The organism is Methylobacterium sp. (genome assembly GCF_019745455.1).
GTDB lineage: Bacteria > Pseudomonadota > Alphaproteobacteria > Rhizobiales > Beijerinckiaceae > Methylobacterium.
This window is the reverse complement of record NZ_JAIETD010000049.1, coordinates 1-55,082: the sequence shown is the minus strand read 5'-3', so window position 1 is coordinate 55,082 and position 55,082 is coordinate 1. Positions and strand designations below refer to the sequence as shown.

Below are 55,082 nucleotides of genomic sequence, written 5' to 3'. Positions count from 1 at the left end.
CGAAGGGAGGGCACCGCGGCCAGCAGGCCGTTGCGGAATTCCGGCTCGATCGCCTCGCCGCGGGCGCGAAGCGCCGCTTCGAGCTTCTCGATGAGTTCGGCGAAGCGGCTCGGCTGGTCGTCGTTGCCGAGCCGATCATAGACCGTGCGCAGGTGGTCGCCGAGATGGGTCCGGATGGTGGGGGACAGGTTCGGACGCGCATCCGCAGCGTCGGTGTCGGTCGTGTCGATCGCGTCGCGTGTCATGGCTCGTCGGGTTCTGGGCTGATCAAAGAGAGACCGGCTCCAGGAGCTCCGGCCGCTTCGGCTACGATGCGGGACCGTCCGCTAGCGGACCCAGCATCCGGTCATTGAACCGGGTTGTAGCGCATCGCGGACCCGTGCGCACCCCGTGCTGTCAAGCTGGCGCGCCGGCGCTGCAGGGACCCGCGGCGACGGCCTTGCGCGCGCCGGGCTTGAGGATGCGCACGGCGCCGTCGCGCAGGGACAGGACATGGCCGCGCTCCACATCCGTCCAGCACTCGTCCCGCGTCAGCGCTTTCGTGGCGACCACCGTGACGACGTCGTCCGCCGTCGTTTCGCGCGAAAAATCCACCCGCCAATCCTCGTCGACGAGGGTCGCGGTGCCGAAGGGCGCGCGGCGGGTCAGGTAGCACAGGCGCTTGCCGCAATGGGCGTAGAGGGTGCGGCTGTCCGAGAGCAGCATGTTGAAGACGCCGAGCCCGTGCAGCTTGGCGCAGAGCTCCGCCACCGCCACGTCGAGCTGACTCGCGCTCGGGAGCTTCGTCGGGTTCTTGGGCCAGCGCGCCTGCAACTGGTCCATCATCCAGCAGAAGGCGTATTCGCTGTCTGTGGAGCCAACCGGCCTGAACCAGGTGAGCGGCCATTTCTTCACGCCGCGCAGCTGGCCGTTATGGGCGAAGGTCCAGCGTCGGCCCCACAACTCGCGGCTGAAGGGATGGGTGTTCTCGAGGCTGACCCGGCCGCGATTGGCCTTGCGCACATGCGCGATGACGATGCGGCTCTTGATGGGGGCGCTGCGCAGGAGCTTGGCGAGCTCCGAGCGGGCGCTCGGCTCCGGCTCATGGAACGCGCGGCAGCCCCTGCCCTCGTAGAAGCTGATGCCCCAGCCGTCGGCATGCGGCCCGGTCTCGCCGCCGCGCCGCGCCAGGGCGGCGAAGGAGAAGCGGATGTCGGTGGGCACGTTCGCGCTCATGCCGAGCAATTCGCACATGGAAAGGAGACGGCTTCTGCGCTGGGAGGGTTTGAGGGAGTAGCGTCAGGCTTAAGGGCCTTCGGGCGATCCTACAACGCCCCTTCCCGGATCGCGCCCGGATCGGCCAGGGCATGCAGCAGCCGCGCCGCGCTGTGGGCGAAGCGCAGGGTCACCGCCTTGCGGCGCGGCCCGCTCAAGGAATGTTCGGGCGCCTCGCGCAGGATCGCCGCCCCGAACGCGTCGGCGACGATGAGGCCGGCATCGGCCGGAGTCAGCGTCTCCGGCAGGGTGTCGGGGATCGCGAAGAACAGGCGGTCGCAATAGTCGCGATAATCCGGCCATTTCCGGTCGGCCCGGAAATCCGCGACGCTCGACTTGATCTCCACGATGGTCAGCCGACCGGCCGGGCACAAGGCGATCAGGTCCGCCCGCCGGCCATTGGCCAGGGAGAATTCCGGGATCGTGACATGGCCGAGTTCGGCGAAAAGCCGGCGCACTCCGCGCTGCACGTGCAGCGCCGTTGGCGATTGCCGGCGGTCCGGAGGCAGGATCACGTGGGCGAGGGCAGCTGACATGGTTCCGCTGAAAGATGCCCCGAATCGGGACTCTGCTCAGGGAATCAGCCCCGGCGGCCTTTGTCACCTGCGACTTTCAGTGAAGCTCACCCTTTGAAGAAGCTGAGCACGCCCGCCGTCGGCGCCAGCCAGATGAAGGCCCAGAGGAAACCCGAGCTCCAGTTCGCGAGCTGGAAGGGCACCCGCGGCACCTCGAAGATGCCGGCGATGAGCGGCACCACGGCGCGGGCCGGGCCGATGAAGCGGCCGATGACGATGCCCCAGGCGCCGTAGCGCCGGCAGAAATCCTCGCCCTTGGCGACCATGTCCGGGTACCGGCTCATCGGCCAGATCGTCTTGGCGCCGTGCTGGAAATAGCGTCCGATCTCGTAGGAGACCCAGTCGCCGAGCGCGGCCCCGATGCCGCCGCCGATCACCACGGGCCAGAACGGGATCCCGCTCGCGCCGATCATCGCGCCGATCCCGAGCATCAGCACCGTGGCCGGCACGAGGATCGACAGGAAGGCCAGCGACTCGCAGAAGGCCAGCACACCGACGACGAGGGGCGCCCAGGCCTTGTGTGTTTCCACGAACCCGAGAATCGCGGTCCGCAGCGCATCGAAATCCATGGGAAGCCCTGTTGCTGGTCCAGGCGGATGTGGGAAGCGCGGCCGTGACGGCAAGGCGCATGTCGAGCCCGCGGATGCGCGAGCCTGCAAAAGCCGCTACCACGCGGGGCCTGACACGTCGCTTCCGAGACCAGTTCCGACGATGCGAGACCAGCTCCTAAGATGAAAGTGCTCTCGATCCAGTCGCACGTCGCCTTCGGCCATGTCGGCAACGCCTCGGCCGTGTTCCCGATGCAGCGCCTTGGCGTCGAGGTCTGGCCGATCCATACGGTCCAGTTCTCCAACCATACCGGCTACGGCGCCTGGCGCGGCCGGGTCTTCGACGGACCGATGATCGAGGACCTCGTGGCTGGCATCAGCGAGCGCGGCGTCCTCGCGGGCTGCGACGGCGTGTTGTCGGGCTATATGGGCTCGGCCGATATCGGCACCGCCATCGTGCGGGCGGTGAGCGCCGTACGCGCCCTCAATCCGGCGGCGCTCTATTGCTGCGATCCCGTCATCGGCGACACCGACCGCGGTGTCTATGTCCGGCCCGGCATCCCCGAATTCATGCGCGGCGAGGCGCTGCCGGCCGCCGATATCGCGACGCCGAACCAGTTCGAGCTCGACCATCTCTCCGGACTGACGTCGCGGACCCTCGACGAGGCCAAGGTCGCGATCGCCGCGCTCCAGGCACTGGGGCCGAAAGTGGTCCTTGTGACATCCCTGGTCACCGACGCCACGCCATCCGGCGCGATCGACCTGATGGCTGCCGAAGGCGGCTCCTACTGGCTCCTGCGCACGCCGCGGCTGGGCCTGAGCGTCAACGGCGCCGGGGACGCCATCGCGGCCCTGTTTCTCGTCCATTACTTGCGAACGCACTCGGCCGCGATCGCCCTCGGCATGGCCGGGGCCTCGGTCTACGGATTGCTGCGCCGAACCGCGGAAGCCGGCTCACGCGAGATCCTCACCGTGGCGGCACAGGACGAGTTCGTGAGCCCGACGACGACGTTTCCGGTGGAACCGGTCTGACTTCAGCAGAGAGAGAGAGAGAGAGAGACGCCATGCCGCGCCGCTTCGTCACCCTCGACGTCTTCACCGACACGCCCTTCGCCGGCAATCCGCTCGCGGTGGTGCTTGATGCCGAGGGCCTCGACACGGCGGCGATGCAAAGGATCGCCGCCGAGTTCAACCTGTCGGAAACGGTGTTCGTGCTGCCGCCGGAGGAGACGCGGCGCAAGGCGCGGCTGCGGATCTTCACGCCGACTCGCGAGCTGCCCTTTGCCGGCCATCCGACCCTCGGCACGGCCGTCCTCCTGGCGCTTCAGGACGGGCGGTCGGAACTCACCGACGCCGTCGCTTTCGGCTTGGAGGAGGAGATCGGGGTCATCTCCTGCGTCGTCGAGACGAGGGAGGAAGGCGGGAGGGTGCGCTTCACCCTGCCGGTCCTGCCGGATTATCTCGGCGAGGGTCCGGAGGCGGAGGCGCTTGCCATAGCCCTCGGCCTCAGCCCAGGCGAGATCGGTTTCGGCCGGCATGAGCCGAGCCGCCATGCCTGCGGCCCCGACTTCATCTTCGTGCCGCTCGCCTCCACGGACGCCTTGGACAAGGCCAGGGTCGATCCGGCCGGACTTGCGGCGTTAGGTGAAGCCAGCGCGCTCTACCTCTACTGTGTCGATCCCGAGGGGATCGGCCACCGCTATCTCACCCGGATGTTCGCGCCCCATCTCGGGGTTCCCGAAGACCCTGCCACGGGCTCCGCAGCGGCGGCCTTCGCTGGCGTGATGATGGAGTTCGAGGCTCTGGGCGAGGGCACCCACGACGTCGCCATTACGCAAGGCGTCGCCATGGGCCGGCCGAGCGATATCGGGCTTCAGATCGGCATCGAATCGGGGGCGCTCCGCGCAGTCGAGATCTCCGGTTCGGCCGTGATCGTCAGCGAGGGAACATTGCGTGTCTGACGGGTTCCGCATCGCATCCTTGACGCGGATCGAGGCGCGCCGCGTTCCCTTCGACTGGCAATGGGCGAGGGACGAAGCGGCATACATCTCCGGCAATTGGGCACGACGAGTGGAGGGGCGAACCGGGATCTTCGACGGCCGGGTCCTTCTCGCCTGCGGCTGGCGCCATCAGGATGGCACCTGCAAGGTCGACCTCTTCGAGACGAGCTACTCCCGGTTCATCGCCTATCGGGACGCCGGCTCGCCCGATCCCGCCGTGCGCAACACCTTCGCGGCGATCGTGCCGCGCTCGACCGACGGAGCCTATTTCCTCGGGATCATGGGGGCGCAAACCGCCAATGCCGGCCAGGCCTATTTCCCCTGCGGCACGCCCGATCTCGACGACATCGTCGGATCCGACCTCGTGGATCTCGCCGGCAGTGCCGAACGGGAGCTGACCGAAGAGACCGGTCTCGCCGTACCGGCGGGTTCCGCGCAGGAATGGGTAATGCTGGAGGGCGACCGGCAGCTCGCCTTCCTGCGCCCGATCGTGTTCGGCGAGGAATCCGGCTCCCTGCTGGCCCGGATGGAAAGGCACCGCGCGGCGGAAGCAAACCCGGAACTCGCCGGCTTTCTTATCGTGCGGGATCAGGTGGACATCGACCCGAAGCGGATGCCGCCTTTCGTGCGGGCCTATCTCGGACGATCCTTCGCGGGTGCGCCACCCGATCAGGGGTAGCCGTAGCGCGCCTTAGCCGCAGCAAGGAGACCGGCCGCCTCCCGGTCGCGGCCTGCGGCGCAGGCTACAGCCGCCGCGCGCAGGTCCGTCTGGAATTTCTCGCCGACCGGCTGGTTGAGATTGCCTGTCGCGACGTCGCTCTCCACCACCGCCTGCGTACGGGAGATGGCGGGGCCGCAGCCGGCGCCCCGGGGCAGCGCCACGGGAGCCGGGGCCACGGTGACGGCAGCCGGCGGAGCGCTCGCCTTCGGAGTGCAGGCGGCGGCGGACAGGAGGCAGGCGAGGGCCAGGCCCGAACGGCGGATCGTCACGGCATCGTCCCCTTCGTCAGGATCAGGCTTGCGTCAGGATCAAGCTTGGCCGCTTGTGCCGCCGGCCGGCGAAGGGGTCAATCTCAGAAAGGTGGCTGCCGCGATCTGGGGGAGCAGAAGGCGGGGCCGCAAGAAATCATGGGAGACGAAGGTTGGACTCCCTCTCGCATGGGAAGAGGGAGCCCACGATTCAGGCCGCGACGAGATTTTCGTACTGCTGGGCCTTCTTGCTACTTGACCTCTGGTCTACTTGGCCTTCTCGGCGATGCCGCCGAGCCCGGAGGTGTAGATGCCCTCGATCACGTCCTTGGCGACGGTGTCGGGCACGCCCTTGGCCTTGAAGCTGCCGGTCCAGTTGATCTTCGAGCCCGAGCCCGAGGGCACCACCGTGATCGTCGAGGAGTAATCCGAGACGGGCAGCGGGCTCTCCTCGATCGCATAGGTATAGGTCATCGCCTTGTCGTCGCGGGAGGTCTGCGACTCGACGATGGTGCCGCCGCCCTTCAGGGAGAGGCTGCGCAGCATGGCGCTGCCCTTGGTCGAGGGAGCACATTTCTCCACGGCCGGGTGCCAGGTGCCGATCCCGCAGAAGTCGCCGATCGTCGCCCAGACCTTGGCGGGAGGGGCCGCCACATCAAGGGATTTCGCGACGTCGATGGCAAAGCTCGGCACAGTGCCGGCAAGGAGGGCGAGGATCGGCAGGGCGCCAAGGCGCAGGGCGTTACGCAGCATCACGGGGTTTCCTCGCAAAGTTCTTGTTCTGGCGCCGGATTAAAAACGGCGTCGTCCTTCAGGACGCAGGTCAGAGCTAGACGGGAGACGGTAAACGGCAAGGCCTGGCACGAAAGCGTGAGGGTCGCGAATGCTTGTCAAGGCTCACCGGGAGGATTAGGGATGCGCCATTCGCGCACGCTCACGCAGCCTTCGTCCGGCCGGAGCGGATTTCGGGAGAGACGAGCCTTGGCCAGCGCCGGCTCCATGCACGGAAACGCAGGGGCCGCGATCGCGGCGTCGCGGAGCCGCGCCCTCGACCTGTCGCCGCTGCTCCTCCTTATCCGCCCCTGAGGGCCGTCCGGGCGCGCGGCGCCTGGGCTCTCAGGGGTGCGTTGCAGGTCTCCATTCGGCAGGTCTCCCCTCGAGGAGGCCCCGAGTCATTCGATCTCCCCGGTGCTGCCCTCATCGATAGCGGCGCGCCACGACAGGATCTCAAGCCCGCCATGACCTCCGTTTCCCAGACTGCGCCGCGCGACCGCGTCCTCATCTTCGACACCACCTTGCGCGACGGCGAGCAATGCCCCGGCGCCACCATGACACTCGACGAGAAGCTCGCCGTGGCCGAGCTCCTCGACGCCATGGGCGTCGACATCATCGAGGCGGGCTTCCCGATCGCCTCCAACGGCGATTTCGAGGCGGTGGCCGAGATCGCCCGGCGGGCCAAGCGCGCCACCATCGCGGGCCTCGCCCGTGCGATTCCCGCCGACATCGCCAGGGCCGGAGAGGCGGTGCGGCAGGCGAAGCGCGGGCGCATCCACACCTTCGTGTCGACCTCGCCGATCCACCTCGCCCACCAGATGCGCAAGAGCGAGGACGAGGTCGTCGAGATCATCCTCAAGACCGTGGCCCAGGCCCGCGACCTCGTCGAGGACGTCGAATGGTCGGCCATGGACGCGACCCGCACGCCCATCGACTATCTCTGCCGCTGCGTCGAAGCGGCGATCCGGATGGGTGCGACCACCATCAACCTGCCCGACACCGTCGGCTACGCCACGCCCGACGAGTATCGCGCCATGTTCCAGGCGGTGCGGAGCCGCGTGCCGAACGCCGACAAAGCGGTGTTCTCGGTCCATTGCCACGACGACCTCGGCCTCGCGGTCGCCAACTCCCTCGCGGGGATCGAGGGCGGCGCGCGCCAGGTCGAATGCACCATCAACGGCATCGGCGAGCGCGCCGGCAACGCGCCTTTGGAGGAGGTCGTGATGGCGATCCGCACCCGCGGCGACGTCATGCCCTACGAGACCGGCATCGAGACGACGATGCTGACCCGCGCCTCGAAGCTCGTCTCCCACGCGACGAACTTCCCGGTGCAGTACAACAAGGCCATCGTCGGCCGGAACGCCTTCGCGCACGAGAGCGGCATCCACCAGGACGGCATGCTCAAGCACACCGAGACCTACGAGATCATGACGCCGGCCTCGGTCGGCGTCGCCAAGACCTCGCTGGTGATGGGCAAGCATTCGGGCCGGGCCGCCTTCCGCGCCAAGCTCGAGGAGCTCGGCCTCGCCCTGAGCGACAACCAGATGCAGGACGCCTTCGAGCGGTTCAAGGCGCTCGCCGACCGCAAGAAGCACGTCTACGACGAGGACATCGAAGCGCTGGTCGACGAGAACCTCGCCACCGCGCACGATCGCATCCGCCTCGTTTCGCTCTCTGTCATCGCCGGCACCCGCGGGCCGCAGCGCGCCACCCTGAAGCTCGCCTTCGACGACCGCACCGTCACCGAGGAGGCCGACGGCAACGGCCCGGTGGACGCGGTCTTCAACGCGATCAAGGCCCTGGTGCCGCACGAGGCCGAACTCGAGCTCTACCAGGTCCACGCGGTCACCGAGGGCACCGATGCCCAGGCCGAGGTCTCGGTGCGCCTGAAGACGCCCGAGCGCAGCGTCACGGCTCGCGGCGCCGACCCCGACACCCTGGTCGCCTCGGCACGCGCCTATCTCTCGGCCCTGAACAAGCTCTCGGCCACGGCGGTACGCCTGCATGCACAGCACGCCCTGGGGATCTGACCATCAGGAAAAATGAAAGGCCGGGGGTGGACACCCCCCGGCCGCTTTGCTATCAGCCGCCTCCTCACGGGGCGGCTTGGTGGTCCCCCCGGTTGCCGCAAGGCAATGGGTGCATAGCTCAGTTGGTAGAGCAGCTGACTCTTAATCAGCGGGTCCAAGGTTCGAACCCTTGTGCACCCACCATTCCCACTCACGTGACTCGACCCCGGTCTTGGCGGCTGTGTGCGTCACGGTGCGGGATGCCTCGCGATTGTGGCTCGCTTCCGCACGTGGTCTAGGCGGATTGTCGGCCGTCGTCGCATGGATTCCGTGACGATCGCTCGGCCGAGGCCGCTCAGGCCACGAGCGCCAGCAGGAGCGCGCCACCGTATAGGATCATCAAGTAGGGGATGATCTCGGCGAAGGCAGGGACGATACGCGGCTTGCGCATTGGGGGATCCTTGGCGCTCATGATCGCAGCATCGCGAAAATGTAGTACCCGTTGATCTTCATCGCCGTCTGCGCCGCCCGACGATTGAAATCTCGCGGCAGCGCGGTCGTCCGGGCCAGCACGGTGCCGAATTCCCAATCGCCTCCGTCGATGAAGGTCGGAGCGGGCTCATCCTGCAGGACGGCACAGCAGATGCCGATATCGGATTTGCTGAGGAAGAGATTGTAAGGCCGAGGCAGGGGCCGATCGGCGATCATGCGATATCTCCCGACTATCGAATCGCATTGGACAGATATCGGCTCGCCGCACATTTGCCTAAGTCAGTTGTCGCCCGAATAGCCGCCGCCAAGCTTCCTACGTGCGATCGCGTACGATACCGGTGACGTCAGATCAGCGCCGCGACGGGGGCGGGGCAAGGACCACCACGCGCGATGATCTCGACCGGAACCGGGATTCGCCGGGCGATCGCGGCAGCCACCATCTCCGGCGGGGTCGGCGCGCCGAGGCTCTCGCAAAGGACGACGCCGACGAGCGGCACGCCGTGGTGGCGCATGGTCTCCACGGCCGTCAGCGTGTGGCTGATCGCGCCGAGATAGGAGCCGGTGACGAGGAGCGCCGGGATGTCGAGGGCCTTCAGCCAGTCCAGCCCGGTCTCGCCGTCGGTGACGGGGCTCATCAGCCCACCGACGCCCTCGATCAGGACGATCGTCCCGTCCGGGGCCTCGGCCATCCGGTGGCGGCACCAGGCGACGAGATCGTCGAGGCGGAGAACCCGGCCTTCGCGCGCGGCGGAGAGGTCGGGTGCAAGCGCCGCGGAGAACCGCCACGGCGAGCAGGCCTCGACCGTCTCCGACGTGACGGCGAGATCCTGGGCAGCGAGCAGGATCGCCGTATCGCTCTCGATGAAGGCGGGATCGTCGAGGGGCGGCACGCCGCTCGCCAGGGGCTTCAGCGCGATGACGTCGCGGCCCTGTTCGGACAGCCGCCGCGTCAGAGCCGCGGTGACGTAGGTCTTGCCGATCTCGGTGCCGGCTCCGGCGACGAAGACGGCGCGTCCGCTCACTTCTCGACGAAGGCCTTCTCGATGACGTAATGGCCACCCTCGCCGTGGTTGCCTTCCTCGTAGCCGAGGCCGGTGAGGAGTTCGCGGGTGTCGCGGATCATGTCGGGCGAGCCGCAGAGCATGAAGCGGTCGTTCTCGATCGACATCGCCGACAGGCCGATATCGTCGAACAGCTTGCCCGAGGTCATCAGGTCGGTGATGCGGCCGCTGTTGCGGAAGGGCTCTCGGGTCACGGTCGGGTAGTAGATGAGCTGCGCCGCGATGGTCTCGCCCAGGAACTCGTGGTTGGGCAGGTCCTGCGTGATCGTATCGCCGTAGGCGAGTTCCGAGACCTGCCGGCAGCCATGGACCAGAACCACCTTCTCGAAGCGGTCGTAGGTCTCCGGGTCCTTGATGATCGACATGAAAGGGGCGAGCCCGGTGCCGGTGCCGAGCAGATAGAGGTGCTTGCCCGGCAGCAGGTTGTCGAGCACGAGCGTGCCGGTGGGCTTCTTGCCGACGATGATGGGGTCGCCGACCTTGAGGTGCTGCAGCTTGCTCGTCAGCGGACCGTTCGGCACCTTGATCGAGAAGAACTCGAGTTCCTCCTCGTAATTGGCCGAGACCACCGAGTACGCGCGCAGGAGCGGACGACCCTCGATCTCGAGGCCGATCATGACGAACTCGCCGTTGCGGAAGCGGAACGAGGGGTCCCGCGTCGTGCGGAACGAGAACAGCGTGTCCGTCCAGTGGTGCACGGAGAGGACGCGCTCTTCGTTGAACTTGCTCATCGCCGACCGATCAGAACCTCTGCTTTTTCGTGGTGGTCTTTTGGCAGGTGGTGGCGCTGCGTCAAGCCGAGCCGGCGTCACATCACCCTTGCGCCTGATTCAGACGGCGCCGGCGAGGAGGCCGAGCCCGGCCACGGCAAAGCCGGCTCCGGTCAGGCGCAAGGCAGGGTCGGAGGTCATCCGCCTGAAGCCAAGCCCGAGTGCGAGGCCGGCGGCATGGAGGAGAGCCGTCGCCGCGACAAAACCGAGACCGTAGATCAGCCCCGAAGCGGTCTCAGGCATCTCGGTGCCGTGAGCCTGGCCGTGGAACACGGCGAAAAGACCGACCGCAGCCGTCGCGACGAGAAGGGGGGGAGAAAGCGCAGAGACCAGCGCGAGGCCGACACCCAGCACGGAGAGCGCGATGCCGATCTCGACGAAGGGCAACCCATACCCCGTGGCGCCGAGGATGCCGCCCACCACCATCATGCCCAGGAAGGCGAGCGGGACCAGCACGATTCCCCGTCCGCCGATCTTAGCGGCCACGAGGCCGACGCCGACCATGGCGAGCACGTGGTCGAGGCCCATCAGCGGATGCAGGAACCCGTGCGCGAGACCGTGCGCATCACCGTGGCCGGAATGGGCCAGGGCTGGCCCCGCCGCGAGGGCGGCAGCCAGGGCGATCAGCAGGCGCGAGGCGGTCTTCATGCGGGCTCGAGTTCCCTTGGCAAGGTCGGAGTCGAAGGATCGTCGGGGAGCAAGCAAGACCCCCGCCGTTCCGGCTTCGGCCGACCTCAGAAATCCGTCGGCCGGCCGGCGGCGACCACGAGCATCCGTCCATCCGCGACAGTGCGGGCGGCGGCGCGGCGGATATCGGCCTGGGTCACCTCGGCGACCAGCCTGTTGCGGCGGCCGATATAGTCCATGCCAAGACCCTCGAAGGCGATCTGCACGAGTTGGTGGGCGATCTTGGTCGAGGTGTCGAAGCCGAGGGCGTAGGAGCCGGTGAGATAGTCCTTGGCCTTCTGCAGCTCGTCGTCCGTGGGGCCTTCGGCGATGAGGCGCTGCAGTTCCTCGGAGATCACCGTCATCGCCTCGGCGACGCGCTCGTTCTTCGTCGCGGTGTAGCCCCAGGTCATCGCGCTGGCCCGGTGGCTGACAAGCGAGGTGCCGACCGAATAGGCGAGGCCCCGCTTCTCGCGGACTTCCTGGAACAGGCGGGACGTGAAGGAGCCGCCGCCGAAGATGTGGTTGAGGACATAGGCCGGGATGAAGTCGGGGTCGCGCCAGGCCACGCCACCCATGCCGAAGCGGATCACTGATTGCGGCACGTCGAGATCGACCACGACGCGGCGGCCGAGATCCTGCACCTGGACCTGCGGCACGACCTTGAGCGGCCCCGCCTCGTCGAGGGTGCCGAAGGCGCGGTTCAGGGCATCGGCGAGGCGGGCGGCATCGATGGCACCCACGGCCGCGACCTTGAGGCCGCCGCGGCCGATGATCTGCCGATGCATCGCCACGAGGTCGTCGCGGGTGATAGCGGCCACGCTCTCCACGGTGCCAGATGACGGCCGGGAATACGGATGGCCGGCAAAGCCTTCCCTGAAGAAGCGGCGCGAGGCCATGACGCCCGGATCGTTCTGCTGGTAGCGCAGGCCCGCCAGAGTCTGGCCGCGCACGCGTTCGATCGCGTCCGGATCGAAGCGGGGCTTGGCCAGCGCCAGGGCCAGCAGGTCGATCGCCTCGTCCGCATGCTTGACCAGCATCTTGAGCGAACCGCCGATGGCGTCGGGGCCGGCATGAAAGCTCATCTCGATCGCACGCGCCGCCAGACGCTCTTGGAACGCGTCGGAGACGAGGTCGCCCGCGCCTTCGTCGAGGAGCCGGGCCAGCATCTGCGCGACGCCGGCCTTGCCCTCGGGGTCCTGCGCCGCGCCGCCCTCGAAGGCGAAGGAGAGCGCGATCAGCGGCACGACAGGGGATTCCACGTGCCAGGCTTCGATGCCGGGAGCGGTGGGAACCGGCAGGGCCATCGTCGGCGACGTGGCGCTGCTCGTATCGGCCAGCTCGACCTGGACTGAGTTCATGGGAACCTCGTTGTGTCTCGTCGGGGGCGCGGCTCGGGGCCGCAGCCGGGATGTCGGTCGCGCTATCCTCAGAGCCCGGAGATCAGGGCGGCGTCGGGATCGCGGGCCTTGGTGAGATGGCCGGTGACGGAGCGGGCCGGCACGAGGTAGCGCTCGGCCACGGCGACGAGCCGCTCGCGCGTCACGCCCTCGATATCGGATGGCCAACGCCGCACTTCCTCGATCGTCTCGCCGATGGCGAGGGCCGATCCATAGATGCGGGCGAGGGAGGACTGGCTATCCGAGGAGTAGACCGTCTCGGCGACGAGGCGGGTCTTGGCCCGCTCGATCGCCTCGGCGCTGAGAGCCTCGGATGGCGCCCGGCGCAGGGTGCGGTCGACCGCCTCCTCGAGCCGCTCCAGGCTGACCCCCTCGGCCGGGATCGCGTAGACCGAGAAGCGGGTGTCGTCGATCGCCGAGCCCATGTACCAGGCGCCGGCATTCACCGCGACGCCCTGCTCCATGACGAGTTGGCGATAGAGGTAGGAGGTCGAGCCGCCGCCCAGGACCTCGGCAAGCAATTCGAGGGCATGGCAGTCGCCGTCGCGGGCGGTGATGCAGGACGGTGTCAGGTAGAGCCGTTGGAGGGTCGGCTGCTCGACCTTCGGGTCGGCCACCGCGATGCGGCGCAGGGCCTTGGGCTCCGGCTCGCGGGCCCGCATCCGGACCGGACGGGACCCCTGCGGGGTGACGCGGCCATAGCTGGCATCGGCGAGGCGCCGGACTTCATCCGCGGTCACGTCGCCGGCCACCACCAGGATCGCATTCTCGGGGGTGTAGAAGCGCTTGTAGTAATCGAGGGCGTGGGTGCGGTTCAGCTCCTCGATCTCGTGCATCCAGCCGATGATCGGGATGCCGTAGGGGTGGTGGACGAAAAGCGAGGCCGCCATCGCCTCGGAGAGCTGGGCCGAGGGATCGGTCTCGACCCGCATGCGGCGCTCCTCGAGCACGACGTCGCGCTCCGGTCCCACCACGGCATCCTCGAGCACGAGGCCGGTCATGCGGTCGGCCTCGAACTCCATCATCGTGCCGAGATGGTCGCGGGCGACGCGCTGGAAATAGGCGGTGTAGTCGTAGCTGGTAAAGGCGTTCTCCTGGCCGCCGAGGCCCGAGACGGCTTTCGAGAAGTCGCCGATCGGATGCTTCTCGGTGCCCTTGAACATCAGGTGTTCGAGGAAGTGGGCGATGCCCGACTGGCCGAGCGGATCATCCGCCGACCCGTTGCGGTACCAGATCATGTGGGTGACGACGGGCGCGCGGTGATCGGGCACCACGACGACCTCGAGGCCGTTATCCAGCGTGAAGGCGCCGACCTCCGGACCGCCCGCCTCGGACCGCCCGAACGGAGCAGCCTCGACCCGTCCCGCGCTGGGATGCGAGGGCCTCGGAAACAGGGCGGGCGTGTCCTTCCGGAACAGATGCATGGAAGATCCCTTGGCATGCGGCGCCAGACGGGCCGGATGCATGGCAGACGCCCCTCGGCACCACCCGAAGGGCGCCTCATCGGGGCAAATCCCGTACCGGCGCCCGTCTCGCGCCGGCAACAGGTCAGGAAATCAGTAGCGGCTCTGACCGCGAATATAGGCGCCGGGATCCGCTTCCTCGCGCTCGCGGCTCGGATTGTTGATCGGATCGCCGTTGGACCGGGCGATCTTGGAAGGCGGCCGGCGGTAATCGGTCGGAGGCTGAGTCAAGACGTCGCGAGTCGGAGCGACGTCGACCGGCTCGGTCTTCTCCGGCCCGCCGGTCATGAAGCTGAACGGGTTGGACCAGAACGAGTCCTTGTTGTCGCCGGGCTTGTAGGTGTTCTCCGTCGGGATCTGCGCCCCGGCGCGGCGGCCGGCCCGCATCTCGTCGATGGAGAGGGTCATGTTGTTGTCGTCCATGCGCCCCTGCGCGCCGCGCACGATCGGTTTCCTCGCCTCGACCGCCGCCCGCTCGCGCTGAACGATCTCGGGGTCCTTCGGCCATTGCGGCGAGGCCTCGACCGAGCGGGGCGGCGGCAGCGCCACGGCCTTGGCGTCGAGCTTGGGCGGCATCACCAGCGGAGCGCGTTCGCGATAGGTGATCGGTGGGCGCTCAGCCTCGACGAGGCCCATGTTCGTGAGGGCATCGCGCAGGAACACACCCTGCTCGGCCTTCGCGGGAGCCGGGAGAGACAGGCCGATCAGGCCGATGCTGAGAAGGAACCTGCGATGCCCGGCCATGTCACCCCACCATCCCGTCCGGTCCGCGCCCCCCGTCATCGGGGGCCGCTCAGTCGCGTTCTCGCGCATTCCTGATCCGGCTTCCACGGCCTGATCCGGGTTTCAGGCGAAGGTATGGCGCCTTGACCGCACCGCACCACCCTGGGGCGGCGATGAATCCGCGCTGTGGTTTATGGATCACACGTTCGGAGGTTTCTCCATCACGCGAGCGGGCTTGAGACTGTCGAGGACGAGGCCGACGACGCCCGCGACGATCGCCGCGTCGGCGACGTTGAAGACGTACCAGGACCAGTCGCCGACATGCAGGTGGATGAAGTCGAAGACGGCACCGTAGGCAGCCCGGTCGATCGCGTTGCCGATCGCCCCACCGGCCACGAGGCCGAGGGCAAGGCCGAGAATCCGCGACCCGGCCCGCTGCATCCAGACGATCAGCGCAGAAGCCGCCACGATGGAAATGCCGACGAGCAGCCAGCGGCCGAAACCACCGTCCTGCTGGAACAGCCCGTAGGAGATGCCCCGGTTCCAGACCACGATGAGGTCGGCATAGGGACCGAGACGCCAGGGCTGGGTCAGGATGAGGTCGGTGCCGAAATAGAGCCAGAGCTTCGAGGCCTGGTCGAAGGCGAGGGTGGCGAGGAGGGCCGCGAGGCCGAGGCGGAAGGGGGTCATGACAGCCAGCGCTCCCAATCCTGCCTGCCGTGTAGAACGCGTACGATCAGGATTCCTGCGTCCTCAAGCGCGTAGACGATGACGTGGACGCCATAGGGATGGAGGCGGACCGGCGGGGTGATTTCCGTGCGCTCATGGGCGAGCCGCGGGTTCTCCGTCAGCATATCGAAGGCCTCGAACAGACCGTTCTGGTACCGTTCGGCTTGGCCGACGCCGAACGTCGCTTCGCCGTGAACATAGATGCCAGCGATGTCGAGGTCCGCCCGATGGGTGGTCCGCCACGTCATGCCCGTCGGGAGGAGGCTGCCATCTCTCTCGACAGCCGGGCGATCTCGTCCCTCGACCGGCCGCTCACGCCGCTCTCGAAGCCCTCGGTCACCAGCTTCTGCAGGTCCGCGATCCGGTCGGCGCGCTCCTGGTCCCGGCGGATCAGGTCGCGCACGTAATCGCTCGCGTTGCTGTACCGGCCGGTGCGGGCGCGGGCTTCGACCCACTCCTTCATCGGGTCGGGCAGGGACACGTTCATGGTCGCCATCGCTGAACCTCTCACGCGGAGCCTGTCAGACGTTGGCAAAGATTGTCAACGATACACGTGTAGGAATGCTCGTGAAACCGTCGGAGTTCTCGTCCGACTCTCCTCCTCCTTGTAGGGAAGGGACCCGCGCCTCACGCGGCGCTTACCCCGCCATGCTGCGCATCCCATTCTCGCAGGGCCTGGGCGTCGCGGGGCGTCACGTCGGGGTAATCCGGATCGGTTCCGACCTCGGGGCTGACCCGCCAGGAGCGGGCACATTTCCGGCCCTCGGCCAGGGCCGGGACCACCGCGACCCCGCGGACGTCTTCGAGGCGGAAGGCCTCGCCGGGCCCCTCCCCCGCCTCGATGCGGATGCCGGAGGTGATGCAGATCTCGGCGAAATCGACGCCGTCCAGCGCCGTGCGCAGGTCGGCATCGGACACATGGACCACGGGCGCCGCTTCCAGGCTCGCGCCGATGCGCTTGGCCGCGCGCTCGATCTCGAGCGCACCGGTGACGACGCGGCGCACCTTGCGGATCTTCTGCCAGCGAGCGGCCAGCGCCTCGTCGCGCCAGGAGGCCGGCGTCTCCGGCAAGGTCTGGAGGTGAACCGAGCCGTCCTCCGACGGGTAGCGGTCGAGCCAGGCCTCCTCCGCCGTGAAGGCAAGCACCGGCGCCAGCCAGATCGTGACCCGACGGAAGGTCTCGTCGATGACCTGCAGGGCGGCGCGGCGCACGGGCGACGAGATCGGATCGCAGTAGAGCGCGTCCTTGCGCACGTCGAAATAGAAGGCCGAGAGATCGCCCGTCATGAAGCCGTTGAGGAGCGCCACGACGCGCTTCGTGTCGAAGGTGCGAAACGCCTCGCGGATCTCGCCGTCGAGCTCGGCGAGTCGATGCAGGATCAGGCGTTCCAACTCGGGGAGTTCACCGTGGGGCACCTCGTGGCCGGGCTCGAAATGCGCGAGCGAACCGAGCATCCAGCGAAGGGAGTTGCGCAGCTTGCGGTAGGTCTCGGCGAAGGTCTTGATGATCTCCGGCCCGATCCTGAGGTCGTCGGTGTAGTCCGAGGCGGCCACCCACAGGCGCAGGATGTCGGCGCCCGAATCCTTGATCACGCTCTGGGGCGCGACGACGTTGCCCTTGGACTTCGACATCTTCAGCCCCTTGGGGTCGAGGACGAAGCCGTGGGTCAGGACGATGTCGTAGGGCGCCCGTCCCCGCGTGCCGGAGGATTCGAGCAGCGAGGACTGGAACCAGCCGCGATGCTGGTCGGAGCCTTCGAGATACATCACCTGGTCGGCGCCGCCGTCGCGCCTGCGCTTCACGCCGGAAAGACCCGGGAACTGGGCCGGATCGTCGAGGACGAAGGCGTGGGTCGAGCCGGAATCGAACCAGACGTCGAGGACGTCCGTCACCTTCTCGTATTCCGCCGGATCGTAGTCAGGCGCGAGGAAGCGGGCGCCGTCGGCATCCGTGAACCAGGCATCCGCCCCTTCGGCCTCGAAGGCCGCGGCGATGCGGGTGTTCACGGCCTCGTCGCGCAGGACTTCGCTGGTGCCGCGCTTCACGAAGACCGTGATCGGCACGCCCCAGGCGCGCTGGCGCGAGACAACCCAATCGGGGCGGTTCGCCACCATGCCGTTGATGCGGTTCTTTCCTTGCGGCGGCACCCACTGGGTGTCGTCGATGGCTTTCAGCGCGACGTCACGGAGAGTCCGGCCGTCGAGGGAAGCGACGGGCTTGTCGAGCGCGATGAACCATTGCGGCGTGTTGCGGAAGATGACGGGCTTCTTCGAGCGCCAGGAATGGGGATAGCTGTGCTTGAGCGTGCCGCGCGCCACCAAGGTGCCGGCCTCCTGAAGGGCCGCGATCACGGCCTTGTTGGCATCGCCCTTCTCGCCCTTGTCGGTGAGCACCCGCTTGCCGGTGAAGCCGGGCGCTTCCTCGGTGAGGGCGCCGTCGGCATCGACCGTGTAGGGGATGCGGGTCTCTATCCCGCGCGCACTCAGGCGACGACTGTACGTCATCCAAATATCAAAATCTTCGCGCCCGTGGCCGGGCGCGGTGTGCACGAACCCGGTGCCGGCCTCGTCGGTGACATGGTCGCCTTCAAGGAGGGGAACCTCGAAGTCGTAGCCACCCCCGAATTGGCCGGCGAGAGGATGAGCTACAGTGAGGACCGCAAGCGCGGCCGTCGAAACGTCCCGAACCCGTGCGAACCCCTCGACGCGGGCCGCGCCGAAAACGCTTGCCGCTAGACTGTCGGCTAGGACGTAGGTGTCACCGACCTTCGCCCAGTTCCCCTCAGCGGAAGCGGTAACCCGGTAGAGCCCGTAAGCGACGCGCTTCGAATAAGCGACCGCACGGTTGCCCGGCATGGTCCAAGGCGTGGTGGTCCAGATAACGACCCTTGAAGCCTTCAAGTCCCGCCGTAGATCATCGACCTCTGCGAAGTAATCCGCAGAGGTCTCCGTTGGAGGGCCACCCACAATCTCCTTAAGGCCTTTCACTTTCGCGACCGGAAATGCCGCGAAGATCGTGTCGGAGACATGGTCCTCGTACTCGACCTCGGCCTCGGCGAGCGCGGTCTTCTCGACCACCGACCACATCACCGGCTTCGAGCCGCGATAGAGCTGGCCGGTCATCGCGAAGGTCATGAGCTCGCGCGCGATGGTCGCCTCGGCCGGGAAGCTCATCGTCGCGTAGGGGTGGTCCCAGTCGCCGGTGACGCCGAGGCGCTTGAACTCCTCGCGCTGCACGTCGAGCCAATGGCCGGCGAAGGTTCGGCATTCCTGGCGGAACTCGATGACCGGCACCTCGTCCTTGTTGCGGCCCTTGGCGCGGTACTGCTCCTCGATCTTCCACTCGATGGGCAGGCCGTGGCAGTCCCAGCCGGGCACGTAGTTGGCGTCGAACCCGAGGGCGCCCTGGGAGCGGACGATGACGTCCTTGAGGATCTTGTTGAGCGCCGTGCCGATATGGATGTTGCCGTTGGCGTAGGGCGGCCCGTCATGGAGCACGAATTTCGGGGCGCCCGCCGCCTTCGCCCGGATCTGTCCGTAGAGTCCGGTGGCGGCCCATCGCTCCAGCAACAGCGGCTCGCGCGTCGGCAGGCCGGCCCTCATCGGGAACTCGGTCTTTGGCAGGAACAGGGTCTGCGAGTAGTCGCGGGCGGGGCTGGAATCGGTCATGGGACTGTCTGGGATCTTCTGGCGCAGAGGTGAAGCGGGCTCTCGTTCACGCGTCCCCGGCATCCGACGGGCCGCACTCGCGGATCCTCAGGCGGAGGCCGGGCTTGTAATTCGTGACGGGCGGCCTGGCCCGCGCGGATCACCATCAGCGCACATGAGGCGACCTCTAGCAGTGCCGGCGAGGCGAGGCCAGCGCGGCGCGGAGCAGTCCGTCCTCGCCCCGAGAGCGAGCCATGGGACTTTTTACAAGCTCGACCGTTGTCGCCCTACCCCGTGGCCGCCTTCCGCCCGGAGACGGACACGGGACGCCACCTTTCGGAGGACACACGATGAAACACATCCTTCTCGGCCTCGGCCTGGCCCTCTCCACCCTCACCTTCGTCGAGGCCGCCCAGGCACAGGGCCTGCCTGGCGGCGTCCGACGCGGCGCGGCCGAGGGCGACCGGGTTGCCGGTCCGATCGGCGGCATCGTCGGCGGTGCCGTCGGCGGCGCAGTCGGAACGGTGAACGGCGCCCTCGGAATCGATCCGGGCCGGCGCGCCTACCGCACCAACATGAAGTCGCGCCGCCACTATCGTCACCGCCGCCACCGCTGAGACTCGCGTTCCTGCGCGAGCAGGTAGAGGCCCGAGGCGACCACGATGGCGGCGCCCGCGAGCGTCCATCGGTTCGGCACGTCGTCGAACACGACGTAGCCGAGCAGCACCGACCACAGGAGCTGCGTGTAGAGGAAGGGCGCCAGCACGTTCGCCGGCGCCCGCGCATGGGCCAGTACCAGGAGCCAATGCCCCATCGTGCCGAACAGGCCGACGGCGAACAGGAGCGCCCATAGCCCGAAGCTGGCGGGCGCGGTCCAGATCCAGGGCTGCAGCGGCGTCATCACAGCGAGGCCCGCGAGGCCCGAATAGAACATCGTCGTGGCCGAGGAATCGATGCCCGCGAGCTTGCGCGTCGTCAGGATGTACAGCGCGTAGCACAGCATGTTGCCGATGCTGAGGAGCACCGCCGGCTGGAACGTCCCGGCACCCGGCCGCACGATGACGAGCACACCGAGGAATCCGACGGCGATGGCCACGAGACGCCGCGGCGACGACCATTCGCCGAGCAGCGGCCCGGCGAGCAACGCGACCGCGAGCGGTGCGGTGAACTGGATCGACAGGGTCTCGACGAGCTGCAAGTGGCGCAAGGCGAGGAAGTTTAGCGCCGTGGAGCCGAACAGGAGCAGCGAGCGCACAACCTGGAGCCAGGGCCGCCGCGTCCGCAGGACGCCCGGCGTCGTCACCGGATTGACGAAGGCCGACACCATCGCGACACTGATCGCGTAGCGCATGAAGGTCGTCAGCAGCGGGTCGACGCCCGAAAGCGCCAGGGTCTTGGCCGAGGCGTCGAGACAGGCGAAGAAGCCCAGCGTGCCGCACATCAGCGCGATGCCGGTGAGGCGCCGGTTCGATCGGGCCGATGCTTCCGATCCGGTCACCGCGATCCTCTCTGCAACTGCGAGGGTCCCGCTATAGGCGAGGCAACGTCAAGGCGGCACCTGCCCGCGAAGCAAGCCGGCCCTGCGTCCGGCAATGCCCGACAACGGCAATTCGCGCGGGTTCGCTCCTCGTCAGGATAATGTATTCGCGCGTTCCCAAGTCGCTGCTCAAGGAATTGTGCAATTTTTCTATTTCGAATCGAACCGGAATCTTGGCTCCTGGGCAAGAGCTACGGATTTTCTTCAGTGTCTGTCCATCAATTTCAGGTTTCATGATGGGAGGGTCCGTGTCCGGCCCGCTCATCACGTGATCGGTCCATCATGCCCTATTGGGTTCCCATCACCGCATTGTTCGGGCTGTGCTGCATGATGATCATCCCGGCCCCAGGCTGGGAGGGCGTGGCGATCGGTGCCATCTGCGTGCTGGTGATCCTCGTCAGCGCGATCACGATGCTCCTCGACCGGGCCGCCTCGCGCATCCTGGTCACGATGAGCCGCGCCAGAAAGAGGCGCTTAGCCAAGAACGCCGTACATAGAGGCTCCGGCATCGCCAAAAAGGTTGGGTAGGCAGACTGACGCCTCGATGCCCGCGGCTCGATCGTCCCCGGGCCGCGTCGGTGATGGGCGAAGCAAGGCGATGAATCAGGCCGTCTTCGTGGAACGCCCCGACAGGAGCAATACGACCGTGCCGAGCGCCATGCAGACGAGGGTGCCGGCCAGCACGCCGATCTTGGTCTCGGCTTCGAGCTCGGGCGATCCCGCGAAGGCGAGGAGCCCGATGAACAGGCTCATGGTGAAGCCGATGCCGCAGAGCAGCGACACCCCGTAGATCTGCCCCCAATTGGCGTGAGAGGGTTTTTGCGCGAACCCGAGCTTGACCGTCGCCACCACGAGGCCGAACACGCCGATCTGCTTACCGAGGAACAGGCCCAGCGCCACGCCGAGCGTCACCGGATCGAGCAGCATCTTGCCCGTGACGCCGGAGAGTGGCACGCCCGCATTGGCGAAGCCGAAGATCGGCAGGACCAGGAAGGCCGACCAGGGGTGCAGCCCATGTTCGAGCTTGTGCAAGGGTGAGGTGACGTCCTCCGGGCGGCCGGGGCTCGTGCGCAGCGGAATGGTCATGGCGAGCAGCACGCCCGCGACTGTGGCATGCACGCCCGACTTCAGAACGAAGAACCACAGAACCACGCCCAGCGCGAGGTAGACCGGCAGACTCGTCACGCCGGCCCGGTTCAGGCCGATCAGCAAGGCCATGACGAGTGCCGCGCCGCCCAGCATGCCGAGGGAGACCTCGGCCGTGTAGAAGGCGGCGATGATCAGGACAGCGCCCAGGTCGTCGACGATGGCGAGGGCGGTCAGAAAGATCTTGAGCGAGACCGGCACCCGCGAGCCGAGGAGCGCCAGCACGCCGAGCGCGAAGGCGATGTCGGTTGCGGCCGGAATGGCCCAGCCGCGCAAGGTATCGGGCGAGGACCAGTTGACCGCGACGTAGACGAGGGCGGGCCCTGCCATGCCGCCGAGGGCCGCCACGCCGGGCAGGATGCGGTCGGGCCAGGTGCGCAGCCGGCCGTCGAGAACCTCGCGCTTGATCTCCAGCCCCACGAGCAGGAAGAACACCGCCATCAGGGCATCGTTGACCCAATGCAGGATGCTCAGGCCCCCGACATAGGTCTGCAGCACGGCGAAGTAACCGGGGGCGAGGGGCGAGTTGGCCACGATCAGCGCCAGGGCGGCACTGGCCATCAGCACGAGGCCGCCGCTCGCCTCGTTGTGGAGCAGGCTGCGCAGGGCGGAACGGGGGCGTAACGCTAGGGACACGTGCACAGGTCTCCGCCGCTGGCGGCCCGACCAGCGTTGAGACCTGCCGATCCGATCATCGGATCGCACACCCGGGCCGGCCTATCGCACCGATCATCCTCACCTGCAATCCGTCTTCAACACGTCAGCCATTGATCGCGAAATACCGCTTCGCTGATCGCGGGCGAGCGATGCCCGGGTATTCGCGGGTGGAGAAAATCGATCCGTTGGATCGAGTAGCCCGCCAAATCCGCGCTCGTCAGATCCGCCGGGCGGCAGCACCTTCGATGAGGATGCGTATCACCCCGCAGGATTCGCAGCACCGGTCGGTCAAACCCGAAGGTCTGCCGCCGGGTTTCCCCGGCGGCGCGATGTTGACCCCAACCGGACAGGGATCAGGCCGTGGTTTCCGGCGCGGTCGTCCTGCCGGCAGATCTCCGAGCGAGGAGGAAGCCGAGCCCAAGCACCAAGATCGCTCCAGCCGCCGCCGCCACGTAGTGGGCGGTATCGGCATAGGCGGCCACACGCTCGGCGACGAACGGGTCCGTCACGATCATCTCGCCCGAGATCCAGCCCAGAAGCGCCGCGCCGGCCCAAATCACGAAGGGGAAACGCTTGATCAGCGTCGTGATGAGGGAGGCGCCGGCAATGATGAGCGGGATTGAGAGAAGCAGGCCGAAGATGAAGAGCTCCGGGTGCCCCTTCGAGGCTGCGGCAATGGCAACGACATTGTCGAGGCTCATGACGGCGTCCGCCACCGCGATGGTCCCGACCGCCTTCCAGAGCGTGTCGCTTTCGCTGATCTTGTGCTCCGCTTCATCCTCGCCCTGCACGAGCTTGACCGCGATCCAGAGCAGGAGGACGCCGCCGATGATGCGCAGGAAGGGTACGGCGAGAAGATAGGAGACGACCAGGGCGAAGATGATGCGCAGCCCGACCGCGGTGCCGGCACCGAGAAGGATGCCTATGCGACGCTGATGCTCCGGCAGCGAACGGCAGGCGAGCGCGATCACAACGGCATTGTCGCCAGACAGCAGGAGGTCGATCCAGATGATCTGCAGAACCGATAGCCAGAACTGACTGCTCGAGAAGTCCATGATTCAACTCTTCACGTTTCGTCGGGATGGAGGGAGTACGGGCCTCGATTCGAGTGACCGATGTATCGGATCGGACCATCGGGCAGAAGCGTCCGGTGTCGAAATGGCGCTGGTCGGACGTATGCCTAGGTGGAAAACCTATACGACCTTTTGCGGTCGTGCGCGCTTTTCCATCGACCCGCGTGTTCGGACAGCGGATGAGGAGCGCCGCCCTTGCTCCGGCCTGCCGGCGTGGATCAGGCCGCATCTGCTCCTTGGCGGCCGGGCAGATCGCCAAGGGACGATCGGGGCGTGAATCAACAAAAGCCTGAAGGTGGACGGGGAACGGCACCTCCGGTGGTCACGCGCGGCCCACTGGCCTCGCCGCGTTCCGAAACGGGTTCGTCATCCGGTCCGAGCGTTCGATGCGGCCGCGACAGGCTGGCGAGCAGCCGCACCCACGGACGGCCTCATCCGTCGAACCTGAGCGGGCGCCCTATCGAGGGCTGACCGTCAGAACGGCCGCTTGCCCTGATCGGCCGTCAAAGGCACCACGAGAGCGTCGGGCTCGTCCTCTCCGTCGATCTCGGCATCGGCCTCGCGGTCGATCTCGTGGCCTTCGATCCCGGAGATTTCCGCCAGATTCCCGGCGGCGCGGCGCAGGAGCTTGCGCAGGCGGCGGCGCTCCTTGTTGTCGAAGCCGTCGAGCAGCTCCGCCTCGACGTCGTCCCAGATCCGCTCGATCGCCGCGGCCTTGGCGAGGCCGACCTCGGTGAGGCGCACGCGCACGACCCGCCCGTCGCCGGCCTCGGCCCGACGCTCCACGAAGCCGAGGGCGGCGAGGCGCGAGATCGTTTTCGAGGCTGTCGGTGGGCGAACCCTCAAGGTCGCGGCGAGATCGCCCATGGTCATGGTTCCGGCCATGGCGAGAGCCTGTACGACCTGTTCCTGGCCGGCAAAGAGGTCGAGGGCGGCCAAGCGGTCGCCGATCCGAGACCGGTGCAGGCGGGCGGCCTGGACCAGGGCCCATCCGACGCTCTTGGAGCCCGGCGTCCGCAGACGCTTTCCGGCCTTGCTCATGCCGGCCGCCTCGACCGATGATTGCTCCTCAGCCGTCGCCATGACACGCCTCCCTCTCGGACCCGCCTTCCGGAGGGGCGGCCCATCACCGGTGGCGTGTGCCGCTCGCGCATGAAGCTGAGATGACACCGGCCGCGGTTAAGGACTTCAATCCCCACGGAAATCGGCATCAGAGGTTGGAATCGGGCGACATGTCGCGCCGGCTCATCATGTGAAGGCTTTGCCGGCTCTCGTCCGGGTTGGCGAAGGGCCGTCTCGCTCATGGCACCTCTCCGGGCCGCGTGGGCTTTTACAGCATGCTCGGGAGGATGCGGTCCGGCGGGCGGTGGCCGTCCATGAATGTCTTGATGTTGATGATGACCTTCTCGCCCATATCCGTGCGGCTCTCGTGCGTGGCCGAACCCATATGCGGCAGCAGCACGACCTTGCCGGAGCGGGCGAGCTTGACGAGACGCGGGCTCACCGCAGGCTCCTGCTCGAACACGTCGAGCCCCGCCGCCGAGATGTCGCCGGACTCGATGAGGCGTGCGAGCGCCGTCTCGTCGATGATCTCACCGCGCGCGGTGTTCACCACGATCGCCTCGGGCTTCATGAGCTTGAGGCGGCGGGCCGAGAGCAGGTGGTAGGTGGCCGGCGTGTGGGGGCAGTTGACCGAGACGATGTCGACCCGGGCCAGCATCTGGTCGAGGGACTCCCAGTAGGTCGCGTCGAGATCGCGCTCGATCGCCGAGGGCACGCGGCGGCGGTTATGGTAGTGAATCTGCAGGCCGAAGGCCTTGGCGCGGCGGGCGAGCGCCTGGCCGATCCGTCCCATCCCGACGATGCCGAGCCGCTTGCCCGTAATCCGGCGGCCGAGCATCCAGGTCGGCGACCAGCCGGCGTCCCAGGCGTCGTCGGGAATGATGCGGGCGCCCTCGGTCACCCGGCGGGCGACGGCAAGGATCAGCGCCATGGTCATGTCGGCGGTGTCCTCGGTAAGGACGCCCGGAGTGTTGGTGACGGTGATGCCGCGTTCCAGCGCGACACCGACGTCGATATGGTCGACGCCGTTTCCGAAATTGGCGATCAGCCGCAGGTTCGGCCCGGCCTGGGCGAGGAGACCGGTATCGATCTCGTCCGTGACGGTGGGGACCAGCACGTCGGCCTCGCGCATGGCGGCGGCAAGGGCATCCTGGCCGAGGGGCGTGTCGTCGGGGTTGAGGCGGCAATCGAAGAGCTCGCGCATGCGCGCCTCCACGGCGTCCGGCAGGCGCCGCGTGACCACCACGAGCGGCTTGCGCTTCAACGACGGCATGCTTCCTCCCTGCGGGCTTCAGGTCCGGCGTCCATCACCCGGCCGGTGGTGACGACGGCCCTCACGCTCTGTTAACCACGCGGCGGCAGAACAAGTCACGACGGCCCGGTGGCCGCGCGGACCTGCGCCGCGCTGCATACGATCCGGCCGGCCGTGGCCTTCTCTAACAGAGCGAGGCTCGAACACAATGCGCGCCAGAGTGCCCCGGATGCCGAAGCGGAGCTTCGGGCGGGGCGACACACGCGCACCGGAACAGGAGAGGGACGATGCGCGCCACCGCTCTACATTGTGCAGTCATCCTGGCAGGCTTCGTCTGGAGTTTCGCGAGCCCTGTCGCACAGGCTGCGCCAGCATCGGTGCCGGCGGGGCAGCCAGCCATGGGCGTCGGCCCTGTCACCAAGCTGCCGCTGCCGCGCTACGCCAGCCTAAAGACCGACCGCGTCAATCTGAGGGAAGGCCCCTCCAAGGACCACCGCACGCTCTGGGTGTTCCAGCGCGCCGGGCTGCCGATCGAGATCGTCGCGGAATTCGAAACCTGGCGCCGTATCCGGGACTCGGAAGGCACCGAAGGCTGGGTCCTGCACTCGCTTCTGTCGGGCCGGCGCACCTCCATCGTCACGGCAGGCAAGACCGGCGACAAGGCGGCGGCCGTGCCGCTCCGTGCCAAGGCCGACGACGCCTCTGCGGAAGAGGCGCGGCTCCAGGCCGGCGTCATCGGCAGCGTCAAATCCTGCACCGGCTCATGGTGTCGGGTCGTCGTGGCGCTGCCGCAGAAGGGCGGCGACGTCGACGGCTACATCCGTCAGGACCGGCTCTGGGGGGTGTACCCTAACGAGCGGGTGGAGTGAGACCGGCCGGCCTTCGCCTCCCGGAGAAGAAAAAGGCCCGGATCACCGGGCTTCTTCATCCGACAATCCGAAGACGCGTCAGGCCTTGTTGCGCGAGGCGGCGCGACGCCGCAGTCGGACGATCACCTCGACGCCGGCGATCTCCATGCCTTCCGGAGCGTCGGGAAGCGAATCGACGGTGATGCCGCAATCGGGCATATCGAGCACCTGCCCCTCCTCCTCGAGGAAGAAGTGGTGGTGCTCGCTCGGGTTGGTATCGAAATACGCCTTCGATCCGTCGAGCGCGAGTTGGCGCAGGAGGCCAGCCTCGGTGAACTGATGCAGGGTGTTGTAGACCGTGGCCAGCGATACCGGCACCTTGGCGCGCATCGCCTCATCGTAGAGCATTTCCGCCGTCAGATGGCGATCGCCGCGGCCGAACAGAAGCCACCCGAGGGAGAGGCGCTGACGAGTCGGTCGCAGGCCGGCGCGGCGCAAGCGGTCACGCAGATCGGAAAGCGGGCAACCGCGACGACCGGGAGCGTTGGCCGCCTCGCCAGCCGGAACGGTGGCACGCGCGTTCAACGCGGCCTGCAACGACATCAGGTTCGACATGAGGGTTCGGAACGCTCGCGACTGAACGGACAATAGCGCGATAAGTTATACGGGAGCGGCCGGGTCGCCGCAACCCGATGCCCGCTTTGATGGCGCAGGGAGCCTGTGCTAACGAGGCGCCGCCGTGGCCGGCTGCCGCCGTCCCACACTCGCACCACCGGCAAAGAGCCGAGGACCAGCCCGCTTTCATGTCTTCCGATCACGATCAGACTGCATCGCAGACCTCCGACGCGCCTCAGCGCGCCTCCAGCTATTCCTATGAGGAGCTGCTGGCCTGCGGACGCGGCGAGCTGTTCGGGGCCGGGAACGCGCAGCTCCCGATGCCGCCGATGCTGATGTTCGACCGCATCGTCTCGATCGGTGCGGAGGGCGGGCTCCACGGCAAGGGCCACGTCCTCGCCGAGTTCGACGTGCGGCCCGACCTCTGGTTTTTCGGCTGCCACTTCAAGAACGATCCCGTCATGCCGGGCTGCCTCGGCCTCGACGCGCTCTGGCAGCTCGTCGGCTTCCATCTCGGCTGGCTTGGTGCGCCTGGGCGCGGCCGGGCCCTCGGCGTCGGCGAGGTCAAGTTCACCGACCAGGTGCTGCCGAGCGTCTCCAAAGTGGTCTACGGCATCGACGTCAGGCGCGTGCGCCAGGGCAAGCTGGTGCTGGGCATTGCCGACGGCTGGCTCGAGGCCGATGGGCGACGGATCTACGAGGCCAAGGACCTGCGCGTCGCCCTGTTCCAGGCGTAAGGCCTGGCCCTGGCAGAAGCCGTGACCGGTTGAGATTGCCGCGGGCACGCCTTACCTGAATGTCCTTAACTGAATAATCCGGCCGTCTCTCCGGAGACCACCGGCGGAGAGAAGCGTTCCCATGCGCCGTGTCGTGATTACCGGGATGGGCATCGTCTCATCCATCGGCAACAACACCGACGAGGTCCTCGATTCCCTGCGCGAGGCACGTTCCGGTATCGGCCGGGCCGAGTCTTATGCCGAGCTCGGCTTCCGCAGCCAGGTCGAAGGCCGGCCGAGCCTTGATCCGGAGGCAGTCGTCGACCGCCGCGCGATGCGCTTCCACGGAGGTGGCACGGCCTGGAACCACGTCGCAATGGACCAGGCGATCACGGATTCCGGCCTCGAACTGAGCGATATCTCGAACGACCGGACCGGCATCATCATGGGCTCGGGCGGTCCCTCGACCCGGGTCATCGTCGAATCGGCCGCCATCACTCGCGAGAAGGGCCCCAAACGCGTCGGCCCCTTCGCGGTGCCGAAGGCTATGTCCTCGACCGCCTCGGCGACACTGGCCACCTGGTTCAAGATCAAGGGCGTGAACTACTCGATCGCCTCGGCCTGTGCGACTTCGAATCACTGCATCGGCAACGCCGCCGAGATCATCCAGGCCGGCCGCCAGGACATCATCTTCGCCGGCGGCTGCGAGGATCTCGACTGGACACTCTCGGTCCTTTTCGACGCCATGGGCGCGATGTCCTCGAAGTACAACGCTACGCCGGCCCGGGCGTCCCGCGCCTACGACGCCAACCGTGACGGCTTCGTCATCGCGGGCGGCGCCGGCGTGCTGGTGCTCGAAGAACTGGAGCACGCCAGGGCCCGCGGCGCGAAGATTTATGGCGAGATCGCCGGATACGGCGCTACCTCGGACGGACACGACATGGTCGCCCCGTCCGGCGAAGGCGCGGTCCGGTGCATGCGCCAGGCGATCTCGGGCCTGAAGGGCGCGAAGATCGACTACATCAACCCGCATGCCACGGCGACACCGGTCGGCGACGAGAAGGAAATCGAGGCCATCCGCGAGGTGTTCGGCCGCGGCGACGATTGTCCGCCGATCTCGGCGACAAAGTCGCTGACCGGCCATTCCCTCGGCGCTACCGGCGTGCAGGAGGCAATCTACTCCCTCCTGATGATGCAAAACGGCTTCATCTGCGAAAGCGCCCATATCGACGATCTCGATCCGGTCTTCGCCGACATGCCGATCCTGCGTCAGAGACGGGATGGAGCCAAGCTCGGCCACGTCCTGTCGAACTCCTTCGGATTTGGCGGGACCAATGCGACCTTGGTGCTCAAGCACGTTGATGCATGAGAGCCGGGTCGATGAGGTGGCAGCCGCGCGATAGCGCTGATGAGTGCTCGGTCATTCGGGGGTGAATTTTGCTGCCATTCCCGTTTCTGGGTGGAAAAGTTTGCTACGTTACCGCTCCGTAGGAAGCTGACGTAGCAATTTTATTTTTTGGCATCCCTTTTCGTGGGTCGGACGTTGATGCGTCAGACCCCGCCAGGCCTCATGGGTTAGGCGGATCAACGGATCGGGAGATTCCATCCATGAACATCAAGACCCTTCTCGCGGCCTCGGCGATCGCCCTCAGCCTTCCCCTCGCCGCCCAGGCCCAAGGTCTCGTCCGCGGCGCCGAGCGTGGCGCCCAGGAAGGTGCGGATGCGGCTGGGCCTGTGGGCGCGATCGTCGGCGGGGCCGTCGGCGCCGCTACCGGAACGGTAGGCGGCATTCTCGGAGTCGACGACCGTCCCCGCTTCCGCCAGTACGTCGCCCGCGAGCGTCGCAGCTCGTTTGATTACAGCGGCGATGTCCGAGTCGGTACCGTGCTGCCGAGCTCCGGCGTGACCTACTACGACGTTCCTGCCGAGTACGGCGCCCGCGGCACCCGCTACACGGTCATCAATGATCGGCCGGTCCTCGTCGACCGCAGCTCGCGAATCGTCGAAGTGATCGACTAATTTTGATGCCCTCTTGAGGGCAGAGGTTCTGCAAGTGCCCCCGGCGAGCATTCGCCGGGGGCACTTTTTTATTGTTCTTGATACCCGAGAAAAACGATCTTCGTTGCCGGCGCGGACTGCAACGACTTGAAGTCGCGAGTGTTATGATACGTTGACGAGGGGAGACCCGACCCGTGATTGACGACTCGAACGACTTCATCGCTGGCCCCGCCACATCAGACGAGCCGACAGAGGGTGCTTCGGCGACTCTGCCAGAGCCCGTGCGAGACCACCTCGGACAGCAGCTGCGCGCGGTATTCACGGCAGATGATGGTGTCCCGAACTATCTCGGCGAGCCGGTTGTACCCGAGGTGTTCGAACCTCAGATCGAGCGTCTCGAGGTTCGCCTGAAGACCCATGAGGAGGGGACCGACGCGGTGGCGCAAGCACTCGACGACATTCTCGGCGATCTTGCCGGTCCACAAACTCGGACCACGCCCCAGCACTGATCCTGGTACGGCATCGACGAGATCACCACGTTTCGCCTTTCGGCCCGGGCCGGATCACGAGCCGCGCTACATCTTCGGCCGCATCGCGAGAATGTCGCGGATTTCGCCCAGCAGCTTCACGTCTGCGGGCACTTCGGCAACAGTGGGGGGCTTGGCCTCTTCCTTCACTTGAAGCCTGTTCATCGCGCGAATGACGAGGAACAAGACGAAGGCAACGATCATGAAGTTGATTGCCACCGTAATGAACTGTCCGTAGCCGATCACCGCCCCTTGCTTCTTCGCATCCACATAGGCGGCGCCCTGCTGAACGCTCGACGAAAGCGAGATGTAATAGTTCGAGAAATCGAGGCCGCCCGTCACCGCGCCGATGATCGGCATGAAGACGTCCTGCACCGCTGACGTGACGATGGCGCCGAAGGCTGCGCCGATGATGACGCCGACCGCGAGGTCGACCACGTTGCCGCGCAGCGCGAACTTTTTGAATTCCTCTATCATGGCCGGCTCCCCAGGAGTGGCGCCGAACCGGCGCACTCGCTCTACCGGCGTGGAACAGCAAGCCTTGCGTGCCAAGCCTTTTTATTCGCTTGTCCACGGAGGGACGGCGCGTTCCCGGCGTCACGGAGCATCGCGATGATGGCATGGGATGCGGCTGCCTATCTGCATTTCGCGGGCGAGCGCACCCGCCCGGCAGCGGACCTGCTCACACGGGTTCCCCTGGACGACGCGAGGCGAGTGGTCGATCTCGGCTGCGGTCCCGGCAACAGCACCGCGCTCCTGCGGGCCCGTTATCCCGACGCCGAAATCGTCGGAATCGATTCGTCGTCCGACATGCTGGCCCAGGCCCGCGAGGCGGTCCCCTCCGCGGCCTTCGTCGAGGTCGACATCGCGACCTGGAAGCCGGATGCGGCGCCGGATCTCATCTTCGCCAACGCCGTCCTGCAATGGCTTCCGGCACACGAGCACCTGCTCACTCGCCTGATGAACTTCCTGGCGCCTGGCGGTTGCCTCGCGGTGCAGATGCCCGACAACCTCGACGAACCCTCGCACCGGCTCATGCGCTCGGTCGCCGCCGCTGGGCCATGGGCCAGAAGGATCGACGATGCTGCGGCCGTCCGAACTCGCATCGCCGCGCCCGAGATCTACTACGACTGGCTCTGCGCAGCCGGCGGCGAGGTCGATGCCTGGACCACGATCTATCGGCATCCCCTCGCCGATGCCCGCGCCATTGTCGCTTGGCTCAAGGCGACCGGCCTGCTGCCGTTCCTCGCTCCCCTCGACGCCGAGGCGCGGGCGGGGTTCCTCGCTGCCTACGAGGGAGAGATCGCCCGGGCCTATCCGACGCGATCGGACGGGCGAGTGCTGCTTTCCTTCCCGCGCCTGTTCCTGGTGGCGCGGCGCAGGCCCTGATCCGGATTCAGACGGCCGGACTGGGAGTGGGTTCGGCCGACTCCTGCTTGAGGCGACGGCGGTACTGGATCGCCCCGATGGGCAGGGTCAGGAGATAGCCGGTACTGAGGGCGACCATCGCCTCGAACGGGAAGCTGATGAAGAGGCCAAAAGCCGCCACCACCACGAGGAAGATCGGCAGCACCCAGTCCCGCGGCACGCGCTTGCCCATGGTTTTTCCCGAGAATGTGGGCACCGTGGAGACCACGAGGAGCGCGATGCAGAGCACGTAGCCGAGCACGACCGGGGCCGCCCAAGCCCCGAGCGAGAGGCCGAGGAAATGAAGGTAGAGCGGCAGCATCGCCGTCATGGCGCCGGCCGGAGCCGGGACGCCGACGAAGTAGTCCTTCTTCCATTCCGGCCGGTTCGGGTCGTCCAGCATGGCGTTGAACCGCGCCAGCCTCAGCGCCATCGCGATGGCGAAGATCAAGGCCACGATCCAGCCGACCGAGCGCAGGTGGAACAGCGAGAAGCCGTAGAGGATCAGTGCCGGAGCACAGCCGAAATTGACGAAATCGGCCAGGGAGTCGAGCTCGGCGCCGAAGCGGGACGTGCCCTTGAGCATGCGCGCGACACGGCCGTCGATGCCGTCGAGCACGGCCGCCGCCAGGATCGCGATGACGGCCGGCTCGAACTTGCCCTCGAAGGCGAGCCTAATCGCGGTCAGCCCGAGGCAGAGCGCCATCAGGGTGATCATGTTAGGTGCGATCATCCGGAACGGCACCGGCTTGAACCGCCGGGGCTTGGGCTCGTCGGCGTCGGGCGCGAAGGGTGGGAACAGGTCGTCCATGGTGCCCTCCTCAGATCCGGCGGAACTGGCGCTCGGGGCCGCCCCCGAGATCGGCGAGGACGGTCTCGCCGGCCACCGCCTTCTGGCCGAGCCCGACGAGGACGCGGGTTCCCTCGGGAAGGTAGACGTCGACGCGCGATCCGAACCGGATAAGCCCGAAACGCTCGCCGACGCTCAGGCGGTCGCCGGCATTGACGAAGCCGACGATGCGGCGCGCCACGAGGCCGGCGATCTGGACGACGCCGATGCGCAACGCGGCGCCGCGATGAGTGGTCTCGATGACGAGGCCGTTGCGCTCGTTGTCCTCGCTCGCCTTGTCGAGCTCGGCGTTGAGGAACAGGCCCGGCGTATAGTGGATCTGCCCGATCAGTCCCGTCACCGGCACCCGGTTCACGTGGCAGTCGAACACGTTCATGAACACCGAGACCCGTGTCATCGGGACCTGCGGCAGGTCGAGCTCGGGCGGCGGCAGCGTCGTGACGATGAGGTTCACCCGCCCGTCCGCCGGCGACACCACGAGGCCGTCGGCCACCGGGGTGATCCGCTCGGGATCGCGGAAAAAGTAGCAGACCCACAGGGTCAGGATCAGGAAGATCCAGCCGAGGGACTGCGCGAAGTAGCCGCCGATCACCGTCAGCACGATGCCGATCAGGATGAAGGGATAGCCCTCCTTGTGGATCGGCACGAGCACACGGCGAATCGACTCGAAGAGATCGGTCATGGGTCTTTATCGACTTCTGGTTGGACGGCAGCCCTTCACGACGGCCCCTAAGCGTGGCGCCGCTATAAGGCAACGGGCGCGCGGCGTCATACGGTTTCGGGGGCGTCACCCATCGCCGCACCCCTCACTCGGCGGGAACCGCTTCCGGTACGGCGATCCGGTCGCTTCGAACGGGAGCCGGCACGGCCTTGGCCTCCGCCCGCTTCAGGATCTCCATCGCCGCGTCGGCCTCGCGCTGGCGGTTCCACATCGAGGCGTAGACGCCGCCCTCGTCGAGCAACCTGTCATGGCTGCCGCGCTCGACGATCACGCCCTGGTCGAGCACGATGATCTCGTCGGCGTTGATCACCGTCGAGAGCCGGTGCGCGATCACGAGGGTGGTGCGGCCCTTCGAGACCATGTCGAGCGCGTCCTGGATCTCGCGCTCGGTGAACGAGTCGAGGGCGGACGTCGCCTCGTCGAGGACGAGGATCGGCGGGCCTTTCAGGATGGTGCGGGCGATGGCGACGCGCTGCTTCTCGCCGCCCGAGAGCTTGAGCCCGCGCTCGCCCACCGGCGTATCGTAGCCCTCCGGCAGCCCCGAGACGAAGCGGTCGATCTGGGCGAGGGAGGCGGCCTCGCGCACCTCGTCGGGCGTGGCGTCCCACTGGCCGTAGCGGATGTTGTAGCCGATCGTGTCGTTGAACAGCACCGTGTCCCTGCGGGACCATGCCGATCGCTGCCCGCAGGCTCGCCTGCTGAACCCCCGCGATGTCCTGCCCGTCGATGAGAATGCGGCCGCCCTGCGGCTCGTAGAACCGGAAAAGCAGGCGTGACAGCGTCGACTTGCCCGCCCCGGAAGGCCCGACGATGGCGACGGTCCGCCCCGCCGGCACCTCGAAGCTGACGCCGCGCAGGATCGGGCGTTCGGGATTGTAGGCGAAATGCACGTCCTCGAAACGGACCACGCCCTGGGTGATCCGAAGTGGCGTCGCCCCCTGCCGGTCGGCGATCTCCGGGTTGCGGTGCAGGATCTGGAACATGTCGTCGATGTCGATGAGCGCCTGTTTGATCTCGCGGTAGATCATGCCCATGAAGTTGAGCGGCATCGAGAGCTGGATCAACATGGTGTTGACGAGCACGAATCCGCCGAGCGTCGTGCGCCCGGCGAGGATGTCGCGTGCGGCGAGCCACATCACGATCGTCATGCCGATCGTGAAGATCACAGCCTGCCCGGCATTGAGAACGGCGAGCGACACGTAGGTCTGCGTCGAGGCCTTCTCGTACTTCGCCATGGAGGCGTCGTAGCGCTCGGCCTCGCGGCGCTCGGCGCCGAAATACTTCACCGTCTCGAAGTTGAGGAGCGAATCCACCGCCTTAGTGTTGGCGTCGGTATCCGAGTTGTTCATGCGGCGGCGGATCTCGATGCGCCACTGCGTCGCCTTCCAGGTGAAGGCGAGATAGGCCGCCACCATCACGAACACGACCACCGAGTAGAGCCAGTCGAACTCGTAGGCGAGGACGCCGATGACGAGGAGGAACTCGACGATGGTCGGCACCAGGGTGAGCACCATCAGGCGCGAGAGCTCTTCGATGCCGCCGCGTCCGCGCTCGAGCACGCGGGTGAGACCGCCGGTCTTGCGCTCGAGGTGGAAGCGCAAGGAGAGGCGGTGCATGTGCTCGAAGGTCTGGAGCGCGAGACGGCGCACCGCATGCATCGCGACCTTGGCGAACAATCCGTCGCGCACTTGGGTCAGGCCCGCCATGAGGATGCGCGAGAGGCCGTAGAGGCCGATCATCAGCATCGGCAGGGCGAAGATCCCGGTCGGGACCTCGGCTGGGGCCGATCCGTTCTGGGCACCCGTCAGGGCGACGATGGCATCGGTCGCCCATTTGAAGGTGAAGGGCGTCACCATGGTCACGACCTTGGCGACCATCAGGAGACCGAAGGCGAGGAAGACGCGTCGCTGCAGGTCCGGCCGGCCATGGGGCCAGAGATAGGGCCAGAGGCGGCGATAGGTGGTCAGAAGGCCGGGACGCGCGGGCGGCGCGTCGCCGCCGCTCGCCGCTGGCGCGGGTTCGGTGGTCATGGAGGGGGCTCTCGGGGGCGGGTTTCCGGTGCATATAGGCCGGCGCGCGAGCGACACCAAACGCACGGCCGGCAAAACCCGGAGCGAGATGGCAGGTCGCCTCTAGCCCCGCTTCTCCGCCGCCTTGCCCTCGCCCGGCACGACGAAGATCTGGCCCGGATAGATCAGGTCGGGATTACGGATCTGGCCCTGGTTCGCGTCGAAGATCACGGTGTAACGGGTGCCTCGGCCATAGATGCGCCGGCTGATCTGCCAGAGGCTGTCGCCGCGGATGATCTTCGCCGTTCCGATCTCGGGGATGAACACCGTGCTGGCGGGTGCTTCCGCAGGTGCGGACCTGGCGGAGGGCGTGTTTCCGGGCCGAGGCTCTATCGGCGTCACCGCCGCCTGACGCTCCTCGTTGAGCGGCGATACGGAAGGTGTCGCGGTGTCCGGGCCCGGCGTCCCGGTCGCGGGCCCCGCCTCACGACTTGACGGAACGGATGGGGGAGCCTGAGCCGGCTCCCCGGCGACGGCGGGCATGTCGGACAATGGGTTCGGTTCAACGGTTCGGGCCGCCCTATCCCTTGCGGGGAGAGCCGCAACCGGGCTCGGCGCCTTGGCCGCGAGCGGCGGCACCGCGAAGGCGACCTCCGAGCGGGTCTTGACCTTGCCAGAGACTGGATCGACCTCGTCGATCCGCACCCGGTATTCGCCCGGCGTCACGCCCTTGCCGATGGCGAAGGCGAGCCGACCGTCCGCACCGGCGCTGCCGGGGGCGACGAGGGTATCGTTGAGATAGAGCCGCACGGTGGCGCCGGGCGTGGCCTGTCCGGTCACGTAGAGGCGACCGCCCTCCTCGGCGTCGACGCTGACGACCTTGACGGGGGGCGCCGCCGCCCGGTTCCCCTCCGCTGCGCCAGGCGGCTTGGGGTTGGCCTGCACCTTCGGGCGCTCCGCCGGCACCGCGGGTGCGCCGGGTTTGGGAGCCGCCGTCGCCTCCTTGACCGGAGCAGCTGCCGCCGGCTCGGGCTGCGAGAGCACCACCGTCGGCTTGTCGGGAGCGCTCATGGCGATCAGCGGCTTGGCATCGCGGTTGCGTGACACCACGATGGCGACGCTCTCCTTCGAGCGGCGGACCTGCCCGTCGGACGCGGTGATGCGCAGGGTGATCTCACTGTTTCCCGATGGCAGCGCAGGCGGCACGATGGCGAACTGGCCGGACGGGTCGATCAGCGCACGGGCAATCGGCTCGCCGTCGCGCAACATCTCGACGGTGGTATTGGGCGCACCGCGCCCGGCGATGACGGTCTCGCCGTTCGGCTCGACGCGAATGATGTCGAAGGTCGGCGCCTTCGCGTCCTCGGACGAGGGAACGGGCGGAATCGGAGTTTTCGCGGCATTCGCCGCCGGCGAGGCCGGCGCCGGGATCTGCTCCCCGGCGAGGTCGGGCTTTCCCGGCGCCTCCTTGCCGGTTGTCTCCCGGGCGGCTTCCTCGCCGGCTTTGATGCCTGCGGCATCGGGCTTGCCGGTGGGGCTCTCCGGAATCGCAGCGACCGGAGCAGGGCTTCCACCAGCCGTGAACTGCCGCTTCACTAACTCGCCACCCCCGAACAATGCGAGGACGAGCCCGAACCCGGCCATCAACCCCACACCGGCGAGGACGAGGCTCCGCCGTAACTCCGCCGTCATGGGGCTTCACTCCGAACGCGCGACATCGTGGCGGAGGGTCCGCCAAAGTCTAAGGACGAGTGTCGACAAACCGTCGAACGTTGGTGACATAATAGCGAACATGACCGGAACACCAAACCATCTGGGGGATTATCGCCCTCGCTCTGCCGCGAACTCGGTATTCTGGCCCTTGGACGCGCACTTCGGTCCGACGCCTGATCCAGGCGTGGGGCAATCGGCGTTCAGGCAGGTCGGAGCGGGCGCATGGCGGTGATCAAGACGGTCTGCGTCTATTGCGGCTCGGGCTTCGGCGCGGATCCGGCCTTCACGGAAGCGGCGGAGGCACTCGGGCGAGCCCTTGCCGAGGCCGGGATCGGCCTCGTCTATGGCGGCGGCAATGTCGGCCTGATGGGGACTGTGGCCCGCGCCGTGCTCGAACATGGCGGCCACGTGGTCGGTATCATCCCGGACTTCCTCAAATCCCGCGAGCGCATGCTCGACGAGATCCAGGAGACCATCGTGGTCTCCGACATGCACACCCGCAAGCGGTTGATGTTCGAGCGCTCGGATGCGTTCATTGCCTTGCCCGGCGGCATCGGCACCCTGGAGGAACTCGTCGAGCAGATGACCTGGGCCCAGCTCGGCCGCCACAAGAAGCCGATCGTTCTGGTCTCGGTGGCGGATTTCTGGAGGCCGCTCCTCATCCTCCTCGATCACATGCGCGACCAGGGCTTCATCCGCGACGGGCTGGAACTCAACTACCTCGTCGCCGAGGACCCGGCCGGGGCGGTGGCGATGCTGCGGGATTCCGGGGTGGAACCGGAGCCCGAGGCGGAAGCGAACGTCGCGCGCCGGTTCTGATCGACCAGCAAGATCCAACGGTTCAAGCCGCGCAGGGTGTCGAGGATGCCGGCGGCCGCGAGGCGGATGAGCGGTGCCGCATCGGCGACGATGATGGGATGGCGGTCGGCGGGAGCGATCATGTCGCCACCGTCCAGGTGGTAGTGCCGTCCTTGTCGTCCTTCACCGCAACGCCCATTCCGGCCAGTTCGCCGCGAATGCGGTCCGATGCGGCCCAGTCCTTCGCTCGCCTTGCCGCCAGACGCTCTTCGATCAGGGCCTCGACGGCGGCCACGTCGAGACCCGAGGCCGCGACGGTAGCGGCCTCTCGGTCAGAGCGCGTGCGAGCGAGGAATCCCATGAGGTTCGCCCCGGTCCGCAGCGTCGCCGGATCGTCGAGCCGATGGATCTCTGCGAGAGCGGCGGCGGTGTTGAGGTCGTCGAGCAGAGGTTCCAGCACGGCTGCCGGCACTGCAAGCGCGGGAGCCGCGTCACCGGCGGTCGCGTACCAGCGATCGAGCATCCGTGACGCCTCCTCCAGCCCGCGCAACGTCCAGTCGATCGGCTGACGGTAATGCGTCTTGAGCATCGCGAGGCGGACCACCTCGCCGGGCCAGTCCTTCAGCACCTCGCGCAGGGTGATGAAGTTGCCCAGCGATTTCGACATCTTCTGCCCCTCGACCTGCAGGAAGCCGTTATGGAGCCAGACATTGGCCATCACGGGCGTCCCGAAGCAGCAGCGCGACTGGGCTACCTCGTTCTCGTGGTGGGGGAAGATAAGGTCGATGCCGCCGGCATGAATGTCGAAGGTTTCGCCGAGGTGCTTCCACGACATCGCCGAGCATTCGATGTGCCAGCCCGGTCGGCCCTGCACGGCGATGCCGCCGGGCGAGGGCCAGGCCGGCTCGCCGGGCTTGGAGGGCTTCCACAGCACGAAATCGAGGCAGGAGCGCTTGTAGGCGGCGACCTCGACGCGGGCACCCGCCTCCATCTCGTCGAGGGGCCGCTTCGAGAGCGCCCCGTAATCGCTCATGCTCGGCACGTCGAACAGGACATGGTCGTCGGCGACGTAGGCATGGCCCGAGGCGACGAGGCGTTCCACGATCGCGACCATCTCGGCGATGTGGTCGGTGGCCCGCGGCTCGACGAAGCGGGGGCGCTCGCCGGTGACGTTCACGTCCTCGGGCATCAGCACGCCGAGCTTGCGCAGGTCGTCGTGGAAGGCCGCGAGCGTCCCGTCGGTGAGTTCGCGGATGGTGATGCCGCGCTCGGCGGCGCGCGCGTTGATCTTGTCGTCGACGTCGGTGACGTTGCGGGCATAGGTGACGTGCGCCTCGCCATGGAGGTGGCGCAGCAGGCGGAACAGCAGGTCGAAGACGATGATCGGCCGCGCATTGCCGATATGGGCGGCATCGTAGACGGTCGGGCCGCAGGCATAGATCCGCACGTTCTTCGGCTGGATCGGCGTGAAGGCGGCCTTCTCGCGGGTCAGCGTGTTGTAGAGCCGCAACATCAAATCCATGAAACCGTCTCTCGCCTTTCACCGCGCCGCGCATGGCCAGCCGCTGTTGCGGGAAGGCGACGGCGGCGGCGCGGCTTCCGGGCTAACGCAAAAGGGCGATCAATTCGAGACGCTCCGACCAGGTGAGCGCATCGCGATCGCATCGACGTCGAAAGGCTTTGTTTACCGGCCCCGACGAGATTTCCTTTCACGACCGCCGTGATCTTCGACACCGATCTGCCGACAAGGGATACCCATGCGACGTCCGGCTGCCGGCCTCAGCGCTTGCCTCGTCCTCGCCCTGTTCTCCAGCCTCGCGCTGGCCCAGACCGCCAAGGCGCCCGCGAAGGTCGAAAAGACCTTCCTGATCCCGGCGGCCGACGGCTACGGCGTGGGCGACTGTCTGTCCGAAGGCGGCAGCGCCTGCGGCAAGGTCGTGGCGGATGCCTGGTGCGAGTCGCAGGGCTTCGCCTCGGTCAACTCGTTCGGCATCGCCTCCCCCGAGGACCATACGGGCTCGATCGAGACGCCAGCGAAGCCCGTCGAAGCCCCGATCAGGATCACCTGCCAGGATTGATCGGCGGGCTCGAGTCCATCACTCCTTGAAGAAGTCGCCGCATTTCGGCGGCGGCTCGGTGCCCCAGGGCATCAGGGGGACGGTCGAGGTCGAGTTCTTGGGCGACCCCTGGATGACCTTGTCCGAATAGACCATGTAGATCAGCGTGTTGCGCTTGACGTCGCAGCCGCGCACGATCTGCATCGACTTGAAGATCAGCGACCGTCGCTCGCTGAACACGACCTCGCCCTGGCGCAGCTTGTCCTTGCCCTTGAAACTGACCGGGCCGACCTGCCGGCAGGCGAGGGAGATGTCGGACACGTCCTCGGCGAGCCCGAGTGAGCCCCTGATCCCGCCCTTTTCCGGCTGCGTGTAGTGGCAGGCGACGCCGGCCACCTCCGGATCGTCGATGCCGTAGACCACGAGTTTGTCGTTGGGGGTCAGCGGCCGCCACACCGTCGACTTGTCGAAGATGCGGTCGGGGTCCTCCGCGACCCATGCCGGAGCCGCCGCCATCGCCACGAAGGCGATCGCCGCCGCCTTCGCCGTGAGACCATGAAGCCACATCATCCCGTCTTTCCCCTTATTCGGTGCCTGCGCGGATGTGGGAAGGCTGTCGCAGATTCGCGAGGACGTTTAAACGTATGTTCGTGCTTCGGCGCCGACGACTCGCCGTAGCCGAGAGATCCGCCAAGCTCCACCCCCATTGCAGCCAGGCCGTGTCGCTGATCCTCCCGAAGATCTGCCTGCCGACGATTCGCCGCTCGAAGATCGGCGCCCGCCTGCGTGCCATCGCATGCGGCCTCGCCGGCGGTCTCGTCTTCATCATGCCGGCTCAGGCCGACACCTATTCGTGCCAGCGCTACAAGGTCGAGCTCGCCAACCTCAATTCCGGGGGCGATACCGCCCGTGCCCTTCAGAATGAGATCGGCCGGCTCAATGCCTATTACCGCACCCTCAACTGCGAGGGTGGCAAGTTCCTGTTCTTCGACACCAGGCCTCCGCAATGCGGGGCAGTGGAGCAGCGCATCCGCGCCCTCAATGCCGGCTACGGCTCGGAGAACGGCGAGGTGGTCGCCGCACGTCGCAGACAGCTCACCACGGCCATCGCCACCGCCTGCGCAGACAGCGGCAGGCCGATCGAGGCGGGCCTCGGCGGCGACCAGCGCGCCCGCGGCGGCGCTCAGGTGGTCTGCGTGCGCACGTGCGACGGCGCCTACTTTCCCATGACCAACCTTCCCGACGGTCGGGAAGGCGCCAACGAGCTCTGCCAGGCACTGTGCCCCGGCACGGAAGCCGCGGCCTACTCGATGCCCTATGGCGACGACGCCCTGCGCCATGCCGCCGCGATCAAGGGCAACCGCGCCTACGCCTCCCTCGCCAACGCCTTCAAGTTCCAGAAGAGTTTCACGCCGAACTGCTCGTGCAAGGCCGAGGGCAAGACCTGGGCGCAATCCCTCGTCAAGGCAGAGAGCATGCTGGTGCGGCACAAGGGCGACATCTTCGTGACGCCGATGCAGGCCGAGGCGATGTCGCGTCCCAAGGTTCGCCTGACCCTGGTCGGCCGCGCTGACAAGACTGCTGCGGGTCTCGCGGCCGACGCGGCAAGCCGCACCGGCGCCGTCGTCTCGGATGCGTCGCCGTCCGAAACGGTCGCGCCGGGGGCCGACGCGACCCTGCACCGCGCCTCCGCGGGCAATCAGGAGCCGGCGCCGGTGCGGATCATCGCGCCAACCATCATCGCCGTGCCGACGCGGACCGGGGTGCCCTGACGGGGCAAAAAGGCCATAAATTGGAACGATCCCGCGGTCCTTCAGGTTCGGAAGGCTCAACAACCACGCGAGATTGCCCACGATGCGGACCTTCCGCCTGCTGCTCCTGACCGGAACCGTTTTCCCGACCCTGGTGCTCGCCGACCCATCCGTCGGCCTTGGAAGCCAAGGTCAGCCAGGCATTCTTCTCCTGGCCCAGGGCGAGCGCGGCGAGCCTCGCGGCGACGGTCCGCGCGGTGATGGTCCGCGCGGTGGCGAGCGTCCGGAGCGGGCTCCGGCCGAGCGGCCCGAGCCCCGCGGCGAACGGCCGGAACCACGCGGCGAACGTCGGCCGGAGCCACGCGAGGCAGCCCCCGAGCGGCCTTCGCCGCGTCAGAGCGCGCCCGAGCGTCCGGAGGCGCCGGTCCGGCGCGAGGCCCCGTCTCGGCAGGAGCCGCCTGCTCGCCAGGAAGCTCCTGCTCGGCAGGAAACCCCTGCCCGACAGGAAACCCCTGCCCGACAGGAAGCGCCAAGCCGCCAGGAGGCTCCTTCCCGGCAAGAGCGGCCGGCCCAGCGCACACCCGAGCCTCAGGCGACCGAGCCGACGCGCCGGCCCACTGCTCCCGAAACGACCCCGGACCAGCGCCGCGAGCGCGAGCCCGGCGCCGAGAACGGACGCCGCGCGCCAGGAGCCGCGCCCCCGGCGACGCAGCAGCGCCCCCCCGAGGTTCCGCGCCAGCGCAGTCCCGATGGCGCGCCGACCGCGGCTCCAGGCACCACACCCGCGGTTCCCGGGAATCGCTCGGCACCAGCGACCGCCACAGACGCGCCGGCAAGCCAGCGCGCACCCGCTCCGAATACCGCGCCCGGCGTGCCCGGCCGCCCCGTGACGGCGCCGGGAGCGGGGCCGGCTCCCGATCGCGAGGGACCGCCCCGGTCGGGTACCGCACCGGCCGGACAGGCCGCGCCTCCTGCGCCCAATACGGCACTGGGCGTGCCCGGACGGCCCGTCAATCCGCAGCAGCTCGAGGACGGACAGCAGGACCGTCTACGACCCGGCCTCGACCGGGACGCCACCGATCCACGCAGCGGAGCCAGCCGCCAGGGCGCACCCTCGCCGGGCGGACTGCCCGACCGCGACGACCGGCGCGACAGCTTCAATACGCCGGGCCGGCCTGGCTATGTCGAAGGCGGATTCCGCAGCGACAACGATGTGCGCAGCTACGACCAAGTCCGCCGCGACCGGCGCGAGTTCACCGAGGACGGCCGCACCTATATCCGCGAGCCCGGCCGCATCATCGTGCGCGACCGCGACCGCACCTTCATCCGTCATGACGAGAACGAGCGGTTCCGCGATCTCGACCGCCGGGGATTCCGCAGCGAGAGGCGCGGATCCGATACGATCACGTATCTCAACCGGCCCGGCGGCGAGCAGATCGTGACCATCGTCGACGATGACGGCCGCCTGCTGCGTCGGTCGCGCCGGTTCCGCGACGGCCGCGAGGTGGTCATCATCGACAATTCCTTCGGCCCGCGCCGGCCGGTCTACGAGGACGTCGTCGACCTGCCCCCTCCGGCACTCCGTATCCCGCGCGACCGCTACATCCTCGATTACGAGGGTGCCGACGAGCGCACGGTCTACGAGACCCTTTCGGCGCCGCCGGTGGAGGCCGTGGACCGTCGCTACACCCTCGACCAGGTTCGCTACAGCCCGCAGCTGCGGGCCCGCATGCGCAGCATCGACATCGACTCGATCACCTTCGAGACCGGCTCGTTCACGGTGACGCCGGACCAGGCCTCCCGGCTCTCGACGATCGCGGCCGCCGTCAACCAGGCGATCCGCGCCAACCCGCAGGAGGTGTTCCTGATCGAGGGCTATACCGACGCCGTCGGCAACGACGTCGACAACCTCTCGCTCTCCGACCGGCGCGCCCAGTCGGTGGCGGCGGTGCTGACACAGAACTTCCAGGTGCCGCCGGAGAATCTGACGACGCAGGGCTACGGCGAGCAGAACCTGAAGGTGAACACGGAGGGACCCTCGCGCGAGAACCGCCGCGTCACCGTCCGCCGGATCACGCCGCTGATCCAGCAGCAGAGCGAGGCCGCATCGCCGCCTCGGTGAGACGGACTTGATTCGCCGGTCCAGTTGACGTCCCTCATCCTGAGGTGCCCGCGTCAGCGGGCCTCGAAGGAGCTCTCCCGGCATCGCCGCGCGAACTGGAGGCCTCCTTCGAGGCCTCCGCTCCGCTTCGGCACCTCAGGATGAGGTTGCGGATTGGGATGCGCGTTGGGAGTCACACGCATGGATGACGGGCCGCCGCGGATCGCATCAGGGACGCCCGCCTTCCGCCGGACCACGATCGCCCTCTTCGCCGCCGGCTTCTCGACATTCGCGGTGCTCTACGGCGTTCAGCCGCTGATGCCGGTCTTCTCCGACGAGTTCCAGATCTCGCCGGCCGAGAGCAGCCTCGCCCTGTCGGCGCCCTGCGCGACGCTCGCCGTCGCGCTCCTCGTCGTCAGCCCGCTCTCGGAAATCTGGGGCCGCAAGCCGGTGATGACGGCTTCGCTCTTCGCCTCGGCGATCCTCACCCTCGTCGCCGTGCTGGTGCCGGGCTGGTACGGCTTCCTCGCGCTGAGGGCTCTCACGGGCTTCGCGGCGAGCGGATTGCCGGCTGTTGCGATGGCCTACCTGAGCGAGGAGATGGACACCCGCGCCATCGGGCTCTCGATGGGCCTCCTCATCGGCGGCAACGCGCTGGGCGGCATGGTCGGCCGCTTGGTGGCGGGCATCATCACCGATCACGCCTCGTGGCGGCTCGGCCTCGGCACCATCGGCATTCTCGCCCTGATCGCCGCGATCGCGTTCTGGCGTCTGCTGCCGCCCTCTCGGCGATTTTCGGCCCATCGCATGGCGTGGCGCGAGGTGCCCGGAACCTTCGGCGGACACTTCCGCGATCCGGGTCTGCCCTGGCTCTTCGCCGAGCCGTTCCTGCTGATGGGCGGGTTCGTCTGCGTCTACAACTATATCGGCTTCCGGCTCCTCGACCCGCCCTACTCGCTGAGCCAGACCGCCATCGGCGCGATCTTCGTGGTCTACCTCGCCGGCACGTTGAGTTCGGCGGTCACCGGCGAGATCGCGACGCGGCTCGGGCGCCGCAAGGTACTCTGGCTCGCGATCGTCCTCGGTCTCGCCGGCATCGCCATGACGGCGTCGACCAACCTCGTCCTCATCATCGCCGGCATCGTCGTCGTCACGGTGAGCTTTTTCGGCGCTCATTCGGTGGCGAGTTCCTGGGTCGGGCGCCGTGCCCTCACCGACCGGGCCCAGGCATCATCGATCTATCTTTGCATGTACTATCTCGGCTCGTCGGTGCTCGGGACGGCTGGCGGCTTGTTCTTCGCCCATTCCGGATGGACCGGCATCGTCGTGTTCTTCGGCAGCCTCTACATCCTGGCCCTTCTCGTCGCCCTGCGCCTGTCGCGGCTCGCCCCGCTGGGATCGTGATCGTGCGGGAAATGCCGTGAAGGCCGTTGACCTCGCCGACCGCCGGTTCCATCTACGGGCGGCCCTGTCCTGGAAGAGGAAGCCCGGCGCGCTGTTTGAGGCGGTTCCGGCTCTACGTCACAGCTCGTGATCGAACTCGCCGTCGCCGTCGCGCTCATTCTCCTCAACGGAGCCTTCGCCCTGTCGGAGCTCGCCGTGGTCTCGTCGCGCAAGGCGCGGCTCCGGACCATGGTGGAGGCGCATCGCCCCGGCGCGAAGGCGGCGCTCGCACTCGCCGAGGAGCCGGGCCGGTTCCTCTCCACCGTCCAGATCGGTATCACCCTCGTCGGCATCCTGTCCGGCGCGGTCTCGGGCGCGGCGCTTGGCGAGCGCCTCACGGAGATCCTCGGGGAAGCGGGCTTGTCCAAGGCCGTGGCGGATCCCCTCGGCTATGGCCTCGTCATCGCCGCCATCACGTACCTGTCGGTCATCATCGGCGAACTCGTGCCCAAGCATGTGGCTTTGCGCGATCCCGAAGGCATCGCCTGCATGGTGGCGCCGACGATGCGGATGATCTCGCGCGTCGCCCTGCCCGCGGTCTGGCTCCTGGACGCCTCGACCCGGGCCGTGTTCCGCCTGCTCGGGCAGGAGACGGCGAGCGCCAGCGCAGTGACCGAAGAGGAGATCCGCAGCATCGTCGCCGAGGCGGAGACCGCCGGCGTGATCGAGACTGACGAGCGCAAGATGATCGCCGGAGTGCTGCGCCTTGGCGACCGGGCCGTGCGAGGCGTGATGACGCCGCGTACCGACGTCCGCTGGATCGACCTCGACAAGGACCCGGCCGAGATCCACGCGATCCTGCTCGAATCGCCCCATTCGCGGATGCCGGTCTGCCAGAGCAACCCGGACAACATGCTCGGCGTCGTGCAGATTCGCGAGATCGTCAAGCCGCTGATGGAGAACACGGATTTCAGCCTGCGCAATTACATCCGCAAGGCCCCGGTCCTGCCCGACACCCTCGACGCCCTCGACGCGCTCACAGCGCTCCAGGCCGCGGAGGTGCCGATGGCCCTCATTCACGATGAATACGGCCATTTCGACGGCCTCGTGACACCGGCCGACATCCTCGACGCCATCGCGGGCGCCTTCCATTCGGAGGACCCCGAGCCCGAATCCGTCCAGCGCCAGGACGGCTCCTGGCTCATCGCCGGCTGGATGCCGGTGGACGAGATGGCCGACCAGCTCGGGATCAAGCTGGAATCGAGCCGCGACTACGAGACCGCCGCCGGCCTCGTCATCGACCGGCTCCAGCGCCTGCCCGAAACCGGAGAGGTCTGTGAGATCTCCGGCTGGCGCTTCGAGGTCGTCGACCTCGACGGGCGCCGGGTGGACAAGATCCTGGTGTCGCGGATCATGTGAAGGCGGTCACTGAGAAAATCCGCCTTTTGCCGAAAGCCGGCGACCGACTTTCGGGTGATGCTCCAACATTCATGGTACCGCCCGATGAGGGGCGTGGGAAAAGTCTGGACGTAGCGGGCGGGCGAAGGCAGTCGCCACACGCGCCGCCGTCTTGAGCACATGACGGATGCCGCCTTGCGTCGCAGGGCGGCGCAGACGGAACGCCATGATGAGGGCGACGAACCCCTGTTCTGCATCGTCGAGGCAGCTTGGGTCAGGCGCACGAGAGTTACGTGTCGGAAGTGGCCGGACCCACCGGTGATCCGAGAGAGCATCAGACATTTTCTCGGGTCTCCCATGATGGTCGCTGCTCATTCCAAGCCGGATTTTACGTTATTCCGTCCTGAAGCAAGACTTGGGTCGCCTCTCCGACCGCACGTTTCTGCGATTCGCATTCAAAATCATGGATAAAGATAGGATAACCCTCTATCCGCCGATGGGGTGATCCACCCATAAGTAGTATTCTCCATTGACCTCTATTTGGTTTAAGGCATTCTATCACGCATACAATAAGCCAGCGAAGATCTAGGGGGGTGACGGATATGCCTATATTCGAATACAAAGATCGCGACGCCCGAGCCGAGGTTTCCGAGGCGTTCCATCTCGCCGCCTACACCATCATACCGTCAATCATCCAAAGTGGCGGCGCGCTTGACTTCAGCTCGGACGGAGATGGCCCGCTGCCCCCGGGATGGCGCGACCTCACTGCGGCGGAACTCGGTCTTTCGTCGGACACCGTCGATCGACTGGGCTTTTTCACAGGGTCGGGTTCGAAGGCGGCGCAGGCCAAGATCCTTGGGTGTTTTGACGACAAGGGCAATCTCACCCGAATCTCGGTGTCCTTTGCAGGGACCAACGACCTGGGCGACCTTCCCGACTACCTGAAGCTGGTCCAGGGCGCCTATATGGACGAGTTCCGCTATCTTCTCGACGCGACGGCGGCTTTCGCCCAGGCGAACAAGCTCTCGGGCAGCGATGTCGTGGTGACCGGGTATAGCTTGGGTGGAGGGGCAACCAACATCCTGGCGGAGAGGGCAGAAGATTTCAGTGAGGGTTTCTACGCCAGCAGCAACTTCTTCGGCTTTTCGTCGCCGACGATCTATGACAACAGCGATCGAATCCTTAATTTCGGAGCCGAGAACGACGTCGTTTACCGAGTAGTGGGCGATTCGGACGACAGTGTTAAGAACCTTGTCCGCGAAGCGCTCATCAACGAAGATAAGGAGTTCGGCTCTTCGAGCGATAATGTCGTCTTGTTCAACGACTTCTACGCCAGCCAGCAATCACCCTTTGGTCCTTTCGGCATCTTGAACTTGATCGGAGGCTGGAACGCGCATCTGACCAGACTGTTCGATCCTGTGATCGATCGCATCGGGGCGTCGAGCTTCTACGACATCATCGAGACGGACAGCACCGTCGTGGTTTCTCAGCTCAGCGGGCTGACGCGCGGCTCGACTTGGGTGGGGGACGTCGATCGCCCCACATCGAGCCACTTCGGAGATCCGGCCTTCATCCTCGGCACGGCGAAAGGCGATTTGCTTCGCGATGGCCGATCTGGCGATTACCTCGACGGCTTTGGCGGCGACGACCGGTTCCGCCTCTCGTCCGGCAGTGACACAGTGCACGGTGGGGAAGGATTTGACACCGTCGAGCTCGCCGGCACGGCAAGGGACTATTCGGCATACCGACTCTCGGACGGTACAGTCTACATGCTCGACCGCATCGGCGAGTCCGGCCTGGAGGAGCTGGTCTCCGTCGAGCAGATCCAGTTCGGGGAACTGTTTGCGCAGACCTACGCAGTTCGCCAGGACCGTCTCGATTCGAGTTCTTTCTTTGCGCCGGACATCCGTTACGCCGGCCATCGCGAGGGCACGGCGGGTAAGGACACCCTCTCCGGCACCGGTGGCGCCGACGCGATCTTCGCGCTCGGCGGCAACGACACCGTGAAGGGCGGCAACGGTAACGATCTGATCCATGGCGGAAAGGGCAACGACATTCTGCGCGGCGATGGGGGCGACGATCGCCTCTTCGGCGGCCTCGACGAGGATCGGCTAACTGGCGGCGCCGGCAACGACATCCTCACGGGGGGTGCGGGCGATGACGTCTTCGACTTCGTTGCCGGCGTTCTCGGCCGGGATACGATCGCGGATTTCAACGCGGGCGCAGAAGGACACGACGTTCTCGCCTTCGACGCGTCCCTGTTCGATTCGGCCCAGGACGCCCTCGCCGCTTTCCGCCAAGTCGGCGACGATGCAGTCCTCAAATTGGGGTCGGCATCGATCACACTGACGCACTTCAACGTCGACGACCTCAGCGTCACGCAGATCCAGTTCGCGTGAACTCGCTGGTGGTGTGCGGCCGACCGGTGCGAACCGCGTCACCGCCGGCCAGCCTGTCGCGCACCGTGGTCGCAGGGCCCGCACGGACCGCCCTACCCTTCGGGTCAGACCCGAGGCGGAGCATCCGTGGCGGCGCCGGACACGCGGAAACCGGCGGGCCGCATCTCGTCACGCAGCCTTCCCCGAGAGACGCCGCGACAGTTCATCGCGACCGATCAGCGGCAGCAGGCCGGCGAGATCGGGACCGTGCTCGAGACCGGTGATCGCGAGGCGCAACGGCATGAACAGCCCCTTGCCCTTGGCGCCCGTGGCGGTCTTCACGGCGCTGGTCCACGCCTTCCAGGTCTCGCCGTCCCAGGGTTCGGGCGGCAGCAGCTCTGCGGCCTTGGCGATGAAGGCGGGGTCGGCGACGGAAGGCGTCACCGGGCCTGCCACGACCTTCCACCAGTCGCCGGCCTCCGCGAACTTGGCGAGGTTTGCCCGGACCGCGCTCCAGAACGCCTCGGCGCGGTCACCGGGCACGCCCATGGCGGCGAGCCGGTCGTGGGCCTCCTCGAACGGCATGGCGTGGATCAGGCGTGCGTTGAGGCCGTCGAGCTCGTGCGGATCGAATTTGGCCGGCGCGCGGGAGATCTGAGCGAGGTCGGTGAGCGCGGCGAGTTCGTCCATGGTGGCGACCGCCCGCACCGCCTCGGCCGAGCCGGTGAGCACGGCGAGCGAACGCACCGCCGCCGGCTCGAACCCGTCGTCGCGAAGGCCCCTCAGCGAAAGATGGCCGAGGCGCTTCGACAGGCCCTCGCCGTCGATGGTGGTAAGGAGGTTGTGGTGCCCGAAGGCCGGGACTGGATAGCCCAAAGCCTCGAAGATCTGCACCTGCACGCCGGTATTGGTGACGTGATCCTCGCCGCGGATGACGTGGGTGATTCCGAGGTCGGCGTCGTCCACGACGGAGGGTAGGGTGTAGAGGTAGGTGCCGTCGGCCCGGATCAGGACGGGGTCCGAGAGCGAGGCGCAGTCGACATGGGCTTCGCCTCGTACAAGGTCGTTCCAAGCGACGCTGCGCGCATCGAGCTTGAAGCGCCAATGGGGCTTGCGCCCCTCCGCCTCCAGGGCGGCGCGGTCGGCCTCCGTCAGTTCGAGGGCGGCGCGATCGTAGATCGGCGGCTGCCCACGCCCGAGCTGGCGCCGGCGCCGGCGCTCGAGCTCCTCCTGGGTCTCGTAAGCCGGATAGAGCCGTCCCGCCGCCTTCAGGCGCTCAGCCGCGGCATCGTGGATCGCGGCGCGCTCGGACTGGCGCGCCCGGAGATCCGGCACGATACCGAGCCATGCGAGGTCTTCCTCGATCGCGCGGGCGAATTCCTCCGTGGAACGCTCGGCATCGGTATCGTCGAGGCGCAGGAGGAAACGGCCACCGTGGCGCAAGGCGAATAGCGCGTTGAGGAGCGCCGGCCGGGCATTGCCGATATGGAGGTAGCCCGTGGGCGAGGGCGCGAAGCGGACGAGGGGAGCATTCATGCCCGCCCTCTAGCCGATTTTCACGGACTTGGCGCCAGAGGCCGCTGCATCACCGTGGTGTCGACCCAGCGCCCCTGCTTGAACCCGACCTCGCTCAGGGTGCCGACGATGCGAAAGCCGAGGCGGGTGTGCAGGAGGATGGAGGGCGAGGCGGGCGCCTCCGGCAGGGTCGTGATGATCGCGATCATCTGGCGCCAGGGGCCGGCCTCGCAGCGGGCGATGAGCGCGGCCATCAGCGCCGAGCCGATGCCGCCGCCGCGGCGCCCCTCGGCGACGTAGACCGAGCTCTCCAGCGTATGGCGATAGGCCGAACGGGTGCGATAGGGACCAGCATAGGCGTAGCCGAGGAGCCCCGCCTCCCCCTCCGCGACGAGGTAGGGAAAGCCGCCGGCCCGGATCGCCTCGAACCGGGACCGCATCTCGGGCAGGGACGGGACCGTCTCCTCGAAACTCGCGAGCGATCCCGTGACGTAGCCCGCGTAGATGGCTTGCACGCCCGCCATATCGGCGCGTTCGGCGTCGCGGACGATCACGGCGGTTACTGCCCCTTCGAATCCGGCGTCGCGTTGGGGAAGAACAATTGCTCGCCGTCGATCTTGTAGCTGGCGATCGCCTCCTGGCCGGGCTTCGACACGAGCCAGTCTATGAAAGCCTGCCCCGCCGCAACCTTCACCTGCGGATGCTTGACCGGATTCACCAGCATGACGCCGTACTGGTTGAACAGGCGCCGGTCGCCGGCAACCAGGATGGTGAGATCGCCGCGATTCTTGAAGGAGAGCCAGGTGCCGCGGTCGGAGAGGAGGTAGGCGTTCGAGGCGGAGGCGGTGTTGAGCGCCGGCCCCATCCCCTGGCCGATCTCCTTGTACCATTCGCCCTTGGTGGCAGCGACGTCGACATCGGCAGCCTTCCAGTAGCGCAGCTCAGCCGCGTGGGTACCGGAACGGTCGCCCCGGGAGATGAAGGGGGCTTTCGCCGCCGCGATCCGTCGCAAGGCTTCGAGCACGTCCTTGCCGCCGGCCCTTGCCGGATCGGATTTGGGTCCGACGATGACGAAATCGTTGTACATGACGTCCTGGCGCTTCGACGCGAACCCTTCCGCCAGGAACGCCTCCTCGGCCTTGGTGTCGTGGACGAAGACGACGTCCGCGTCGCCGCGACGCCCGACGTCGAGGGCCTGTCCGGTGCCGAGGGCCACCACCTTGACGCCGATGTTCTTGGCCGCGGTGAAGACGGGCAGCAGGTGCTTGAACAGGCCCGATTGCTCGGTGGAGGTGGTGGAGGCGACGGTGATCGTCTCGGCCGGCTCGGCCCGAGCCCTCCCGGCCAGGACCGCAGGCCAGGCGAGAGCAAGTGCGAGGCAGAGGCTCAGGACGCCGCGGCGGTGGAAACCCATTCGTATTCTCCCCGAATATAGGCCTTCGCCTCCGGCGAATGCGGCTGGCTCAAGATCTGACGGATGGCACCCTGCTCGACCACGCGGCCGGCGGCAAGGACGACGACCTCTTGGGCGAGCCGCGCAACCTGCCCGAGATTATGCGACACCAGGATGATGGCGATGCCCTCCCCCGCCATCTCGGCGACGAGACGCTCCATCCGTTCGGTGGCGGCCGGGTCGAGGCTTGCGGTCGGCTCGTCGAGGAGGAGGAGGCCGGGCCGCGTCGCCCAGGCCCTGGCGAGAGCCAGGCGCTGCTGCTCGCCACCGGACAGCTTGAGTGCCGGGTCGTCGGCTCGGTCGAACAGGCCGACACGGCGCAGGGCCGCCTCGACCCTGTCCTTCCGCTCCGCTCGCGTCAGGCCGAGCGGTGCAAGCGCGACGGCGACGTTGCGGGCAGCGCTGGCGCGGATCAGGGTCGGGCGCTGGAACACGAAGGCACGGCGGACATCCTCGCCCTCTCCGATCCGGATCGTGCCGGCCTGCGGCCGCAACAGCCCGTCGATGAGCCGAAGGGTGACGCTCTTGCCCGCGCCGTTCGGGCCGATGATCGCGGTAATCCCGCGCCCCGGCAGGACGAGATCGAGGCCGTCGATGATCGTACGTCCGCCGGCTTCGTAGCGCAGACCCTCGATGCGTATGGAGGGCACGGCGCTCATCCGTATGCGCGCAGGGCGAAGGATTTCAGCATCGCGGCAGTGGCGTTCACGGCCACGACAAGTCCCATCAGGACGAGGCCGAAGGCCAGCGCAAGGGCCAGGTCGCCCTTTTGAGTTTCCAGCGAAATCGCCGTCGTCATCGTGCGGGTATGGCCGGCGATGTTGCCGCCGACCACCAGCACAGCGCCGATCTCGGATATCGCCCGACCGAAGGCGGCGAGGACGATCGTCACCAGCGAGAAGCGGACGTCGTAGATCAGCACGAGAACCCGTTGTGCCAGCGAGAGGCGGAGCGACCGGAGCTGCTCGCCGAGACTGGCGTTCGCATCGGCGATGGTCTGGCGGGCGAGGGCGGCGACCAGGGGAGTCACCAGCACGGCCTGCGCGGCGATCATGGCCGTCGGGGTGAACAGGAGACCCAAGGACCCGAGAGGACCGGAGCGAGACAGCATCAGGTAGAGGATCAGGCCGATGATCACCGGCGGCAGGCCCATGGCGGCGTTCAGCAGGGTCACCAGCACCTGACGGCCAGGCCACTCGGCGAGGGCCACGAGAGCGCCAAGCGGAATGCCGACGAGGGCGGCCACGAGCACTGCCGAGGCACTGACGCGAAGCGACAGTGCCGCGATGGCCACCACATCCTGATCGAGGGTGCCGAGGAGCGTGAGCGCCTCGCTGACGGTCTGAAGCATCCGACTGTCGATACCACCGCGCGGCGCGATCCGGCTACGGTGATCGCCAGAACGGTGGAAAATCCCCCTCCTGATCGTCGTTTAAGAATTGCTCGGGCGTCCCCGAAGCGCCTGCAGCCCAGATCTTTATTATGTGTTCAAAGCAAAGGGATTTTCCCTGCCGTCTCCGAGTCTTATAGCGTGGCCGGAGCCGAAATAGCTGATGTTTCAGAAGCTTAACAGATGTTATTTCACATAACATACACGGAACTGAAATGGCCTCCGGCGGTTCAACTCGCCGAGTGAGGGGAGGCCGATGATTAAGCAAAGCGTCACCGCCTACGACACCGTCGCGTCGGGTCACGACGAGGTTCGTTCCGGCTCAGCCGACATCACGGCAGACTCGATGGATCGGCCGCGGTCCACGACCGAAGCCGATCCCGTCATCGCGCTCGCCGAAGAGCGGGTCCGCATCGACAAGACATCCGTCGATGGAGACCGGATCCGGGTCAGCACGCGAACGGAGATTATCGAGGAGGTGCTGCGCGAGACGCTGCGAGGCGACGCCGTCGGCGTCAGCCGCCTGCCTGTCGACCGCGTCATCGCGGAAGGCGAGACGGCGCCTCAGGTCCGAACCGAGGGGGGCGTCACGATCATCCCCGTGCTGGAGGAGGTACTCGTTGTCGAGAAACGCCTCGTCCTCAGGGAGGAGATTCACATCCGCCAGACGACATCGGGCGAGGATGTCGAGGTTCCGGTGACGCTGCGCAAGCAAGCAGCCGTGGTCGAACATCTCGGCCCCGACGGCCAGCCCCTCCATCTCAAGCAACACGAGCCGAACGAGGAGACGACGCCATGACCCAGACCGTGACCGCCCTGTTCGACAGCCGCGGAGAGGCCGAGACGGCGATCGAGAAGCTGGTGCAAGCCGGCATCGCCCGCGACACGATTCGTCTCGTGCCAGGTGCGGAGGCGACGAGCCGTACTACCAGCGGATCCTACGACCACACCAAGGATTCCGGCGGGTTCTGGAACTCCCTCAAGGACTTCCTTCTACCGGAAGAGGATCGCTACACCTATTCCGAGGGTTTGAGCCGCGGCGGTACGCTTGTCAGCGTCAGTACCGAAGCCGGACACGTCGATCGCGTCTCGGACCTGCTCGAATCCGTCGGCGCCGTTTCCCTGGACGAGCGCGAGGCTTCCTGGCGCAAGGAAGGCTGGACCGGATACACCAGCGGCTCCAGCGCGGTCCACGGCGGCACCTCGGCCGCCGCGGCGGGCGGCAGTCCAACCTCAGGCACGTCGGCCGGCCGCGACGAGACCATTCCGGTGGTCGAGGAGAACCTGCGGGTCCGCAAGCGCGTCGCCGAGGGCGGCCGAGTCCGGGTCCGTTCCTACGTGATCGACACGCCGGTGAACGAGCAGGTCACCCTGCGCGACGAGAGCGTCCATGTGGAGCGCCGCCCCGTAGACCGGGCCCCGACTCCGAGCGACGAGCGCCTGTTCGAAGAGAAGACCATCGAGGCCAGGACGCGGTCGGAGGAGGCGGTGGTCTCCAAGGATGCCCGCGTCGTCGAGGAGGTCGGCCTGCGCAAGGAGGCCAGCGACCGCACCGAGACCGTCACCGACACCGTGCGCCGCACAGAGGTCGAGGTCGAGGACGAGCGCGGCCAGATCAGCCGGACCGGCACCACGGACAAGACCGG

Annotated in this window: 55 protein-coding genes, 1 tRNA gene and 1 pseudogene (1 of these 57 running past the window's edge); 22 read left to right on the top strand and 35 right to left on the bottom strand. The window is 67.3% G+C overall.

From position 1 onward, the window contains the following. The 4 genes from K2Y56_RS11990 to K2Y56_RS11975 all read right to left on the bottom strand — a co-directional run. Nucleotides 1–245: the 5' end (the start) of a NepR family anti-sigma factor gene (locus tag K2Y56_RS11990; RefSeq protein ID WP_292507613.1), read on the bottom strand. 487 nt of this gene lie to the left of the window's left edge; only the first 245 of its 732 coding nucleotides appear in the window; it begins with the start codon at nucleotides 243–245; its stop codon lies beyond the left edge, outside the window. A 151-nt stretch (nucleotides 246–396) separates the two neighbouring features. After that, nucleotides 397–1,233, bottom strand: coding sequence for a class II glutamine amidotransferase (locus K2Y56_RS11985; protein WP_292507612.1), 837 nt, complete (start codon nucleotides 1,231–1,233; stop codon nucleotides 397–399). A 71-nt stretch (nucleotides 1,234–1,304) separates the two neighbouring features. Continuing rightward, on the bottom strand, nucleotides 1,305–1,790 hold the full coding sequence (locus K2Y56_RS11980) for an MmcB family DNA repair protein (protein WP_292507611.1): 486 nt from the start codon (nucleotides 1,788–1,790) through the stop codon (nucleotides 1,305–1,307). A gap of 86 nt (nucleotides 1,791–1,876) precedes the next feature. Continuing rightward, nucleotides 1,877–2,398, bottom strand: a complete 522-nt coding sequence (locus K2Y56_RS11975) for a DedA family protein (RefSeq protein ID WP_292507610.1) — start codon at nucleotides 2,396–2,398, stop codon at nucleotides 1,877–1,879. Between the two features lie 162 nt (nucleotides 2,399–2,560). Here K2Y56_RS11975 and pdxY point away from each other — a divergent pair, with 162 nt between their 5' ends. From pdxY to K2Y56_RS11960, 3 genes are read left to right on the top strand one after another with little or no spacing between them, the layout of a single operon-like run. Further along, nucleotides 2,561–3,409, top strand: coding sequence for a pyridoxal kinase PdxY (gene pdxY / locus K2Y56_RS11970; RefSeq protein WP_292507609.1), 849 nt, complete (start codon nucleotides 2,561–2,563; stop codon nucleotides 3,407–3,409). 32 nt (nucleotides 3,410–3,441) lie between these two features. Beyond that, nucleotides 3,442–4,338 (top strand): PhzF family phenazine biosynthesis protein, encoded by an 897-nt coding sequence (locus K2Y56_RS11965; RefSeq protein WP_292507608.1) that lies wholly within the window; start codon nucleotides 3,442–3,444, stop codon nucleotides 4,336–4,338. After that, nucleotides 4,331–5,056, top strand: coding sequence for an NUDIX hydrolase (locus tag K2Y56_RS11960; protein ID WP_292507607.1), 726 nt, complete (start codon nucleotides 4,331–4,333; stop codon nucleotides 5,054–5,056). Before K2Y56_RS11965 ends, K2Y56_RS11960 begins: the two co-directional genes overlap by 8 nt. On the opposite strand, the gene K2Y56_RS11955 is transcribed toward K2Y56_RS11960, so the two are convergent. Next, the gene (locus K2Y56_RS11955) at nucleotides 5,047–5,367 is read right to left on the bottom strand and encodes a hypothetical protein (protein WP_292507606.1); all 321 of its coding nucleotides are present in this window, start codon (nucleotides 5,365–5,367) and stop codon (nucleotides 5,047–5,049) included. The genes K2Y56_RS11960 and K2Y56_RS11955 overlap by 10 nt on opposite strands. Before the next feature lie 246 nt (nucleotides 5,368–5,613). Continuing rightward, nucleotides 5,614–6,099, bottom strand: a complete 486-nt coding sequence (locus K2Y56_RS11950) for an SRPBCC family protein (protein ID WP_292507605.1) — start codon at nucleotides 6,097–6,099, stop codon at nucleotides 5,614–5,616. Between the two features lie 485 nt (nucleotides 6,100–6,584). Between K2Y56_RS11950 and K2Y56_RS11945 the strand changes: the two genes are divergently transcribed. Both K2Y56_RS11945 and K2Y56_RS11940 read left to right on the top strand, forming a co-directional pair. Beyond that, complete coding sequence (locus tag K2Y56_RS11945; RefSeq protein ID WP_292507604.1) at nucleotides 6,585–8,150, top strand: 2-isopropylmalate synthase; 1,566 nt, start codon at nucleotides 6,585–6,587, stop codon at nucleotides 8,148–8,150. 107 nt (nucleotides 8,151–8,257) lie between these two features. After that, nucleotides 8,258–8,333, top strand: a tRNA-Lys gene (locus tag K2Y56_RS11940). Between the two features lie 264 nt (nucleotides 8,334–8,597). Here K2Y56_RS11940 and K2Y56_RS11935 read toward each other — a convergent pair. The 11 genes from K2Y56_RS11935 to ileS all read right to left on the bottom strand — a co-directional run bounded on the left by K2Y56_RS11935 (nucleotide 8,598) and on the right by ileS (nucleotide 19,102). After that, on the bottom strand, nucleotides 8,598–8,837 hold the full coding sequence (locus K2Y56_RS11935; protein WP_292507603.1) for a hypothetical protein: 240 nt from the start codon (nucleotides 8,835–8,837) through the stop codon (nucleotides 8,598–8,600). Between the two features lie 128 nt (nucleotides 8,838–8,965). Continuing rightward, entirely contained in the window at nucleotides 8,966–9,643 is a 678-nt protein-coding gene (bioD, locus tag K2Y56_RS11930; protein WP_292507602.1) for a dethiobiotin synthase, read from the bottom strand. Further along, a complete protein-coding gene (locus tag K2Y56_RS11925; RefSeq protein ID WP_292507601.1) occupies nucleotides 9,640–10,413 on the bottom strand; it encodes a ferredoxin--NADP reductase in 774 nt (257 codons plus the stop codon). The genes bioD and K2Y56_RS11925 overlap by 4 nt, the downstream gene beginning before the upstream one ends. A 99-nt stretch (nucleotides 10,414–10,512) precedes the next feature. Continuing rightward, nucleotides 10,513–11,100, bottom strand: a complete 588-nt coding sequence (locus K2Y56_RS11920) for a HupE/UreJ family protein (RefSeq protein ID WP_292507600.1) — start codon at nucleotides 11,098–11,100, stop codon at nucleotides 10,513–10,515. An 86-nt stretch (nucleotides 11,101–11,186) separates the two neighbouring features. After that, a complete protein-coding gene (locus K2Y56_RS11915; protein ID WP_292507599.1) occupies nucleotides 11,187–12,479 on the bottom strand; it encodes a pitrilysin family protein in 1,293 nt (430 codons plus the stop codon). A 68-nt stretch (nucleotides 12,480–12,547) separates the two neighbouring features. Continuing rightward, on the bottom strand, nucleotides 12,548–13,942 hold the full coding sequence (locus tag K2Y56_RS11910; RefSeq protein WP_292507598.1) for a pitrilysin family protein: 1,395 nt from the start codon (nucleotides 13,940–13,942) through the stop codon (nucleotides 12,548–12,550). A 132-nt stretch (nucleotides 13,943–14,074) separates the two neighbouring features. Beyond that, a complete protein-coding gene (locus K2Y56_RS11905) occupies nucleotides 14,075–14,725 on the bottom strand; it encodes a hypothetical protein (RefSeq protein WP_292507626.1) in 651 nt (216 codons plus the stop codon). Between the two features lie 177 nt (nucleotides 14,726–14,902). Beyond that, on the bottom strand, nucleotides 14,903–15,394 hold the full coding sequence (gene lspA / locus K2Y56_RS11900) for a signal peptidase II (RefSeq protein WP_292507597.1): 492 nt from the start codon (nucleotides 15,392–15,394) through the stop codon (nucleotides 14,903–14,905). Further along, nucleotides 15,391–15,681 (bottom strand): type II toxin-antitoxin system RelE/ParE family toxin, encoded by a 291-nt coding sequence (locus K2Y56_RS11895; protein ID WP_292507596.1) that lies wholly within the window; start codon nucleotides 15,679–15,681, stop codon nucleotides 15,391–15,393. The genes lspA and K2Y56_RS11895 overlap by 4 nt, the downstream gene beginning before the upstream one ends. Next, nucleotides 15,678–15,929: a type II toxin-antitoxin system ParD family antitoxin gene (locus K2Y56_RS11890; protein WP_292507595.1), complete on the bottom strand. Its 252-nt coding sequence runs from the start codon at nucleotides 15,927–15,929 to the stop codon at nucleotides 15,678–15,680. Before K2Y56_RS11890 ends, K2Y56_RS11895 begins: the two co-directional genes overlap by 4 nt. Before the next feature lie 131 nt (nucleotides 15,930–16,060). Next, a complete protein-coding gene (ileS, locus tag K2Y56_RS11885) occupies nucleotides 16,061–19,102 on the bottom strand; it encodes an isoleucine--tRNA ligase (protein ID WP_292507594.1) in 3,042 nt (1,013 codons plus the stop codon). A gap of 329 nt (nucleotides 19,103–19,431) precedes the next feature. On the opposite strand from ileS, the gene K2Y56_RS11880 reads away from it, so the two are divergent. After that, complete coding sequence (locus tag K2Y56_RS11880; protein ID WP_292507593.1) at nucleotides 19,432–19,698, top strand: hypothetical protein; 267 nt, start codon at nucleotides 19,432–19,434, stop codon at nucleotides 19,696–19,698. On the opposite strand, the gene K2Y56_RS11875 is transcribed toward K2Y56_RS11880, so the two are convergent. Beyond that, a complete protein-coding gene (locus K2Y56_RS11875) occupies nucleotides 19,680–20,522 on the bottom strand; it encodes a DMT family transporter (RefSeq protein WP_292507625.1) in 843 nt (280 codons plus the stop codon). The genes K2Y56_RS11880 and K2Y56_RS11875 overlap by 19 nt on opposite strands. Nucleotides 20,523–20,900: 378 nt before the next feature. On the opposite strand from K2Y56_RS11875, the gene K2Y56_RS11870 reads away from it, so the two are divergent. Next, nucleotides 20,901–21,146 (top strand): hypothetical protein, encoded by a 246-nt coding sequence (locus K2Y56_RS11870; protein ID WP_292507592.1) that lies wholly within the window; start codon nucleotides 20,901–20,903, stop codon nucleotides 21,144–21,146. 75 nt (nucleotides 21,147–21,221) lie between these two features. On the opposite strand, the gene nhaA is transcribed toward K2Y56_RS11870, so the two are convergent. The 4 genes from nhaA to K2Y56_RS11850 form a co-directional block, all read right to left on the bottom strand. Continuing rightward, complete coding sequence (nhaA, locus tag K2Y56_RS11865) at nucleotides 21,222–22,400, bottom strand: Na+/H+ antiporter NhaA (protein ID WP_292507591.1); 1,179 nt, start codon at nucleotides 22,398–22,400, stop codon at nucleotides 21,222–21,224. 374 nt (nucleotides 22,401–22,774) lie between these two features. Next, a complete protein-coding gene (locus K2Y56_RS11860; protein WP_292507590.1) occupies nucleotides 22,775–23,476 on the bottom strand; it encodes a TerC family protein in 702 nt (233 codons plus the stop codon). Between the two features lie 492 nt (nucleotides 23,477–23,968). Then, nucleotides 23,969–24,577, bottom strand: coding sequence for a MarR family winged helix-turn-helix transcriptional regulator (locus K2Y56_RS11855; RefSeq protein ID WP_292507589.1), 609 nt, complete (start codon nucleotides 24,575–24,577; stop codon nucleotides 23,969–23,971). 247 nt (nucleotides 24,578–24,824) lie between these two features. Continuing rightward, on the bottom strand, nucleotides 24,825–25,829 hold the full coding sequence (locus K2Y56_RS11850) for a D-glycerate dehydrogenase (protein WP_292507588.1): 1,005 nt from the start codon (nucleotides 25,827–25,829) through the stop codon (nucleotides 24,825–24,827). A gap of 266 nt (nucleotides 25,830–26,095) precedes the next feature. Here K2Y56_RS11850 and K2Y56_RS11845 point away from each other — a divergent pair, with 266 nt between their 5' ends. Next, nucleotides 26,096–26,677 (top strand): SH3 domain-containing protein, encoded by a 582-nt coding sequence (locus tag K2Y56_RS11845; RefSeq protein ID WP_292507587.1) that lies wholly within the window; start codon nucleotides 26,096–26,098, stop codon nucleotides 26,675–26,677. Between the two features lie 78 nt (nucleotides 26,678–26,755). On the opposite strand, the gene irr is transcribed toward K2Y56_RS11845, so the two are convergent. Beyond that, nucleotides 26,756–27,271, bottom strand: a complete 516-nt coding sequence (gene irr / locus K2Y56_RS11840) for a Fur family transcriptional regulator Irr (RefSeq protein ID WP_292507586.1) — start codon at nucleotides 27,269–27,271, stop codon at nucleotides 26,756–26,758. A 188-nt stretch (nucleotides 27,272–27,459) separates the two neighbouring features. On the opposite strand from irr, the gene fabA reads away from it, so the two are divergent. From fabA to K2Y56_RS11820, 4 genes are all read left to right on the top strand, one after another. Beyond that, nucleotides 27,460–28,008: a 3-hydroxyacyl-[acyl-carrier-protein] dehydratase FabA gene (fabA, locus tag K2Y56_RS11835; protein ID WP_292507585.1), complete on the top strand. Its 549-nt coding sequence runs from the start codon at nucleotides 27,460–27,462 to the stop codon at nucleotides 28,006–28,008. Nucleotides 28,009–28,129: 121 nt separating this feature from the next. Continuing rightward, complete coding sequence (fabB, locus tag K2Y56_RS11830) at nucleotides 28,130–29,356, top strand: beta-ketoacyl-ACP synthase I (RefSeq protein WP_292507584.1); 1,227 nt, start codon at nucleotides 28,130–28,132, stop codon at nucleotides 29,354–29,356. Between the two features lie 239 nt (nucleotides 29,357–29,595). Beyond that, nucleotides 29,596–30,006: a DUF1236 domain-containing protein gene (locus K2Y56_RS11825; RefSeq protein ID WP_292507583.1), complete on the top strand. Its 411-nt coding sequence runs from the start codon at nucleotides 29,596–29,598 to the stop codon at nucleotides 30,004–30,006. Between the two features lie 197 nt (nucleotides 30,007–30,203). Next, the gene (locus tag K2Y56_RS11820) at nucleotides 30,204–30,494 is read left to right on the top strand and encodes a hypothetical protein (protein WP_292507624.1); all 291 of its coding nucleotides are present in this window, start codon (nucleotides 30,204–30,206) and stop codon (nucleotides 30,492–30,494) included. A gap of 66 nt (nucleotides 30,495–30,560) precedes the next feature. Here the strand turns inward: K2Y56_RS11820 and mscL are convergent, their stop codons facing one another. Further along, nucleotides 30,561–30,989 (bottom strand): large conductance mechanosensitive channel protein MscL, encoded by a 429-nt coding sequence (mscL, locus tag K2Y56_RS11815; RefSeq protein WP_292507623.1) that lies wholly within the window; start codon nucleotides 30,987–30,989, stop codon nucleotides 30,561–30,563. Between the two features lie 135 nt (nucleotides 30,990–31,124). Here mscL and tam point away from each other — a divergent pair, with 135 nt between their 5' ends. Further along, nucleotides 31,125–31,901, top strand: a complete 777-nt coding sequence (gene tam, locus K2Y56_RS11810) for a trans-aconitate 2-methyltransferase (RefSeq protein ID WP_292507582.1) — start codon at nucleotides 31,125–31,127, stop codon at nucleotides 31,899–31,901. A gap of 7 nt (nucleotides 31,902–31,908) precedes the next feature. Here the strand turns inward: tam and K2Y56_RS11805 are convergent, their stop codons facing one another. The 4 genes and pseudogenes from K2Y56_RS11805 to K2Y56_RS11790 all read right to left on the bottom strand — a co-directional run bounded on the left by K2Y56_RS11805 (nucleotide 31,909) and on the right by K2Y56_RS11790 (nucleotide 37,191). Further along, on the bottom strand, nucleotides 31,909–32,730 hold the full coding sequence (locus K2Y56_RS11805; RefSeq protein ID WP_292507581.1) for a phosphatidylcholine/phosphatidylserine synthase: 822 nt from the start codon (nucleotides 32,728–32,730) through the stop codon (nucleotides 31,909–31,911). Nucleotides 32,731–32,740: 10 nt separating this feature from the next. Continuing rightward, on the bottom strand, nucleotides 32,741–33,451 hold the full coding sequence (locus K2Y56_RS11800) for a phosphatidylserine decarboxylase (RefSeq protein ID WP_292507580.1): 711 nt from the start codon (nucleotides 33,449–33,451) through the stop codon (nucleotides 32,741–32,743). A 124-nt stretch (nucleotides 33,452–33,575) separates the two neighbouring features. Next, nucleotides 33,576–35,520: pseudogene (locus K2Y56_RS11795) on the bottom strand (ABC transporter ATP-binding protein/permease). Between the two features lie 102 nt (nucleotides 35,521–35,622). Next, complete coding sequence (locus K2Y56_RS11790) at nucleotides 35,623–37,191, bottom strand: LysM peptidoglycan-binding domain-containing protein (protein WP_292507579.1); 1,569 nt, start codon at nucleotides 37,189–37,191, stop codon at nucleotides 35,623–35,625. A 243-nt stretch (nucleotides 37,192–37,434) separates the two neighbouring features. Between K2Y56_RS11790 and K2Y56_RS11785 the strand changes: the two genes are divergently transcribed. Continuing rightward, nucleotides 37,435–38,031, top strand: a complete 597-nt coding sequence (locus K2Y56_RS11785) for a TIGR00730 family Rossman fold protein (RefSeq protein ID WP_292507578.1) — start codon at nucleotides 37,435–37,437, stop codon at nucleotides 38,029–38,031. 118 nt (nucleotides 38,032–38,149) lie between these two features. Here the strand turns inward: K2Y56_RS11785 and cysS are convergent, their stop codons facing one another. Then, the gene (cysS, locus tag K2Y56_RS11780) at nucleotides 38,150–39,532 is read right to left on the bottom strand and encodes a cysteine--tRNA ligase (RefSeq protein WP_292507577.1); all 1,383 of its coding nucleotides are present in this window, start codon (nucleotides 39,530–39,532) and stop codon (nucleotides 38,150–38,152) included. 235 nt (nucleotides 39,533–39,767) lie between these two features. Here cysS and K2Y56_RS11775 point away from each other — a divergent pair, with 235 nt between their 5' ends. Continuing rightward, nucleotides 39,768–40,088, top strand: coding sequence for a hypothetical protein (locus tag K2Y56_RS11775; protein WP_292507576.1), 321 nt, complete (start codon nucleotides 39,768–39,770; stop codon nucleotides 40,086–40,088). Between the two features lie 18 nt (nucleotides 40,089–40,106). On the opposite strand, the gene K2Y56_RS11770 is transcribed toward K2Y56_RS11775, so the two are convergent. Then, nucleotides 40,107–40,583 (bottom strand): CreA family protein, encoded by a 477-nt coding sequence (locus tag K2Y56_RS11770; protein WP_292507622.1) that lies wholly within the window; start codon nucleotides 40,581–40,583, stop codon nucleotides 40,107–40,109. A gap of 128 nt (nucleotides 40,584–40,711) precedes the next feature. On the opposite strand from K2Y56_RS11770, the gene K2Y56_RS11765 reads away from it, so the two are divergent. From K2Y56_RS11765 to K2Y56_RS11745, 5 genes are all read left to right on the top strand, one after another. Further along, nucleotides 40,712–41,839, top strand: coding sequence for a DUF2865 domain-containing protein (locus K2Y56_RS11765; protein ID WP_292507575.1), 1,128 nt, complete (start codon nucleotides 40,712–40,714; stop codon nucleotides 41,837–41,839). 82 nt (nucleotides 41,840–41,921) lie between these two features. Next, nucleotides 41,922–43,940 (top strand): OmpA family protein, encoded by a 2,019-nt coding sequence (locus K2Y56_RS11760; protein ID WP_292507574.1) that lies wholly within the window; start codon nucleotides 41,922–41,924, stop codon nucleotides 43,938–43,940. 180 nt (nucleotides 43,941–44,120) lie between these two features. Beyond that, nucleotides 44,121–45,323, top strand: a complete 1,203-nt coding sequence (locus tag K2Y56_RS11755; RefSeq protein ID WP_292507573.1) for an MFS transporter — start codon at nucleotides 44,121–44,123, stop codon at nucleotides 45,321–45,323. Nucleotides 45,324–45,449: 126 nt separating this feature from the next. Next, entirely contained in the window at nucleotides 45,450–46,721 is a 1,272-nt protein-coding gene (locus tag K2Y56_RS11750) for a hemolysin family protein (RefSeq protein WP_292507572.1), read from the top strand. A 581-nt stretch (nucleotides 46,722–47,302) separates the two neighbouring features. Continuing rightward, complete coding sequence (locus K2Y56_RS11745; protein WP_292507571.1) at nucleotides 47,303–49,099, top strand: hypothetical protein; 1,797 nt, start codon at nucleotides 47,303–47,305, stop codon at nucleotides 49,097–49,099. A gap of 168 nt (nucleotides 49,100–49,267) precedes the next feature. Here K2Y56_RS11745 and gltX read toward each other — a convergent pair whose 3' ends face one another. Genes gltX through K2Y56_RS11720 form a run of 5 tightly spaced genes read right to left on the bottom strand, consistent with a single transcriptional unit; the run spans nucleotide 49,268 to nucleotide 53,397 of the window. Then, the gene (gene gltX / locus K2Y56_RS11740) at nucleotides 49,268–50,614 is read right to left on the bottom strand and encodes a glutamate--tRNA ligase (RefSeq protein WP_292507570.1); all 1,347 of its coding nucleotides are present in this window, start codon (nucleotides 50,612–50,614) and stop codon (nucleotides 49,268–49,270) included. A 20-nt stretch (nucleotides 50,615–50,634) separates the two neighbouring features. Further along, nucleotides 50,635–51,147 carry a GNAT family N-acetyltransferase gene (locus tag K2Y56_RS11735; protein WP_292507569.1) on the bottom strand — a complete coding sequence of 171 codons (513 nt, stop codon included), beginning with the start codon at nucleotides 51,145–51,147 and terminating at the stop codon, nucleotides 50,635–50,637. Nucleotides 51,148–51,152: 5 nt separating this feature from the next. Next, nucleotides 51,153–52,007: a substrate-binding domain-containing protein gene (locus tag K2Y56_RS11730; protein ID WP_292507568.1), complete on the bottom strand. Its 855-nt coding sequence runs from the start codon at nucleotides 52,005–52,007 to the stop codon at nucleotides 51,153–51,155. Further along, entirely contained in the window at nucleotides 51,980–52,705 is a 726-nt protein-coding gene (locus tag K2Y56_RS11725) for a phosphate ABC transporter ATP-binding protein (RefSeq protein WP_292507567.1), read from the bottom strand. The genes K2Y56_RS11730 and K2Y56_RS11725 overlap by 28 nt, the downstream gene beginning before the upstream one ends. Then, nucleotides 52,702–53,397 (bottom strand): ABC transporter permease, encoded by a 696-nt coding sequence (locus K2Y56_RS11720; RefSeq protein ID WP_292507566.1) that lies wholly within the window; start codon nucleotides 53,395–53,397, stop codon nucleotides 52,702–52,704. The genes K2Y56_RS11725 and K2Y56_RS11720 overlap by 4 nt, the downstream gene beginning before the upstream one ends. Before the next feature lie 385 nt (nucleotides 53,398–53,782). On the opposite strand from K2Y56_RS11720, the gene K2Y56_RS11715 reads away from it, so the two are divergent. Both K2Y56_RS11715 and K2Y56_RS11710 read left to right on the top strand, forming a co-directional pair. After that, entirely contained in the window at nucleotides 53,783–54,235 is a 453-nt protein-coding gene (locus K2Y56_RS11715) for a YsnF/AvaK domain-containing protein (RefSeq protein WP_292507621.1), read from the top strand. Next, nucleotides 54,232–55,082: YsnF/AvaK domain-containing protein (locus K2Y56_RS11710; RefSeq protein ID WP_292507565.1), on the top strand; the 851-nt coding region annotated here is incomplete at its 3' end. The genes K2Y56_RS11715 and K2Y56_RS11710, both read left to right, overlap by 4 nt.

Bases quoted from the DNA above. Each gene is read 5' to 3' on its own strand.
- K2Y56_RS11870 (WP_292507592.1), top strand. From the start codon at position 20,901: ATGCCCTATTGGGTTCCCATCACCGCATTGTTCGGGCTGTGCTGCATG.
- K2Y56_RS11945 (WP_292507604.1), top strand. From the start codon at position 6,585: ATGACCTCCGTTTCCCAGACTGCGCCGCGCGACCGCGTCCTCATCTTC.
- K2Y56_RS11720 (WP_292507566.1), bottom strand. From the start codon at position 53,397: ATGCTTCAGACCGTCAGCGAGGCGCTCACGCTCCTCGGCACCCTCGAT.
- K2Y56_RS11850 (WP_292507588.1), bottom strand. From the start codon at position 25,829: ATGCCGTCGTTGAAGCGCAAGCCGCTCGTGGTGGTCACGCGGCGCCTG.
- K2Y56_RS11755 (WP_292507573.1), top strand. From the start codon at position 44,121: ATGGATGACGGGCCGCCGCGGATCGCATCAGGGACGCCCGCCTTCCGC.
- K2Y56_RS11770 (WP_292507622.1), bottom strand. From the start codon at position 40,583: ATGGCGGCGGCTCCGGCATGGGTCGCGGAGGACCCCGACCGCATCTTC.
- K2Y56_RS11845 (WP_292507587.1), top strand. From the start codon at position 26,096: ATGCGCGCCACCGCTCTACATTGTGCAGTCATCCTGGCAGGCTTCGTC.
- K2Y56_RS11950 (WP_292507605.1), bottom strand. From the start codon at position 6,099: ATGCTGCGTAACGCCCTGCGCCTTGGCGCCCTGCCGATCCTCGCCCTC.
- K2Y56_RS11935 (WP_292507603.1), bottom strand. From the start codon at position 8,837: ATGATCGCCGATCGGCCCCTGCCTCGGCCTTACAATCTCTTCCTCAGC.
- K2Y56_RS11745 (WP_292507571.1), top strand. From the start codon at position 47,303: ATGCCTATATTCGAATACAAAGATCGCGACGCCCGAGCCGAGGTTTCC.
- K2Y56_RS11785 (WP_292507578.1), top strand. From the start codon at position 37,435: ATGGCGGTGATCAAGACGGTCTGCGTCTATTGCGGCTCGGGCTTCGGC.
- K2Y56_RS11985 (WP_292507612.1), bottom strand. From the start codon at position 1,233: ATGTGCGAATTGCTCGGCATGAGCGCGAACGTGCCCACCGACATCCGC.
- K2Y56_RS11905 (WP_292507626.1), bottom strand. From the start codon at position 14,725: ATGGCCGGGCATCGCAGGTTCCTTCTCAGCATCGGCCTGATCGGCCTG.
- K2Y56_RS11890 (WP_292507595.1), bottom strand. From the start codon at position 15,929: ATGGCGACCATGAACGTGTCCCTGCCCGACCCGATGAAGGAGTGGGTC.
- K2Y56_RS11790 (WP_292507579.1), bottom strand. From the start codon at position 37,191: ATGACGGCGGAGTTACGGCGGAGCCTCGTCCTCGCCGGTGTGGGGTTG.
- ileS (WP_292507594.1), bottom strand. From the start codon at position 19,102: ATGACCGATTCCAGCCCCGCCCGCGACTACTCGCAGACCCTGTTCCTG.
- K2Y56_RS11925 (WP_292507601.1), bottom strand. From the start codon at position 10,413: ATGAGCAAGTTCAACGAAGAGCGCGTCCTCTCCGTGCACCACTGGACG.
- gltX (WP_292507570.1), bottom strand. From the start codon at position 50,614: ATGAATGCTCCCCTCGTCCGCTTCGCGCCCTCGCCCACGGGCTACCTC.
- K2Y56_RS11875 (WP_292507625.1), bottom strand. From the start codon at position 20,522: ATGTGCGGCACGCTGGGCTTCTTCGCCTGTCTCGACGCCTCGGCCAAG.
- K2Y56_RS11895 (WP_292507596.1), bottom strand. From the start codon at position 15,681: ATGACGTGGCGGACCACCCATCGGGCGGACCTCGACATCGCTGGCATC.
- K2Y56_RS11980 (WP_292507611.1), bottom strand. From the start codon at position 1,790: ATGTCAGCTGCCCTCGCCCACGTGATCCTGCCTCCGGACCGCCGGCAA.
- K2Y56_RS11910 (WP_292507598.1), bottom strand. From the start codon at position 13,942: ATGCATCTGTTCCGGAAGGACACGCCCGCCCTGTTTCCGAGGCCCTCG.
- pdxY (WP_292507609.1), top strand. From the start codon at position 2,561: ATGAAAGTGCTCTCGATCCAGTCGCACGTCGCCTTCGGCCATGTCGGC.
- K2Y56_RS11860 (WP_292507590.1), bottom strand. From the start codon at position 23,476: ATGGACTTCTCGAGCAGTCAGTTCTGGCTATCGGTTCTGCAGATCATC.
- K2Y56_RS11765 (WP_292507575.1), top strand. From the start codon at position 40,712: ATGTTCGTGCTTCGGCGCCGACGACTCGCCGTAGCCGAGAGATCCGCC.
- fabB (WP_292507584.1), top strand. From the start codon at position 28,130: ATGCGCCGTGTCGTGATTACCGGGATGGGCATCGTCTCATCCATCGGC.
- K2Y56_RS11725 (WP_292507567.1), bottom strand. From the start codon at position 52,705: ATGAGCGCCGTGCCCTCCATACGCATCGAGGGTCTGCGCTACGAAGCC.
- K2Y56_RS11715 (WP_292507621.1), top strand. From the start codon at position 53,783: ATGGATCGGCCGCGGTCCACGACCGAAGCCGATCCCGTCATCGCGCTC.
- mscL (WP_292507623.1), bottom strand. From the start codon at position 30,989: ATGATAGAGGAATTCAAAAAGTTCGCGCTGCGCGGCAACGTGGTCGAC.
- K2Y56_RS11775 (WP_292507576.1), top strand. From the start codon at position 39,768: ATGCGACGTCCGGCTGCCGGCCTCAGCGCTTGCCTCGTCCTCGCCCTG.
- K2Y56_RS11855 (WP_292507589.1), bottom strand. From the start codon at position 24,577: ATGGCGACGGCTGAGGAGCAATCATCGGTCGAGGCGGCCGGCATGAGC.
- K2Y56_RS11800 (WP_292507580.1), bottom strand. From the start codon at position 33,451: ATGACCGATCTCTTCGAGTCGATTCGCCGTGTGCTCGTGCCGATCCAC.
- K2Y56_RS11760 (WP_292507574.1), top strand. From the start codon at position 41,922: ATGCGGACCTTCCGCCTGCTGCTCCTGACCGGAACCGTTTTCCCGACC.
- K2Y56_RS11975 (WP_292507610.1), bottom strand. From the start codon at position 2,398: ATGGATTTCGATGCGCTGCGGACCGCGATTCTCGGGTTCGTGGAAACA.
- K2Y56_RS11880 (WP_292507593.1), top strand. From the start codon at position 19,432: ATGAAACACATCCTTCTCGGCCTCGGCCTGGCCCTCTCCACCCTCACC.
- K2Y56_RS11920 (WP_292507600.1), bottom strand. From the start codon at position 11,100: ATGAAGACCGCCTCGCGCCTGCTGATCGCCCTGGCTGCCGCCCTCGCG.
- K2Y56_RS11730 (WP_292507568.1), bottom strand. From the start codon at position 52,007: ATGGGTTTCCACCGCCGCGGCGTCCTGAGCCTCTGCCTCGCACTTGCT.
- fabA (WP_292507585.1), top strand. From the start codon at position 27,460: ATGTCTTCCGATCACGATCAGACTGCATCGCAGACCTCCGACGCGCCT.
- irr (WP_292507586.1), bottom strand. From the start codon at position 27,271: ATGTCGAACCTGATGTCGTTGCAGGCCGCGTTGAACGCGCGTGCCACC.
- K2Y56_RS11915 (WP_292507599.1), bottom strand. From the start codon at position 12,479: ATGAACTCAGTCCAGGTCGAGCTGGCCGATACGAGCAGCGCCACGTCG.
- K2Y56_RS11805 (WP_292507581.1), bottom strand. From the start codon at position 32,730: ATGGACGACCTGTTCCCACCCTTCGCGCCCGACGCCGACGAGCCCAAG.
- lspA (WP_292507597.1), bottom strand. From the start codon at position 15,394: ATGACCCCCTTCCGCCTCGGCCTCGCGGCCCTCCTCGCCACCCTCGCC.
- K2Y56_RS11965 (WP_292507608.1), top strand. From the start codon at position 3,442: ATGCCGCGCCGCTTCGTCACCCTCGACGTCTTCACCGACACGCCCTTC.
- cysS (WP_292507577.1), bottom strand. From the start codon at position 39,532: ATGGATTTGATGTTGCGGCTCTACAACACGCTGACCCGCGAGAAGGCC.
- K2Y56_RS11825 (WP_292507583.1), top strand. From the start codon at position 29,596: ATGAACATCAAGACCCTTCTCGCGGCCTCGGCGATCGCCCTCAGCCTT.
- tam (WP_292507582.1), top strand. From the start codon at position 31,125: ATGATGGCATGGGATGCGGCTGCCTATCTGCATTTCGCGGGCGAGCGC.